Source organism: Terrimonas ferruginea DSM 30193 (assembly GCF_000425585.1).
Taxonomy (GTDB): Bacteria; Bacteroidota; Bacteroidia; order Chitinophagales; family Chitinophagaceae; genus Terrimonas; species Terrimonas ferruginea.
In genome coordinates this window covers 350,130-407,800 of the sequence record NZ_KE384399.1, presented here as the reverse complement: position 1 = coordinate 407,800, position 57,671 = coordinate 350,130, and the positions used below count along the sequence as shown (strand labels likewise).

The following is a 57,671-nucleotide window of genomic DNA, read 5'->3' as shown; positions in this document are numbered from 1 at the left end:
AACCTTCAACGAGATAGGTACCCGGTTGCAGTAGCACTACACCGCGGAATCCTTTTGCATCGGCGTTTTGTTTGCTTACAAAATCAATCGCCGCCTGTATGCGTGCGGTTGCATCGCCTGCTGATGGCGGCACAATGACTTTGACCGGCAGATCGGGAATAACCTCATCACCGCCTTTGTAACCACAATGAGAAAAATCGGGAATACGGTTGCCGAGTGAATCGGGCGTATAAATCAACTGACCATTTTTATACGCCAGCGGAGGGACGGGTTTTTCTTTTTTCTGTGCCTTGCTTTCCGACAGCAGCAACGCCGCCATCAGTATTGCTGTGGCGCAAAACCGGAAATATTTTTTTCTGAAAAAGATATGGTATGTATGCATCTTCACCGGCTTTCCTGATTAAAGCGGAAAGGTAGAATTAATTCATAAAAACCAATTGCCACAGGCAGGAGTTAAACTTCCACCTGTGGCAACAGTTTGCTTACTTATTATTTGCTGGTGACAGCAGGCCGAACCTGTTGAACAGGTACTACACTGTTGAGATATTCTTCGATGTTGGTGTAGCCGGATTTGCTTTTGGAATATTGAGATGCATCATCCGGATTATTTGGATTCAATCCATTTTTGCGTTCCCACTCGTCGGGAATACCGTCGTTGTCACTGTCTTTGTAAGGGGTGCCTTTGTATTCGGGATATCCGCCAACCTGGCTTACATCGGTAATGATACCGATTTTGTAAGAATCGATCGGCGCACGACGGTGTTTGAATTGTGAATCGGGCAACTGCACATTGGGTAATGCCGTGATCTTACCGGAACGCACTTCTTCGGCAATACGCGTGTCAACCGGATCTCTTTTAGGCAGGGTGGCGCCGGCATTGGCCAAAACAAATTTACGCGCGTCTTCTGCTTTAAGAATGGTGAGCGGAGCCATGGGCAAAGGTTTATCCCATTTGATATCGTCTCTGTATTGACCGGCATCGGCACGGTCTTCTACCTGCACACCACCATTCCAGTTGTCTTTCGTAATAGCAGGATAACCTTCCATGATATTACCGTTAACGTAGGCACGGCCGAATGTGAGGTATTTGAGTTTGCTGCGGCCGGACTCAGGTTTGAGGATACGATGACCTACTGCATTTTTCGGCGTCGCAGGTCCGGGTTGAAAATAGTTGTTGATGATATTATACTGCGCGCGGTAATCACCTCCATCGATAGAACGGTGCACCCAGTTAAACACCACATTGTTTACAAAATTAAAGATACCATACCAGCCGATAGACGGGTTACGTCCCGCGTTGTTGGCCCAGAGGTTGCGCATAAAGGTGCAGTTTTCCCCGCCGAGTGTACTGCCGAATGCGTGGTTCCAGGTATCGAGTGCTTCGGAGAAAATAGAATTCTGGATGGTGATGTTCACCGTTGGTAATTTATCTTCTGCCGGTTTGCCGGTGCTGTCGTTATACATGTGACGATACATGCTCATGTTTTCGTCCAATCCCCAACTGGCCGATACGTGGTCGATCATGATGTTGCCGATGGGATTACCTCCGATGGCGTCATCACGACGGCCTACCCATGTTTCACCACGACGAAAACGCATGAATCGAACGATTACATCGTGGGTATTGATCCAAACTGATTCGCCCGCCACACACACACCATCACCGGGCGCTGTTTGTCCGGCAATGGTGATATAAGGAGCGCGGATGATCAAGGGTGTTTTAAGACGGATGATACCGGCCACATTGAAGACCACCGTGCGCGCGCCACCTTGTTCACAAGCCCAGCGAAGACTGCCGGGACCATCGTCGTTCAGGTTGGTGATTACATACACTTTGCCACCGCGTCCGCCGAAGGTAAACTTGCCGCCGCCTTCCGCGCCGGGAAATGCGGGGATGTCTGCCTGCGGAAGATCATCGGGTTTGGAAGCCCAGGGAATATAAGGACGGCCATTGCGCGCCTGCTCCCGGATGATGGGATAAGCGATGGCCCAGGCTTTTTCAGAATGTTCTTCGGCAGCCCGCATCAGCGAGTCGGACGCCTTCTTTACTTCCGGCGTAATAGTCGGATACTGGCCTGCCGCGGGAATGGTAAAACCTAAACTAACTGCAACAGCAAAAAAAATGTTCCGGTTACGATTCATGAGTGATAACGATTAATTGAATGACAAATACTTTCAGGATCGCAGTTTAAGGTTTTGTTAATGCATGTATCATGTAAAAAAGTAAAAGGAGTTTTTGAAGCTCCTTTTACCATATCGGTTTATTGCAATGGATCGAATGTACCACCGGTCCATCCGTTTGTGTTTTTGATCAACGGACTCCGTGTAAGGTGCGTATTCGGGATACCATAGAAATAATATTTATCCAGGTAGTTGATCGGCTGCGCATCCAGGTCTTTAACAGTAGCTGTAAAGAACTGCGTGTAGCTTGGTCCATCTACGTTGATGGTGTCGCGTACACGTACGGTAGTTGAACCGGCAATGAAGTTGTTCAGGATCGTTGCCGTGTACGGCGCTTTCACTGCAATTTCCAGACGCTGACGTTTTGTTCCGTTCAACGCCGTGCTCCACATTTTTGTGCGGCGAAGATCGTCATAACGTTTGTTTTCAAAAGCGAGTTCGATGCGACGCTCATTCATAATCGCCTTGAACATCTCATCTGTTGTCATAGACGCTTTTAAACCATAAAGGTTGTCTGAGCCGGCGGTAATACCTGCGCGTGTGCGAATTCTTTTCAACATATCATACGCTTCCGCCTGGCGGTTGGTTGCGTTGGCACACTCAGCCAGGTTGAGCATTACTTCAGCGAGGCGGATCTCCACCCAGTCGGTAGTACCGAGTGCTGCGTTAACAGCGAGCGTATTCAGGTTAATTCCTTTGCGGCTGTAGAAACCGGTTGTGGTAACAGTAGCTTCAGGGTTGGGGGTACCGATGTATGTCCATTGTTTGCGCGTAGGCTGTGCGCTCAATCCCCATACAACACCGTTATAAGCAACGGTAGCAGCAAAGCGTGGATCGCGGTCTTTCCAATAATAAGTGGCATCATACCCGGAACCGGCTTCATCGATGGCTTTACCATTTTTCATGGGGAAAGCTTTTACCAGGTCCCAGGTAGGCTGATACTGGCCGCCAGCACCTTCAGAACGGGGACGGGCTGAGTTTTCGTAAGAATTTGACCAGCCATCGGTTCCATTATAAGAACGGACCATGATCACTTCTTTATTGCCAGAGCTTTCGTCCGTCAATACGTTAGCAAATGTGCCAAACAATGCGTGACCATCGAGTATAAGTGAATCATAGGCCGCCTTGTTAGCTTTATAGGCTTCTTCCCAGCGCGCCGCATTATTGGTTGGATTGAATTGTGCGCTTGCCCATGTGAGCAATACGCGGCCTTTCATGGCCAGCGCTGCACCGCGCGTGATACGTCCGCGGTTGCCCGTGGTTTGGGAAGCTATCGTTGTCTTGGCACAACCAGCCGCGGCCATATTAAGGTCTCTTACGAGTGAATCGATACACTCCGACGTTTTGTTACGCGGTACATTGATCACGTTCTCGTCCCATTCCTGTGCAGTCGTAACGTAAGGTACGCCGCCGTACAACTTCACCATGTTGAAATAGTTCCATGCACGCAGGAAATAAGCTTCTGCTTTCAGACGTGTGCGGACATCTTCCGAAAGAGTTCCCTTATCGATTTCCTGGATCAGGATATTACATCTGCGGATATTGGCGTACGTGCTGGTGTTGGAAGTCGGACTATTACCAAAATCCGTAACGGCATTATCTGCAAGGTTGCCAAGTAACATTGCGGTCGTACGAGTAGTATTAGACTCGTCACTCACGTCATGCAGGGCGTACGGAAGCAACGAGGTACCGTTGTTGGCCGGAAAACCCGGCATCATCACCGCATAGCAGCGGTTGAGGTACAAGGTAGCGGTTGACTCATTGCTCCAGGTTTCGTCACCCAGACCAGTCAGGTCGCGTTTGTCAAGTATTTTCTTCGTGCAACCGGTAAGGGTGGTTGCAGCGAGGAGAGAATATATAATTGCTTTTTTCATGGTAGTAATCGTTTGTCAGATTATAAAGAAATGTTGGCACCAAATGTCACAGTACGCAGTGTAGGATAATCGATCGCGATGTTAGCGTTCACATCCTTATACGGCTGGGGATTGATGATCGCACCCAGGTTGGTTGCCACCACGAAAAGGCGCATTTCAGGAATTTTATAACGCGTTTTCAATGCGGCAGGCAGTGAGTAAGAAAGCTGTGCATTGTTGATGCGCCATGTTGTTGCGTCCGTGAGCCAGAAGGTAGAGATATCGCCGATCAGCGGACTGTTGATCACGGGATATTTCGCGTTCGGGTTTTCAGGAGACCAGGAATCTTTCCAGATAGAAAGGCCGTTCTGGCTTTCTGTCGGAGCACGGCGGGCAGAGTTGTCATAAGAACGTTTGCCGCCGATACCCAGGCTGCTGTTCACACTCAGGCGCAGTCCTTTCCAGGAAAAACCGAGGTTGAGGCCGATGCCGAAAATGTTGCCGGAACGTTCGGCGATACGTGTACGGTCAGCATCTGTAATCACGCCATCGCCATTGAGGTCCTGGTAGTTCATGAAGCCAACTTGTGGCACTTGGCCGTCGATTCTCCAGTTGGGATATTTTGCCAGCAGTGCATCCACATCCGCTTGTGTACGCAGAATGCCGGTTGCAATGTAACCTTCGATACCACGGTCGGTACGTACACCGATCGGATTTTTATACCCAGTATCTGAGTTCACGTTGTAGTAGCGGCGGAGCACTTTGTTATCCGTCCAGCCAAGGTTCACCTGAACGTTGAAGCCGAAGTCTTTTGAAATTTTTCCATTATAGCCCAGTGCACCTTCCACACCCCATGACTTCATGCGGGAATAGTTGCGGTCGGCAATGGTAGCACCGAATGTTGAAGGCACGGTAGAAGTAGGCGTTTCGAGCATGTCGGTATTGTAACGGCGGTATACATCGATCGATGCATTGAATTTTCCTTTCAGGAAACTACCATCGATACCGAAGTTGGTATAGAGCGCTTTTTCCCAGGTAATGTCGGGGTTGGGAATCGCGTTAGGATTCAAACCGTTGGTCATGGTATTGCCAAACAGCATACCGGTGGTTTGTGTATAACGCTCACGGTACTGGTAGTTTCTAACCGCATCGCTGCCGGTGAGGCCAACCTGCATACGCAGTTTCAGGTCATCCACGAATGTGATATTGCGGAAGAAATTTTCCTGTGAAATTTTCCAGCCCACGGCTACTGAAGGGAAATAACCCCAGCGTGAACCCGGAGGGAAGTTGGGAGAAGCATCTGCGCGGAAAGAACCTTCAAGCAGGTAGCGGTCCATGAATGCATAATTCAAACGTCCCAGGTAGCTGGCGCGGCCGATCTCCGAACGGGAGCTCGCGTGATCGTAGAATGTACGATCCTGTGTAAAGCCCCACAATTCGTCCACACCGGGAATAACCTGTCCTTCTACACTGGAGAAGAACCCTTCCGCAGAAGATTCACTTTGTTCTGCCAGCAGCAACACATCGATATCGTGTTTGCCAAAAGTACGCTGGTAGTTGATGGCCTGGTTGAACTGGTAACTCTTGGAGTTATCATTGCTCATGCGGAGCGAGTTGCCATTCTTGATCGAACGAACGGAGTTCGTTGCCGTTGGTGTATTGGTATAAATGATACGTTGTTTGCCGGGAGATGAAGGATAAACGGAGGTACCGGTACGTTCGAAATCATACAGACTATAGGAAACATAATATTCCTTGCCGAGCGACGTACGGGAGTTTTGTCCGTAAGACACACGGAGAGAAAGGCCTTCGATGAACGGCACCTTATAGTTCATGCTCGCGGTAATGTTGTTACCTCTTGAGTTAGTGCGTGCGTAGGAATTGGTATTCTGTAATTCTTTCGGATGCCATTGAGGCGCGGTGGTATACACCGGTTTGCCATCCACATACATCGGTACCCATTTCGGAATCAGCAGCAATGCCGCCATGGTAGCATTCATCTGATCGGTCTGGTCGGAAGACTGACCGGCGAAACTGGTAATACCCTTTGGAGTGGGTCGGTCGAGGATCGAATTGTCGTTGCTGAAAGAGATATCAGCCGTCAGCTCATTGGTGATCTTGGCGGTTGCCCCGATACGGAATCCATATTTATTAGCGTAGAGATCCTGCAGGTTACCGGTTTCTTTGAGATAGTTAGCACCACCAAAGAACGTGATCTTATCTGAACCGCCACTGATATTAACTGTGTGACGCTGTATACTGGAAGCTTCCCATGTATCGTCAAACCAGCTATTTTTCAAACCTTTTGCATAATCCAGTTCCGACTGGTCATACACGAAAGTGTTCCAGTTAGGGTTGGCGCGATACTTATTATTGAGCAGGCTTACGTGTTCGTAGGCTGTCAGTGTTTGAGGTACGTTTACCGCATCTGAAACGCCATAAGAGCCCGAGTAGCTCACGCGTGGGCGGCCAGGTTTTCCTTTTTTGGTCGTAACGAGGATTACGCCGTTAGCGCCACGCGCTCCATAAACGGAAGCGGCCGCATCTTTCAGGAAGGAAATATTATCTACCATCGTAGCGTCGAGGTTGTCGAAGAATTCTTTACCCTCTGGGTTGTTGTAAGCAATTCCATCGATCACGTAAAGCGGTTCCACACTACCCGAGTTACCGAAGGTCGTTGGGTTACGGATGCGCAGGTTGGTAGTGGCACCGGGTTTGCCGGATGTTTGGTTAACACTTACACCGGGCACTTTATTCACGAGACCGGTAGAGAGGTTGGTAAAAGGTATGTCTTCGATTTCTTTCGGATTCATGGAACCCACGGAGCCAAGTACGTTTGCACGTTTCTTGGTGCCATAACCCACTACAATCACATCGTCCATCTGGCTCTCGGTAGAGTTCATGGCGATGCTCAGCGAACCGGATGATCCGGCTTTGGTTTCATAAATGGAATAACCAACGTGTGAAAACGAAAGAATAGATTCTTCGGAAGGTACATTGATCGTGAAAAGGCCCGAGCTATCGGTCCGGGTGGTTTGAGTTCCGTTCTTCACACGGACACTCACATTTCCCATCGGGTTGCCGGTTTTCAGGTCCGTTACGCGGCCGGTAACAGACTTATCCTGAGCGAATGCAAGCAGTGAGCAGCCCAGGAGCATGAAAAGCAGCAGTAACTTGGATGGTCGCAGACAATTCATATGGCTTAGTTTTAGTTGAACGTTAGGCAAATACAAAATATAGCAGTTGTGAAATTCTCTCTAGCCTTTGGGAGCTTTGGCAGCCTCCCGTTCTTTGATCCTTTTCTGCCACTCCTCTCCTTCCTTCTTCATATCATAACCGGCAGCAGATAAATAATTGTTGATTTTCCCTTTGTACTTTCCAAACACTTTGTGCTTGTTGTCAGAAGTGCCTTCATCCATGGCCAGTTCACGCGCTTCCACGAGGTAAGCGTAAATCTGTTCTTTCTGTTGTTTGGTAAGATTGGGTAACATGTCCTGGTAAGCGGTCCAGGTGAGCGGCAACACGCCATAGGTCATGCCGTCCTTCACTTTTTCCACTTGTGCAGTGTTGAGATCGGCACTCAGCAGCTTAATAAATGATGTATGCAACTGACGCAAAGAAGCATTTTTATTTTCCTCTTCTTTTTTTACGGCCGTTGCCAGCTCTTCTTTGGAAAGATTTTGTTGTTTCAGCGCGGTCACTGCAGCTTTGCTGCCATCGTGTACCTTATTTAAAGCAATGTATTGATCGGCGATCTTATTTACTACGCGATAGTAAGCAGCAGAATCGTTGATGGAAAGCGTTTTTACAATTTTGGCCGACCGTTCAGTGACTACTTTTCTGTAGGCAACGGTATCGGCCTCCTGCGCATTTGCTATTCCCGTAATTGCCAATAATAAAAAGGTAAACGCAACGGAGGTTCTCCGTACAAGAAGTATCATGGCAATCCGGGGCAGTTTCATGCAAATCCTTTTAATCGTTAGGGCGAATGATTGTCAAAACGACAATTTATATTCATCAGCCGGAATTAAAGGTACACGTGGCCCCAAGCGGCAACAATGTAAGGTTTTGCTATAATGATGGAAGATTTTACTATGTGGATAACGAAGTTTTACCAGACCGGTGCCCGTTTTTGGGCTATTTTATTGCTTTTCAGCAGCAGCCTGGCAGGCGGTAATCCCGGTATCCGCGCCTCCACTTCTATGGTACCGGCCTTCTCAGTACTGCCCACTATCGCCAGCGCCAGCCCTTTCCAGGTCTTGCGGACCGGCGATTTTAACGACACCGTATCGGCCTGGTAACCATTATCAGTGCCTGCGATAAACCCCGGTCCTTTTACCGTAAACGTAATTTCTTTGTCTGCATCCGGAACCAGGTTGCCGTTTGCATCGGTGATGGAAGCACGGATAAAACTCAGATCGCGGCCATTGTTCTGCAGGCTGTCGCGGTCGGCCAGCAATACCAGTTTAGCCGGAGCGCCTGCCGTGTTGATGACTTTGCGCAATACTTCCTTACCACCTTTTTTCGATACAGCCACCAATTGCCCCGGTTCAAACGGCACGCGCCACATTACATGAAACGTGGTGTCATCCGGTTTGGACTTTACTCCCAACGATTTGCCATTGACAAATAATTCTACTTCATCGGCCTGGCTGTAATAAGCCCACACATCAACGGTCTGTCCTTTCTGCCAGTTCCAATGCGGAAACAAATGCAATACCGGCCGGGTGGTCCATTCGCTCTGGTACATATAATACACATCCTTCGGAAAACCTGCGAGGTCGATGATGCCGTAATAAGAACTGCGTGCAGGCCAGGGATAAGGGATTGGCTCACCTAAAAAATCAAAGCCGCTCCATACAAACAAGCCAGACAGGTAAGGATGTTTTTTTATGATACCCCAGGTCTTTTCGTGTGTGCTTCCCCAATAAGCTGATACCTGGTCATAAGCCGAAACGGTAAAATCAGGATTGCCTTTTTCCACCGTCTTTAAAGGCGAACGAGCAGGCCAGAACATGATCGTATCCGACCGCTGATCATAATGACCACGCGTAGCAAAGGCCGACATGTTTTCCGCACCGATAAAGATCTGTCCGGGATAATGCTTTTGAAAATCTTCGTACACCTCGTGGTGATAATTCAACCCGATTACATCGAAGGCGCCGGATTTATACATGAAATTTTTCTCCGGGTTCCATTCACTCAAGGCGGCCATCACCGGGCGTGTAGAATCGAGCTGTTTGACGATCGCTACCATTTCCCTGGAAAAACCAATGCCGCTGCTGTCGACCTGTTCGCGGATCTCGTTGCCAATACTCCACATGAAAACAGAGGGATGATTACGATCACGCAGCACCATGTCTGCCAGATCTCTTTTATACCACGCGGAAAAATCTTCGCTGTAATCGTGTTTGTTTTTCTTTTTCTTCCACATGTCGAAGGATTCGTCCATCACGAGAAATCCCATTTTGTCACAGAGGTCGAGTAATTCGGGAGCGGGAGGATTGTGTGCCGTGCGGATAGCATTGCAGCCCATTTTTTTCAGTATCTGTAACTGGCGTTCCATGGCGCGTGTATTGACAGCGGTACCGAGTGCGCCAAGATCGTGGTGATTGCACACACCTTTTATTTTCAACCACTGTCCATTCAGGAAAAATCCTTTGTCTTTGTCGAAGTGAAAATACCGCACACCGAGTGGCGATTCATATTCGTCTACCAGTTTTTGGTTTTCATATACACGTGTCACTATTTTATACAGGTAGGGATTTTCGATTGACCAAAGGATGGGATTAGCCAGCGCCAATGTTTCGTGAAAGGCGCCGGGAATAGCCAGCAGCGGATGGGTTTTGGGTTTGCCCTGCACAACAAGCTTTCCTTTTGCATTATAAATACTGCTCACCACCGAAACCATCGATCTTCTGTCATGCAAAATATTCAACGAAGTAGCAATGTTGATCATCGCTTTGTTTGCTTCTACCTCGGTAGTAACAGCCACGCCCCATTGCTGAACGGCTACCGGTGATGTAACCACCAATCGTACATGACGATAAATACCCGACCCCGTATACCAGCGCGAATTCGGTTGACGGCTGTTGTCGACACGTACCGCGACCGTATTTGTTTTACCGGGATTGATGTGAGATGTAAGGTCATAGCTGAATGAGCTATATCCGTATGGGCGTTTACCGAGGTAATAGCCATTGATCCATACTTCGCTGTTGCAATAAACACCATCGAATTCCACCGATACCTTTCTTTTATCCCATGCTGCCGGAACCAAAAAGTCTTTTCTGTACCAGCCCGTGCCCGTGGGCAATGCGCCGCCTTGCGTGGTCGCCGGATTAGTTTGATTAAAATCTCCTTCTATACTCCAATCGTGTGGTAAATCGAGCTTCCGCCATTTTGCATCGGCATAGATCCGTTGCGAAGCCAGGCTATCATCACCCAGTTTAAACTTCCACCCTTTGTCAAAATCCCTGATAATGCGCACGGCAGATTGCGCACCTGATTGAAAAGGAAGCAATGCCATTGTTATCAAAGCCAGTAGTACGATTTTCTGCTTCATGCAACTCAATTATTGTAAGGTCACTTCATAAACATGTTCACCTGAACCTGTTGTGACCGGTGTTTTGTATTTGTTGTTCGCGGGCAATTCGATCGAAGCCGTTGTGTTCGGAGGAATGACTACCCGCATCCTGAACTGTTTTCCTTTACGCTCCCAATTAACGGATACCAGGCCATAGGGCGACTCGTAACGCGCGGATGCATTGGTGATGTCGCCGGTTACCTGCGGTGCGATACGGATCTGCTTAAAGGCCACACTTCCATTTTCCGTTTTCAAACCACAAAGCCCGGCATAGAACCACTCCATCAGATGTCCCAGCATGAAATGATTGTTGGAAACAACGGGCAGTGCCGACCATGATTCCGTAAGCGCCGTAGCGCCTTTCGCCAGCTGATAACCATAACCGGGAACGTCGGTCCGGCTATTCATTTTTACGATCACATCTGAGTAGCCACCTTCTTCTAATGCCTTCAACACATAACGGTAACCGATATCACCGGCCGTTAACGCATAATCACGGGTGCGTATATCATGTACTAGATTATTCAACACTTCTTTGCGATTAGCCGGTTCTACCAGGCCCATGTAAAGCGCCATCGCATTGGATGTCTGACTTCCTGTGCCGTACTGTTTTGTTTGCCCGTTGAAGAATTTATCATTGAAGGCTTTTCTTACTTCCTGCGCCTGTTTTCTATAATCCGCTGCATCGGCGGTTTGGCCAAGCATGGCTGCGATCTTTTCGAGAATGCAAAGATCGTAATAATAGATGGCCGTTGCGGTGATGCCCGGCGTTGTCAACTGACAAAAGCCCGGGCGCTCAGGCCCCAGATCGTACCAGTCACTCAGGCCTTGCGTGAGAATATGATTATTGGCTTTGCCACGCAGATAAGTAATATAACGCTGCATCATCGGATAAGCTTCCGCCACGATTTGTTTATCGCCATACCATTGGTACAAATACCAGGGCAGGATAATACCGGCACTTCCCCACTCCGGCGAATCGCGGAACGGATCGACGAATTGGTGGAACTCGGGAGATATCTCCGGTATCAGTCCATCAGGGGTTTGCGAATTCATCATGTCGCGCACCACTTTCCGACCCAGTGCAGCAATGTCATAGATATAGCGGACTGAGCTTCCCACGAGGTGTGTTTGTTCCAGCCAGCCCAATTTTTCGCGGTGCGGACAATCGGTGAACACACTCACCATATTGCTGTTTACCGCCCAGCGGATCAGTTCATGTGTCTGGTTAAACAAAACGCTCGATGATTGAAAAGCTCCGTTTTGCGGAGCGGCATTGCGGATGTGCAGGCCTTCGACATTTAATACTGTTGGTGCCTGCGTATGACCGTTTCCTGCAATAGCTTCTACCTGCAAATAACGGAAACCATAGTAAGCGAAACGTGGTTGCCAGCTTTCTTCTCCTTCGCCCTTTAATACATAAGTATAATATACCGGACTGCCGGTTGATTTCTGGTTGGCCGAACCATCTTCGTTAATCAGTTCAGCCGGTATCACCCTGATGGTATCGCCTTTCTGACCGCGGACACGAATGAATGGAATACCGGATGCATTTTGTCCGAGATCGGCTACTTGTACACCGGGCCGGAGGGTTGTCGTTTTGACAGCAGTAAACCGTTGCATCACTTTCACTGCATGAATAAGCTGTGCATCCAGTTCGGGCGGGCCATCCGTGATCTTCACCGTTTGCCAATGATTATCGCTGAATCCTGTTTTATCCCAACCGTCCTGTTCAAGCGCCGCATCATAATCTTCTCCGGCATAGATGCTGGAAAAATAAACGGGTGAAGGCGCCGTTTTCCATGATTGATCAGTTACGATATTCACGGTGCTTCCGTCTGCATATTCGATCACGATGTTGGCAATCATTTTAGGATAACCATAACCACCGGTTAGTTTGCGGTAACGTTCACCCGGGATATAGTAAAAGCCATTGCCCAGCATAGCGCCCAACACATTCTCTCCTGGTTTCAATTGACTGGTTATATCAAACGGCACATACAGTGCATGTTTGCTGTATTGTGTCCATCCGGGATCGAGAAAGTGATCGCCAGCTTTTGTACCATTAACAAAAAACTCAAACTGTCCAAGGCCGGTTACGAAAGCTGTAGCGCTCTTTATTTTTTTATGGATGATGAATGACTTTCTGAATAAAGGAAGTACGTCGCGTCTGGGTCCCCATTCTTTTTTTCCACGGCCATGCGCCAGGGGAACGATCACGGAAGAATCGGGCAATACGTCATAAGCGATCCATGACGCGCCTTTCCAATCGGCCCTGGTCAATAGTCCCATGCGCCAGCTCGCAACCGCGCTCCACGGGGAACTGCGGCCTTTATTATCCCACACCATTACCTTCCAGTAATATTTCGTGGCGGCTTTCAATGACTTGCCCTTATAGCCCACCATGAGCGATTGATCTGACGGGATTTTTCCGGAATCCCATATTGTTCCCTGGTTGCGTAGCAACGCGAGCGAGTCATCGCTGACGAGAATGCGGTAAGCGGTCTGCATCACCTGCTGAGCAGATGACCTGATCTGCCAGCTTAATCCGGGTTTTGCCGCTTCTATACCAAGCGGTTCGGTTAAGTATTCGCATTGCAAGGCGGCCACGGACAATGATTGCGCCACCAATCTTTTCGTTGCCGAAAAGAGGAACAGGGACAATACGAACAGACTTATTTTATACTTCATCATTGTATTTCAATTCCCGAAACAGCAATGCCCGCTGCACCGGATGTATGAAAGATCACTTTATAACTTCCCGCATTGATCTGCGTACCCGTATCAAATGTAAACTGGTTCCATTTGCCGGGACGCGTAAAATCAAGGTCTACTTCTTTATCTACCAGCAACGTGTTGCCGGCATCTCTTACCTCTATACGTCCCCTGATATTTTTTTCCTGTGGTGAATAGTATTTAAATGTCAATGCGTATACATCGGCAACGCCGGTTTCAATGGTCCACGCTATTTTCACCGGATCGTTAACTTTTATGACAGCGCAGTTGCGACCGCCGAATGATTCCATTGCGACGCCTGTGGAAAGAGTCGCTTTTTCTGCGCGATAAGGTATTGTTTTCTTCAGATCGAAAGCCGGCTGCATGGTCGATACCGGCACAAGGATTACCGGACCGGTAACGTTGCTCAGTTTGAGCATGCGCGTAGCTCGCAGCCTGTGCCGGTATAAGGTGTATGACTTACCGCCGTTTTCATCCGTTTCAAGAAATGTCTGCGTATTTTCAAATTCCTTCCATTCATCCTTTACCATTTTTAGCGTATCGATAGCCACGTACACGTCGGTTGGTTTTGTTACGGAAAAATGATAGCTCTGCGGATCAGGCGATGCCGGTTTTATCCATTGTGCACCAAAGACAGCCGGAGGCAATGCATTGAATGAAATAGACGTATCGGCAAAAACCTGCTGACCGATATCCAGCCAGTGTTCTGTGCTCACATTGGAAGGTGAATGTATAGTGGCCAAAGAAAGTTCTCTTGCCTTCAGTTTAGGTGGTTTCTTTGTCGCTATAGCAATAGCGGATATTACGGCCTGTCCTGCCGTCAACCGCGGAAAACTGATGATCAATTCTGAATTGGCTGATTGCGCGGTAATGATCTTCTTCAGTACTTTATTACTGCCCGCTTCTTTCCAGATATCCAGGTCTTTCAACACTACTTTGCCGTTCACCGCCACATCAAACACGCGCATACCTTTTGCATCTGTACCACCGCCAATACCCAGCCAGGGTTCGGTGAAATAAAGTTCAATACTGTACTCTCCTGCGGGAGCCGGAAAATGATAGGTCAACTCGTCTCTTCCATAACGGAAGGTGCTGAACAGCTCAGGATCTTTTGTCCCCTTCAGTGGCACAAATGTTCTCCGCTGACTGGCAAAAAAATCAGGCAGACCGGGAAACTGCTTCGTCCACGATTGAGAGCCCCATATGCCTTTGCCTTCCCAGACCTGGTCAGCCATCCAGCGTTGGCCCAGTTTGTCCATATATGCCGGACCGCCCGCATTCACACGATACCAGTAATGAGATCCTTTCTGCGGTGTGGTGATGTCCGGTTGTTTTTCATAAAATTTTTTCAACCCCGGGGCCTGCGGAAGATGATTTAATACAATCGTATCTCTCGCAACAGGCCGGCCATCGCGATAGCCTACCGCGTACAGTACATTGTATTGAATGTTCACATGGTCCCAGGTAAAATGGGTGCCAATGCCGTTTCGTTTACGCCGTCCTAATGAAGCATTATCAAGATCATTGAAAAGTTCTACCTCGGTACAATTGGAATAAACAGTAATGCCATTTTTTATGCCTGGTTTTGTCCATCTGCCGGGCCAGGTATGCGACACGATATACACCATCGGTTGTGTAACCGGATCGGCATAGTTGCTGCGATACATATAGTAAACGTCCAGGGGTTCTTCCCACGGCGTCAACAATCCTTTATAGTTCACCGGGCCGATGCGGTCAAGTTCCCGCCAGCCTTCGCCACCCTGCACGCGGCCGGGGTTGTCATGTGAAGTAAGGAGCCAGAAGAAATGACCGGCGAGACTGTCTTTCGCAGATTCTGCCAGGCGGACTTTCTGTTCCATTAATTCCGTCATGCGGTCTTCACTCAGCGGACCGTTTTGAACAAACGGGCCTTCCGTATGCAGATCAATTGTTCTCCACGCGCCGTATTCGCCCACCAATACCTGTCGTTTGAGATCGTTGGCATAAGTAGCCGGATCACCACCATAAGTACCGGTCCAGTTTTGAGGCACATCCCAATCGGTGCCGCTACCGCCATTGCAGGTAGTTACCAGTCTTTGCACAGAAGCGGTCGGATCGAGCGAACGAATGAGTTCGGTACATTCACGTGCAAAGTCTTCAGGTAATTTGCTCTCGTTCTGTAAACCCCAGAGAATAACCGCGGGATCGTTCCTTCTTTCAATCACCCATTCTTTCAACAAGGTTTTAAAATTCTCGCGGAAGGCGGGAGAGTCAAACCAAACGTGTGCGGACAATTGCGTCCACCAGAGCACTCCCATGCGGTTGCACCACTGACCATAGCGCAGGTTATGCGGCTGGTGTCCGTCGCGGAAGGCGTTGAAGCCGGCACTTTGCAACCAGCGCATGCGGGCTTCTACCTGCAGATCGCTGAACGCATGGCTTTGCCCGATGATGTGTTCGTACTCCGCCACACCATTGATGAACAACGGCTGGTCATTTATAAAAAACCGGTGACTACTGCTGTCCCATTTTATTTTACGGAAGCCATAATCGGTCTCTATTTTGTCGAGTACGCCTTTTTCATCGCGGAGTTCGGAAATAATTTTATACAAATAAGGATCGGCCGGCGACCACAGGCGCGGCGCAGTGACAGTAACGGGCTGCTGATCTACATCGATCGAATCGAGCGGTTTTACTGAATGTTGAGAAGAGATCGTTGTAATGATCTTTCCTTCCTGATTGACGAGACGCGTAACCAGTGTGACCTTCCTGTTGGCTGTAGCTTTATTTTTAAATGAAGTACGTACCCGCAAAACAGCCTTTTCTTTATTTACGTCCTCGCCGCTCCAGGCATGAATACCAAAGGGAGCAAAGGAAATATCCGATGTAATGACCAGGTGAACCGGGCGGAAAATGCCCATGGGCTGAGAGCCTTCGGAAAAGCCCCGCTCTTCCGAACAACCACCACAAACCCAGGGCAGATCGCGGATATTGGCAGGATGCCCGGTATAAACGGTCAGTATATTTTCCTGGTTATCCTTTTTAACCACCTCTGTAATATCGATAGTAAAACTCGTACGCCCGCCGGCATGATAACCGACTTGTCTGCCGTTGAGATAAACCGTTGCATAAGAACCGGCACCTTCAAAAAACAACAAAGCTCTTTTGTTCTTCAGTGATTGGCCAATACGAAGCGACCGGCGGTACCAGGCTTCACCGTGGCGGTTGCCATGCAGCAATCGCCGGTAACCTTCGTAAGCATCCCAGTTATGCGGCACCGAAACTTTTTTCCAATTCTTTGTTTCAATAGAGGCTGCCGCGTATTGTGAAGCGGGAAGCGTGTGCATGTCGCCCGCAATCGTCAACCAGTTATCGTCCAGGCGCGTGGAGACACGTTGTGCTTCTGTAGCAGCACAGCACAAACAAAAAACCAAAAAGCAAAACCAGGTCTTCATTAATTTATCCTCTTCAGATTACTGTCAAAAATATAAACACCTGCCTTGGCAGTGGGCAATTCTTTTACCTGCCCTTTGTAACGTAAACGGAGTGTATCTCCTGCATTTGATACAATCTTCGCCTGAACCAGCGCACCGTTTTTCCAATCAATATCTATAACAAATCCGCCGCGTGCACAAAGTCCGCGGATGGTGCCCTCCGGTAATTCAGCCGGCAGCGCGGGAAGTATATCGATGTACTTTGTATGACTTTGGAGCAACATTTCCGCGATCCCTGCCGCACCACCGAAATTACCGTCGATCTGGAAAGGCGGATGGGCATCGAAAAGATTTGTGTAACTGCCTGCACCATTTCCGGCAGGGCTTAATAGCATTTTTATCAATTTGAAAGCATGATTACCGTCGAGAAAACGCGCCCAGAGATTGATCTTCCAGCCGAGGCTCCAACCGGTGGCTTCATCACCACGGAAAAGTAACGATTGCTGCGCTGCCTTCCATAAAGCGGGCTGCTCGTCTGCATTAATCTCCGATCCCGGATACACTGCCCACAGATGAGATACGTGCCGGTGTTTATCATTTTTATCGTCTTTGTCTTCCAGCCATTCCTGCAATTGTCCGAAACGACCGATCTGATCCGGCGCAATCTGCGTGAGTTGCTTTTTCAAACTATCGCGGAAGACTGCATCTTTATTCAATATTTCGGACGCACTGATCACCTGCCGGAAAAGATTGCGGATGAGCTGGTGATCCATGGCAGGACCGGCAACCAGTCCACCGTGTTCGGGAGAATTGGATGGCGTGCTGATCATCCAGCCCGTCTTAGGATCGCGGATAAGGAAATGCTGAAAGAAAAGCGCGGCTTCTTTCATGAGCGGATAGGCTTTCTCCGAAAGAAAATCTATGTCTTTTGTATAACGGTAATGTTCCCACAAATGATCGCACAACCAGGCGCCACCGGTTACCCAAATGCCATGATTGGCGGCATTGATCGGAGCCGTACCACGCCAGAGATCGGTATTGTGATGCAAGACCCAGCCAGGCATGTTATAGTGAACTTTGGCGGTGTGCCTGCCGGTCTCCGCCAGTTCTTTTATCATGTTGAATAACGGCTCATGCAACGGAGAAAGATTCAGTAATTCCGCCGGCCAGTAATTCATTTCGAGGTTGATATTAGTTGTGTATTTGCTTCCCCACGGTGGCTGCAACAGGTCATTCCAGATACCTTGCAGATTTGCCGGGCGCGTACCCGGTCTCGAAGAAGCGATGAGCAGGTAACGGCCGTACTGCATGTACAACGCCGCAAAGGAAGGATCGGGTGCTTTTGCAAAATTTGCCAGCCGCTCATCAGTTGGGATATGATCATTGAGGGATTTATCAAACTCCACAAAGAAGCGATCATAATAAGCACGATACTCCGCGAGATGTGCCGCCTCTACCTGGTCAAACGAACGCCTGCCATGTTGCTGCATCACGGTGGCAGACAGTTTAGCCGGATCGGCCGATACATCGTTATAATTGCGATAGTTGGTGGCGGCTGTAAGATAGATAATGACCTCGTCGGCTTTTTCAATAACCACACGTTTGTCTTTTACCGACAATTTCCCATTGCGGATTTTTACCTGCAGATCGGCCTGACCTTTCAATGCGCCGTTACGGACCTGCACTTTTAATGTCATGGAACCATCCGGGCGGGTACGCACTTCAGCAATTTTATGCGGACTGGTCAATGCGATCTGCAGACTGACCGACCTTGCGCGATCTGCATCCAGTTTTACTGCGAGCAATTGATCCGGCTGGCTCACCAGGTATTCACGACGGAAGGTGGTATCGCCGGATTTGTAGGTGGTGTAGGAAATGGCCTTGCTGATATCGAGACTGCGCCGGTAGCCGGTTATCATTTTTTCATTGTGAAAAAAACGCAGCCACAGATCACCGAAAGGCTGATAATCTGCCTGGTAACGTGGCGCGGGCGGAGGATTATCATCCTGGATAAAATATTTCCAGTTGCCGTTTAAGACCAGGCGATCGTTGCCACTGCTGCTCACAGGATAGATGCCGATCTTTTTTGTCGTGTCTTTATAACCGGCAACGCCTCCCTTGTCAAAATAATTAAGCACCAACACGGCGATTGTATTATTTCTTTTCTTCAGAAGCCCCGCAGGTATGTTGTATTTGTATTGGTCGTTACGCTTTACCGGCTGACCATTGATATAGACATAATCATCGCCACGTACACGGTTGAGATCAAGTATTGTTTCCTGCTTCAGCCATTGATCCGGAACGGAAAAACGGGTACGCACCCATACGGCACCGTCTAATCCTTCGAAACCTGCACTCTCCCACCCTTCATAGGATGGCACCGGCATGGTCTTCCATTTTGCATCATCATAATCAGACAAAGCCGGGTTGCCTTTTAATCCCTGGCGTGACAATATTTGCTTTTCCCATTCCGCCGTTTTGCCTTCGGTGGATTTGCTGCCCATGAAATGCAGTTCTGCCAATGCCTCCGCCTCTTTTTGCTTTCCCTGTGCGATCAACTGGCGAATGGTATCCAGATATTGTGCAGCCCCCGGACGCGTGTAGTCACGCGGTTCACCGGTCCATAATGTTTCTTCGTTAAATTGAATGCGGTCTTCTTTTACGTCGCCGAAGACCATGGCACCGATGCGGCCATTGCCTAAGGGCAATGCGTCGGTCCAGCGCACAGCCGGTTGTTTATACCACAGCGACAGGTTATCCTGTGCATTCGTTAGCTGCGACAGCAGGATCAGCAGTATACATATATTCCACCGGCGAAGCATACGCAATCAATTAACGGATGAAGAAATAGTAACGGCTTTTGCAGGCACATCTCCATTGATCTGAATACCGGGTGCTGCCTGCGGCAAAATATTATTATGGAAAATAACCTGTGTTGTTTTTGCTCCTTTTACTTCGGCAAAACGTGTCGTCCCCTGTTGCGGCCAACTGTTGCGGATCACCGCCTGCTTCACATCATTCAACTGGATCAGCGGCAGGCTGTCACGCACCTGTACCGAACTCAAACCATCTATATCGATGCGCTCGGTTTCGCTTACATCGATGGCCGCCCCGCGCGTTGTGGCAATACGTACGTTTTTCAATTCGATATCTTTTGCCTTGCGGATGATGATACCGGCTTCTGCTTCAAAATACGCATCCTGGATGCTGAATTCCTGCACCGGCATTTCGTCCAGCCCGTTGATAAAGATAGCTTCCTTTGTATAAGCCGTGATATTGCTCAACCGGATGTTACGGAATTTTGGCGTGCGTTCGGAAACAGGTTCAGGTGTTGTTTTGGAATAAGCCATATCGAGCACGATTGCCTGTTCGCGGATATTTTTCATGATGATGTTATCGACACGGATATCTTCCACTACGCCGCCCCGGCCGCGGGTGGTCTTGATACGGATACCGCGATCCGTGCCATCAAATACGCAATTACTGATCACAATATTTTTAACGCCGCCGCTCATCTCGCTGCCGATCACCACGCCGCCGTGTCCTGAAAGCATGGTACAGTTGGTGATGGTGTAATTCTGTGCCGGCGCGGCTTTTGTTCGGCCGGGAATATCTTTTCCGGATTTAATAGTGATGCAATCATCGCCCACGCTGATATGACAATCGGAAATATGTACATACTTGCAAGACTCCGGATTAATACCGTCCGTATTGGGTGAAGGCGGATTGTTGATCGTTACGCCTTTCACCGTTACATTTTCACAGAACTGTGGATTGACGGTCCAGAAAGGTGAATTGCGGATGCTGATGCCTTCGATCAACACATTTTTACAAAACATCGGTTGAATGAAAGGCGGACGTAAAAAACCGCGTTTCATTTGTTTGGGATCATCCGGCAGCAGGATGTTTTTATTCAAACTATCGAATAGTATCTGCCAACGTGAACGGGGTTGACCATTTTTATATCCTTCTACAAAATCCCACCATTTCTTTCCGTGTCCATCGATCAGCCCGCGTCCGGTGATGGTAATGTTCTCTGCTTTGTAAGCGTAGAATAGCGGGGAAAAGCTGGTAACATCTACCCCTTCATACCGTGTCTCTACCATTGGCAGGTAATCGTCGAAGTTGTCGCTGAAATGTAATTCGGCGCCCGCATCGATGTGGATAGTGATGTTACTTTTCAGGTGTATGGGACCGGTGAGATATTTCCCTGCGGGAAAATAAACCGTACCGCCGCCTGCTTTGGAGGCAGCGGCAATGGCTTTGGCGATGGCGGCGGTTGCTTTCGCCGAGCTGTCGCGCTTCGCTCCGAATTTCGTTACATCGTACCAGCCCTGCGCGTGGAGGATTGTGGCGGATGTCAGCAGTACTGCAACAAAGAATATTCTTTTCATTTGAGTAATAAGTAGTAAGTATTAAGTAGTAAGTAGTAAGTTATGAGTTTAGGTGCAGTGCTCCGGATCTGGTTCGTGTATACACGATTGACGATTCACCATTGACCATTGACCATTCACCATTCACTTATTCACTTATTCAAAAAGCCAGTCAATCTCGCGGCTGCTGCCATTTTCCGTAAGCCCGGCGTCAAACACCGGCACCTCACTTGATCCTTCGGCAAAACCAACGATCATGCAAACACCTTTCGCCAGTTTCAATGTGTGCGTACCCGCCGGAAAACTATACGTGTGAATGTTCACCGGGGGCTGTCCTTTTACCACCAATGCATTGGCTATTCTGATATCCGCTTGCCCGTAGTCATTAGCGCTCGCGTTGGTTTCCAGTTCGGGGGCTTTCAGGTACACCGACGGTCCGCTGAAGGCTGCCTGGCGTTTTTTGAAATAACCGACCAGCACTTTCACCGGTTTATCGGTCGTAAAGGTGAGTTGTGTTCCCTGTTCGATCTGCTTCTGCCAGTTGAGTTGTACACCTTCCATACGGGCCAGCTCGGGCGTGAACTTACCCGTAAGCGCAACTGTATCGCTGAAAGCTGATTGACCCGCAGCAAGTTTGAATCTTTTCAGCCCTGCATCGGCCAGCTTCACCGTAGCGGCGCGGACTTCCACTATCTTGACTCCTGTTGCAGGTTTGTTTTTTAATGAATCAACAGCATGCCGGAAATGCGTGAGTTCTCCTTCAAAGGGCACCAACACTTCTGTCCATGTTTTCATTTTGCCGTCGGTTCCGCGGATGGGGATTTTTCGCTGACCCGTCTGCATACTATTGGCATACAGGTAAGAACTGCTGGTCAGTTTTGCCAGCTCGCGATAATAGTCTACACTTTTCTCCAATAGGGGCAATGCTTTTTCCAGGTCCGTTACATCGTTGGAATATTTGTATCGTAATATGGACAAGGCCGCTTCAGCTTTGTAAGCAAAATGAAAAGCCAATGCCTGGTAGCAATACATATCATTTTTCAGCCGCTCAAATTCTTCCTTGTTTTGGGTGATACCGGCAGCGGCGGCTTCAGCGGCGGCCACTGCTTTACGCGCATGCTCTTTTACTTCTGCAATGATTTGCACAGGCGTTTCACCGATATGTTTTTCTTTTTTCCATTCCTTTTCCGCATATTGAATCAGCATTTCTCCTTCCGGGCTTTCACTATCATACAACAAAGTAAACAGTCCGTAACGGAAAGGATTGATCAGTTGCGTCATGAGCATACCCAATGTCAATGTTTGCCTGTTGCCATCGGTAATACCAAAGCGGCGCAGCAGTTTGGGCGCGATCTCTCCTGATTGTTCGTATGCTTCGAGAATTTGTTGTCCGTTTCCGGGTGCGCACCCGTAACGGGCAGCCAGCAAGCCACTCCAATAATTAATCTCTTCTTTGCGGTCGCGGCGGGCATGCCAGGCATAACGGCTCCAGGCGCGGTACCAGATCCAGTCGCGCTCGATCTGCAAGAGACGTTTGCCGCCTTTTACACTATCAGCAGAATAAGGCCAGTCCCAGTATGATGCCTGCGGATAAAGGTGAAGACCATTACCGCCCATGCTGTCATGCATACCGATGACAGATCGCTGAATAAAATCTGCAGAGCCGTAACGGAACGGTTCGAGGTTGGCGAGAATGTGAATGTTCTCTATCTGCACGGATCCCAGTCCGCTGAGTTCACGGTGCAAGGCTGCCCACTGTCCACGCGGCTCGGGTGTTGTGAGCGCTTCGCCGTTGAACTTGGCTTCGGTATACAGATTTTTATATAAAGGCAAAGAAGCACGCATGACGGCAGGTGCGTCGGTGTCGTGCGCACGAAGCACGATCGGAGGTTGTTCCGTTTTGCCCAATGCGTCCAATCCATCTTTCACACCGGGAATAATGGTTTTAGTGAACCATTCAATGTCATCATGGCCCACGCCTTCCATGGCCTCACCGAGGCAAACCATCAGTCCCACGTTGGGATATTTTTCTACGAATGCTGCGATGGATTTGCGGGTATAATCGGCGATGATTGGAATAATCGGACGTTCACGCTCCTGCGTTTTCATGTTATGTTTTTCGGCAAATGGTTTTGATACGATGATGTTGTAAAACATTTGTATCACCCATATACCTCTTTTATCTGCTTCCGTGGTCAGGAACTTATACATTTCCTCGTTCTTGCGAAAAGTGGCATCATCCACTTCCACTGCATAAGGATAATCTTTCAGCCGCACCAACGAAGCGAAGGGATGACCGTTCCAGAGATACAACGAGTTCATGCGGTTGGTGACGAGTGTATCGAGGTAGCGCACCCAATGTTCTTTGTCGTATAACCAGGGAAATGTTTCGGGGGTGTAAGGATATTCGTATACGGTACGCCCGGGCAGGTAATAAGGTTTTTGTACACCGATACAGGCACCGCGCAGGACCATTTCAGGCGCATCGCTGAAATTGATGGTATCGGGCAGTGTACCCTGTGCGCGGATTCTGTCTGCGACTTCGAGACATCCGTAAAGTATACCTGATGCGTCGGCGCCGGATATGACTAATTTGCCTTTGCCATCCGTTTTGATGGCAAAGCTTTCTTTCTTGCCGGAAGAAGCGAGTGTTATCTGAATGATACGGTCGCGTGTTTTTTGTCCCGCTTTAGCTTTTACAACAATGTATCCATGTTGCTGCAGCGCTTCGCTGAGTTTTTCCACACCAAACGCTACGCGGGGAGCGGCATTGTTCTCTACAACCAGTACGATCCGGATTGGATTCAAACCGGCCCGGGCAATATGGGTAACAGTAATCAGTAACAGGAAAACGAACGCGAAACGGCGGCAACTATTCATCCGGGTAATTTATGGTCAAACAATCTCTCCCGCAAAGCGATACGGGTAATAAGGACGCAATAAAAGTACGGGAAGATGCACCCGATAAAAAGGTAAAAAATGACTGCGGGCATGGAGGATTTTACTATTTATCCACCTGCTTCTCTTTTTGGCTGATTTATCAATGGAAAAAGGGGCCTGGAAAGGCCCCTCGGAAATAAACGATTGCTCTAAAAAAATGAAGATTTTACTGGTATCCGGGATTTTGACCGAACTCCGCTGCATTTTGCAATGCCTGCATTTCCGCGATGGGAATGGGGCGAAGACGATGGAAGTCCTGGACCTTATTGACATCGGGATTTTTTCTTTTGATGTAAGCCGAAAATGCTTCCGCCCCGTTCTGCCCGTTTTTAATGCGCTTCACATCAAACCAGCGGATATTTTCTCCTGCAAGTTCCCTGGCTCTTTCTTCGAGAATGAAATCAATGGTGATGTCACCGGCAGTCACCTGCATGGCCGCTACCTGTCCGGGTTTGGCCGCCCGCGTGCGTAACACGTTGATGCGTGTAGCTGCTGTACCGGGACTGTTCAACTGAAATTCCGCCTCTGCTGAAATCAGGTACATTTCCGCCAGGCGCATTACGATCACGTCTTTTGTTCCGGCCTGTACGTTGGGCGCACTGCGATCCGGGTCACGGAATTTGCGCAACGATACATAGTTGTTACCGGTCTTGATTGTGCCGTCTGTATTGTATACATCATTGCGGTCATACACCACGTATTTGCGTGTTGCTTTATCTGCAATCACTTGTTTGGTGATCAGCATGGCGGTATCGCCGGGAGCGATGGTCTTACCGATCACACTGGCATCTTTCTGATAAGTAGTGGCCTGTGCTGCCGTCCAGGTGAAGGTGGTAGTGGCATTCGCCAGCCATACTTCCTGGAACGATCCTTCGTAACGCGAGTCGATATTTTCATTGTAATAATTCAACAGGCTCAGCGAAGGCATCAGGCGGCGGTTGTTTTCATAGCCATAAGCAAGACTCTGGATCAATCCGGGCTTCCCCATGTAAGGCGCCTGATACACATGAAACAAACGGTTACCGTTGTCGTCATAGTTCAGACCGGGGTTAACGGAATTACTGATCACATACAACGCTTCTCCGCCTGCTTTTCCCATGTCTTTATTACGGGCGGGATTGAAGAGTTCGGCATAGCTGGGCCAGAGACTGATCTTGAGTTCGGCCTGACGTGCGATCACATCGTTTGCCACGTCGCGGGCTTTGGTGAAAAAGCCCTGCGCTTCGGCGCCGGTTGAATAATAAGCGCGGGATAAATAAGCGCGGGCCAGAAATCCTAAAGCAGATTTTTTGGTAGCGCGGCTGTATTCATTGGTGCTGGCATTTACCAGCCATTCGTTTGGCAGGTTGTCTGCTGCAAATTGCAGATCCGCAAAGATCTGATCATAGAATTGTGCCACGGTACTACGCACCGCCGTTAGCACGGGAGACTGCGTTTCTGTGGTGCGCAACATCACACCACCCCATGTCTCCACCACATGCCAGTAGTAGAAGCCGCGCAGGAAGCGGAGTTCACCAAGTCTTCTGTTCTTTTCGGCGTCGTTGGTAAACCCTGCGCCATCTATGCGGTTGATGCCGGCATTGGCCTGGTTGATCGCTTTCCACAACAATACCCAGGCAGCTTTGTGCGGGTTGCCGTCGGCTGCGGTGAGACCATCATATTGTGTAAGCTGACGGGCATAGGTATTCTTATCGCGGTTGTACCAGAGGTCGGTACCTGATTCGGACATGAAGGCACCGTCTTCTTTTCCATACCAGGAGCGTTGTTCGGAATAGGCCGCATTCACGGCTGTGATGAACCCTTCCGGGGTGTTCCAGGTAGCGTCCGCTGTTGCATTGGACGGGTTGTATTCTTCCAGTTTATTGCAGGAAGGAGCTGCGAGGCAAGCCAGCGCAAAGGCTGAAACCGGCAGCAGATATTTAATGCGTTTCATTGTTGACATTTTTTTTCGTTAAAAACCTACGTTAACACCAAATACGAATTGACGGCCGATTGGATTGGATTCAGCTCCTCCACGCTCGGGGTCATAATCTTTGATCAGGTGACTTTTGGCAAAAACGGCCAGGTTCGATGCCGTAGCATATACGCGGATACGCTCCATCTTGATGCTGTTTGTCCAGGTGGCAGGCAGTGTGTATCCGAGTGTCACATTCTTGATTTTGAAGAACGATCCGTCTACGAATGTCAGTGCCTGGTAACCGGCATAGTTGATCAGGTTGGCTCCGCGGCTCGGACGGGGAAAATCATTGGTTGGATTTTCCGGTGTCCAGTAGTTGATCATAGCGGGACCGTTACCGGTACCTGCGGGGTTATAACGTCCGAGGAATTCCGCATCGATCGTTTGTCCCCAACGCATAAACAGGAATACGCCCAGATCGAGGTTTTTATAACGGAAGGTATTCTGCAATCCCACTACCCAATCAGGAACTGTTGAGCCAACATACATGCGGTCATAGGTGGCATCGATGATGCCATCGGGTACGCCGTTGGGACCAGAAATATCGCGCAGTTTGATATCACCGGGTTTGAACGTGTTACCTGTTGCGCTGCCATAGCGCAGTGCAGCCGCTTGTTGCGCTTCGTCCGCCTGCCAGATACCGTCTTTTACAAATGTGTAGAACGAAGTGATCGGGCGTCCGATCAGCAGCGATTCACGCTCCGAGTTCGTCGGGTGAATAATATTTCTTCCATCGATCACATCGGAAATCTCCTGCTTGATCTTGCTGAACGTAAGGGTGGATGTCCAGGTGAAATCTTTGCGGCTGATGTTTTCGGTATTGACCATTACTTCAATACCACGGTTACGGGTAGCAGCAATGTTTTCATATACATCCGTTACGCCGGAAGATTGTGGTAATACGCGTTTGTACAGAATATCCGTTGTGCGTGCATCGAATACGTCGATCGAACCGCTGATCCGGTTTTTAAACAGACCGAAGTCAAGACCGATGTTGGTCGTAGCTGTTTTTTCCCAGCCAAGATCGGGATTGCCTACCGTTGTATTAAACAGGTAAGCAGGTGCCGGCACTTCACCGAATGACATACGTGCAGAATAAGTAAGTCCACTCTGCGTGCCGTACACGTCGATGTTATAGTTACCGCTCACACCATAAGTGGCGCGCAGCTTAAGATTGGAGATCACACTGATGCGTTCCATGAAAGCTTCGTCGCTTACGTTCCATGAAAGACCGGCTGCAGGGAAGAATGCCCATTTATTGCCGGGAGAAAGGCGGGATGCACCATCATAACGACCAGACAAATAAAGAATGTATTTACCCCGGAAGCTATAATTGAGACGGGCAGCGTAGGCCATGTTTTCCCAACGGGCAAATGGTGAGGAGATGTCTCTGACAAATGCCGTGCTGCTGGAGGCCAGACCATAATAGATTTGAGAAGCAAGTATCTGTCCGCGGCCGGTAGCTGTCAGCTGATCTTCGTCATTGCGCAGATAGCTGGTGATACCGGTAACGGTAAATGCGTGATCGTTGATTTTCTTGTTATACGTGATCACGTTGTCCCAGTTGAGGAAACGGCTGAAACCGGTGGTCTGCGATGCGATGGAAACCTGGTTGTCTTTTTGCGCCAGCGATGTTTTATCGTTGTAAGTACCGCGGCGGCTGAAGTTGAAGGTAGTGCCGAGGTTACTGCGGATGCTCAAACCCTTGATGGGCGTGAGTTCTACATACGCTCCGGCAACGACGTTGGTACGGATCAGGTTATCGCGGGAAATGAATTCGTTCTTTTCATCGGCCAGCGGGCTGATGCGTGTATCGTTGTCCAGCGGAAACTGGCGGATAGTGCCGTCGTCATTGAAAGGTTTTCCCAGCGGAGGCAGGGTCATGGCCGTGCCGAGCGGATCGCGGCGGCTATTGAGGTTGGTGTAAGTGATCTGTGAAGTAACACCAGCCTTTGCAATTTTCGACAAGGTCTGATCAACGTTGAGGCGCATGTTGTAACGTTTGAAATCGTTGCCACGCAGCATACCTTTTTCATTAAAGTATCCGCCTGCAGCATAGAACTTGGTTTTTTCCGTGCCGCTCGTCATGGAGATATTGTGGCTTTGTTGTGCGCCGTCGCGGCTCACCAGATCGATCCAGTCTACCCAATCACCCGCCTGGTAGGCTGCATATTCGCCTGCGAGATTGGCAAAAAGAATAGGATCGTCTGTTGGGCTGGCCCAATCGCCGGTAGTGCGGAACGCCTGTCTGCGCAGGTTGATATAATCTTCGCCTGTTCTGGCTTTGGGATACATGAACGTGCTGATGCCATAATAAGCATCGTAGTTTACTTTAATCTTACCGGCCGCACCTCTTTTGGTAGTAACGAGGATAACGCCGTTACCGCCCTGCGAACCGTAGATAGCCGTCGATGAAGCATCGCGGAGGATTTCAATTGATTCGATGTCGTTGGCATTGAGCGTAGAGAGGTCGCCACCCTGGAAACCATCAATGATCACGAGCGGAGCATTGCGTTTGTCCATGTCTGAACGCGTGGCGGCAATGGATTTAAAACCGCGGACGTTGATGTTGACGCCTGCGCCGGCCGCGCCGGAAGCACGCACAAGGTCGATACCGGCGGCACGTCCCTGGATCGCTTCGAGCGGGTTGTGGGTGGGTGTTTGGGTAATCACATCGCCTTTGAGCGAGGTAACGGCACCGGTCAGGTCCCGTTTACGTACCGAGCCGTAACCAATCACCACCACTTCATTGAGGCTGCCGGAAGCACCGGACATGGCCACCGCCAATAATGTGTTGGTACCCACCGGCGTTTCTGTGGCGGAATAACCCACATAAGAAAACGACAATACTGATTGTGTGGATGGCACAACGATGGAGAAGGCGCCGTTTGGATTCGTTGTAACAGTGGTGTTTGTACCCTTGACAGTTACATTGACACCCTGGATGGGTTGCCCGGAGGCGCTGTCAATAACTGTACCTGAAACCGTTCGCTCCTGGGCGGAGGCGACGGAAAGCGTCATCAGCAGTACGAGGGCAAGTACGGCTGTGCGAAGCAGTGAGCATCGTTTTTTCATCTGGCATTTTTTTTTAAGAAAATAAGAACCTTCCGGATGTGCAAAACATCCGCTTTACCAAGCAAGCGATGAAAACATTTTCAAAAAGGTTAAGGTCTACAGGTTTATTCGACACGAGGAGGAATACCTCCCGCGTCACTTGACTGATAGGCCGCTTCGACGCAGGCCATCGTATGAATGCAATCTTCCACGGAATGATCCGGTCTGTCTTTTTCGCCCATCACCACTTTCATCAACTCCGCCATACTACCGGCAAACGCGTCGGGAAACCAGCTTCCGGTTGCAATATCCTTCCATTCTTTGGGCTGACCATCCCGGCCGTCTGTGACGCGCAAACGGTCCGGTTCTCCATTGGGATAATTTTTCAATACCCCCAATTCCACCTTCGCAGCGCCCCCGGTACCCTCCCATTTTATATAAGACTGCTGTTCTTCCGCGCCATACATATGTTGATGATTGGTATGTATGCTCACCCGGATCCAATCACCATAGTCCAGGATGATGTCGCTGCGCACGGCCGCGAGCGAAGGTTGCGAGGGATGCCGCGTAGTGCGGGCGTATACGGAACGCGGGTTACCCAAAAAACTCCGGATAAGATCGATGTAATGAATACTATGATAAAGAATTTCTACACGCGGTGCACCGGACAAAAAATCCCACAGGTCCCAGGGCGTGTAGACATTGATATTGATCTCGATATCCGCCAACGTACCGAGCTTGCCTTCCCTGATACGCTCACGCACCACCGTAACAAATGGCGCATAGCGCAATTGAAAATTGATGGCAGCAATCAGGTGTTTACGCCGGCACAACTCACGGATGGACAATGCCTGGGCAAATGTTTCGCCCATTGGCTTTTGTATCAGCACCGCCGCACCGTCAGGCAATTGTTCCAATACTTTCAGCACGGCATTACCGGGAACCGCCACATCAAAAACCACCTTCTGCTCATTGGCTGCGATCACCATTTCTCCGATACTGTTATATACATGTTGTATAGAAAAACGATTGGCCGTTGCCTGTGCTTTTTCCTTATCAATATCATAAATACCACTCACTGCAAAGCCGGCTTTCTTATAAGCGGGCAGGTGCGCATCATTGACGATGCCACCGGCTCCTATTATAAAAACAGGGATGGAATACGTTATATCTTTGGTCAACGACATTAAAAATCAATTAGCCTGACTGGCCTCATAGTTACCATACGTAAGCAGCAATACCGCTGCTACCAATACCACCAATGCCAGCATCAGCAAACGGATGGTGCGGGTGCTGCATCCTTTCCATTCCTTCAATAACAATCCCGCAACGGAACTGAATAATACCAGCATGATCATGTGAATTGCCCAACTGGAAAAACCATAACCTCCCGCTTCCATGCGCACATGTCCCAATCCATAAAAAAAGAACTGGCCGTACCACAACACGCCGGTCAGGATAGCCATGACATAATTTTTGCCCAATCCGCTGCCTGCGGAACGGTACTCCTTCCAGGTGCGATTACGTATATGCAGGTAAACACAATACAACAGCGTTGTTACAAATGCACCGGTATTGGAAAAAAGATATTTGACATTTTCTTTCAGTCCGCCAGCGCCATGTTGTTCTGCAATCGTGGCGATGGGCGTTGCCTGATCCAGTGAAAAACTGTAGAAGGCGGACAATACGCCTGCCAGGAGACAAAGCGGTAATCCTTTGGCAAGGGAGAAATCTGATTTAACGGATTGTTTTTTCTCTATGTCTTTTTCTTTACTGCGGCCGGCTATACCACAAAGCGCAATACCTAAGGCGCCCATCGCGACGCCACTGAAAATGCTGGTGGCGCCGTTACTTTCCATCACCTGTGAAAAAGAACCATTCATGATGGGTGGTATCAGCGTACCCAATACGCAACTGATGCCAACTGAAATAGCATACGTAAGAGAAAAACCAACATAACGGATAGCGATACCAAATGCAGTACCTCCTATGCCGTAAGCCATGCCCAGTAAAAAGGACCGATACATGGCCGATGAAGGAGCTTCAGCCAATACTGCCGATAGATGGGGAATGGTAAGGAATGCCACTACTACAGGCAAAACCAGCCAGCATATAGCGGCCTGTGCCAGCCAGTAAGTCTGCCAGGACCACTGCCGTACTTTTTTCTGCGGTGTATAACACAACGAAGCGCTAGACGCTCCCACTGCGTGATACAGTATGCCATTCATTACTTCCATATAGCTAAACAAACAGTTTTACAGACCATAAAAAGCAGCCGCGTTGTCACTGAAAATTTTTGTTGCTTCCTGTGCGGGCAACAATTCATTTATCAACCTGCGGTAAACCGACCATGTGTGCGCATAAGAACCTGCCAGCAATGCGACAGGCCAATCTCCTCCGAGCATACAACGGCCGGTGCCAAAATGCTCCAATATAAATGCTATGTAAGGACGGATATCCTCCGCTGACCAGTTTTTACCACGGCCGGCGGTGGTCCCCAGTCCTGATATCTTGGCGTGAAACTGAGGGAGTGCCGCTGCCTGGCGCATCAGCTGTCCCCACTCGCCAAACTTCTCTCCTTTTGCGATCGGTGGTTGATTCAAATGATCGAAGATCATTCGCAGACCGGGTACGCGCCCGGATAACTCCAATGCCGTACTGATATGCTCAGCGCGGATACCCACCAGGTCATAAGGAATATTTTCTTTTGCCAATAGTTGCAGGCTTTCGATTACGGCAGGTTGCAGCAACCATTGCGGATCCTGCTCGTCGTGTATCTGGTGGCGTACGCCTTTGAACAAGGGATTCCTGCGGTACAAATCCAATTGAGCAGCGGTCTTTTCCGGTTGCTGCAAGGGCAACCAGGCCACCACACCGGTGATCCAATCGTTGGCGGCTGCCGCTTCAAACATCAACGCTGTATCTTCCGCATTACCCGAAGCCTGTACCAATATGGCTTCTGTTACACCCGCTTCTTCACGTTCCTTTCCTACTTCATCTATCGCATATGAACGGTTCAATATCGATGTATCGCCGGACAGCCAGGGATACTCCGCCCGTTGCAGGTCCCATATATGCAGATGTGTATCGATAATGCGTTCGCTCATGTTATTTGACGGCTGACTGCAATTTTGGTGTCAGTCCGTATTGGTGTTCTATTTCGTCGGTGTGCTCTCCGAGCATGGGTGCGCCCTGTGTTGCCGTAAGACGCATCCCATCCACGCGGATCGGGCAGCGGGTGGTGCGGATGGCCAGGCCATTGGAGGTTTGTACGGTTATCTCCATCTCCAGTAATTTATACCCCTCCTGTTTTACCAGTTCATCATAGTTGATTACCGGTGCGCACCAGATATCTGCTTTTTCAAGGATCGTAAGCCATGCGGCCGTTGTGCCCGTTTGCAGATGATCCGCGAGTAGTTGTTTAATGGTATCCCGTTTGCTGAACCAGTCCCGCGAGTCCGTGAAGGCGGCGAGTGGCGTACATCCGAGCAATTCACCGAGCACCAATATGTTTCCCATTGCCAATGCCAGGTAGCCGTCGGCCGTCCGGTAAATGCCGTAAGGGGCCGCAATATAAGCATGTCCGCTGTTAACAGCGCTGCGGACAGGCAATTCATGCCCATCATTGTAGTGACAGGTGAGCACTTCAAATTGAAAATCAAGAATACTTTCAAACATACTTACCTGTACCAGTCCGCCTTCGCCGCTGACGCCACGGCGATAAAGCGCCGTAAGAATGCCTTGCGTGAGGTGCGTACCCGCCATAATATCCACCACCGCCACACCCATTGGTGTAGGCGGACGTTGCTGGTCGTTGCTCAACCAGGCCAGTCCTGAAACGGCCTGCAGCAGCAGGTCCTGGCCCGGCAGGTCTTTCCATGGACCTTCTTCGCCGTAGCCGTTCACCTCGGCATACACCACGGCAGGATTTAATTGGCGAACGGTCGCATAATCCAGGCCGATGCGTTCCATGACGCCGGGTCTGAAATTATGCATCACCACGTCGGCCTGGCGGATCAGTTCTTTTATTTTTTCCAGGTCGTGCGGATTTTTGAGATCGGCCGCAAGACTTTTTTTATTGCGGTTGATGGCGTGAAAAATGGTTGATTCGCCTTCTATTTTCACATCCGAAACATAGAGCTGACGGCAAATATCACCGCCATCGGGCCGCTCGATTTTTATCACCTCGGCTCCCATGTCGGCCAGTCGCAGACTCGCCGAAGGACCGGAAAGAAACTGGCTGAAATCAACAACTAATATGTCCTGTAGTAGCTGCATAGATTATGACGGATTAATCAATTCTTCAATAATGCGATCGCGGTGTTCTCCTAATTGCGGAGCGGGACGCGAAGAGGTAAAACGCTGACCATCGATACGCACAGGACAACGTGTAGTCACAAAATCTTTTCCCAGTGCATGCACGGTTTGTTCCATCTCCAATGCTTTGTAAGCGTCGTGTTCGCGCATCTGTTGCCAGTTCAGCACTTCCATTGCCCAGAGGCCGCGTGCCTGCAACTTTTGTAACCAGTATGCGGTGGGTTTTGTTGCCAGTAGCGTGGCAATCTCCTGCTTGATACTGTCTCTTTCACTGAAAACCTGGTTGCCATTGAAACGCAGTAACGGCGGGTGTTCCAGCGCCTCTCCCATTACCTGGATATCCATCATGGCCAAAGCGAGATAACCATCTGCCGTGCGGTATAAACCATAGGGCGCACTCAATAAAGTATGCCCGTTGTTAACAGCACTTCTTTGCGGCTGACGACCATCCGCATAATAAGTGGTGAGTAATTCAAACTGAAAATCGAGTAAGGATTCCATCAGGCTTGCCTGTATCAGCGCGCCCTGGCCGTTCTTCTGCCGGCGGATGAGTGCTGCAAGAATACCCTGCACCAGTTGTGCACCACACAGAATATCGGCAATGGCAATACCAAAAGGCACCGGTTGCTGATCTGCGTCACCTGTAGTATAGGTGAGTCCTGTGAGTGACTGCAATAATAAATCCTGGCCGGGTTTATTTTTCCAGGGACCGGCGTTACCGTACCCGGAAATTTCTGCATAAATGAGCCGCGGGTTTAATGCAGACAATGCATCATACCCCAATCCTGTTTTTTCCATTACACCCGGACGGAAATTATGAATGAGCACATCAGCTTTTTGTATCAGCTTTTGTACCAGCGCCAGTTCTTCGGGATCTTTCAGGTTGGCGGTAAAACTTTCTTTGTTCCGGTTGATGGTATGGAAGAGCAGGGAATTGTCATCTGCCCATAAATTTTTAATGGCCAGTTTGCGGCCTGCGTCACCGGTACCGGGACGTTCTATTTTTATCACCCTTGCGCCAAGATCAGCCAGGCGGAGCCCCGCGGAGGGCGCCGACAAATACTGGCTGAACTCCAGTACAACAAGTCCATCTAAGGGTCGCGGGTTCATATTAATTGTTTCTCGGCTTTTAAACTTTCGCGGTAAATATTGTTGATCTTCTCCAATGCATCTGCAGGATTGCCGTTGTGCTGCAAACATTGCTGCAACGGATCGCCGGCGTGGTCCTGGAAATGCAGGTAACCATTGTAGCGCGGGCGGATATAACCCCGTTGCAACGTCGGCAATGTATTGGTGAAATAATCGTGGGTCAATTGATTGGCAAGCGGATCCTGCCATGCCAGCAAATGTCCGGGCTGGCCGCCGTGCTGTACATACATTGTCTGCTGGCAAAGCGGTGATACGGCCCACTGTGTAAAATCAAGCGCGGCTTCTTTATGCCTGCTGAAAGCGGAAACAGACAAGCCCGTGCCACCAACTGTTGTCAGCAAAGGCGTATTATCAAAGCTGACAACATCGGTATAATGCAGTAAATATTTTGCATAGCCCGTACGTGAATAATTGGAATACCCGTAGGCAAACGGGCAATACCATATTTCATTGGAGGAACTCATCCACTCGGCAACGGCAATGGGATTAAATTGAAAAAGACGGCGATCGATGACGCCGTATAATTCTTTCATGGTTTCGATGGCCTGTTTGCCAATGGCGGCGCTCACCACTTCGTCTTCGCGTTGAAAAGGTTTTTCTCCCAGGGCGATGCAGAAGGTGTAAAAATTCATCAGTATATCGATGGGAATAGCGGCAACGGCTACTTTTCCTTTTCTCGCCAGCGATAATACGTCCTCCCATTTTTGGGGAATATCTGTGCCGATCAGGTCGGCGCGGTAACTGGCAACGGGCGTTGCCGCATCAATAGCGAGGGCCCATTGACCACCGCCGTATGCATAACTGAGATGAGCGTAACCTACGGAATGCGCTTCCTGTTCGGCGAGATAGGCTTTTGAAAGATGTTGCGAAAGATCAAGCACGCAATTGGTTGCCGCCGCGCATCCTACCCAGGGGTGATCTATGATCAGCAGGTCATATTCTTCCGTCAATTTTTCTATGGGAAAATCGGCGAACTCCTGCAAGGTGCGCTTGCGCCAGGATATTTCCACATCGGGATGCAGTTCGTTGTACCGCTGTGCCAATGCCAGCAGCGGCGTAATGCCACGGCTGTGTCCCCAGGTAATTCCTTTTAACTGAATCCTACTCATGCGGCCGGTGAATTTTGTCGGCTGACCAGCAGTAAATGTTCGCACAACATTACGAGGTCACCATGTTGATTAAAACATTCCACGAGCTCGGTGACCAGTCCGTATGCGGGTTTTTTGTGATCTTTTTTATCCTTGATGGTAACGGTTACACGAATGGTATCGCCGATAAAAACGGGTTTAACGAAACGCAGGCGTTCGTAACCATAGGTCATGGATACTTCGTTGATGTGATCGGCGGTGAGGCCGACGGCCACGGTGAAGATCAATGTGCCATGGGCAATTCTTTTGCCGAATGGCTGGGTCTTGCACCATTCTTCATCCATGTGATGTGGAAAGAAATCGCCGGATTGGCCGGCATGCACAACAATATCTGTTTCGGTGATGGTACGGCCGGTGGTACGGCGCTGTTCACCCACTTCAAACGCTTCAAAATACTTTCGGACAAACATAGGTTAAGGTGCAGTCGTTTATCGGTTAATATGATCATGAAAAACAGGAGGCCCCTGTATGCCGGGAAAAGACATACCGCCCTGCTGATCGAGTAAACGAATGATACGTACGGGAAGAAACGCCGGATCGGCTGCCGAATTGACCGGAAGATGTCCGGCGATGGCGGGCATTTCAAATGGCAAATTGCTATCCCTGTGCATATTTTTCCTTTACAATCGTTAGTGACAAAAAGACGGAAAAGGGTCTCAAAACCAAAACTTTAAATTAGTCTGGTGCGCCAGGGTGTTCAATGGCAGGTTTTACTATCTTGATGGATTATTTTCCTGAGGAGTGAATAGCGATCATGAATCGTCATCCCGAAGCCTCGGGAGTGAAAGAAAGCGCGAATGGACTTGCCATCTGATTTCACGCAAAGGCGCAAAGAATTAGTTATTACTTACTACGACTGTAGCTTCGAGAAGCCGAAGTATCGGCCTCGGGCACCAAAGTCCTAAGCCTCAAACCTTACACCTTATACCTTACACCTTAGGCCGAAACTTCGGCCCGAAGTGTCGGGCCTTATGCCGTCTACCTCACTCCCCATTCCCATTGCAGAAAAACCGGCAAGGCCCGGCTCCAGGTAGGAATATCATGTTTGCCGTCGGCCATTTCTAAATAAAAAATATCTTTTTCGCGGTCATAGCCTTTATTCTCCAATTCGCGGATCAGGTCCTGCGTATCGTCGATGGAATCGATGATGCCATTGTTGTTGCGGTCCATCGTTTCATCCAATATGCCACATTGAAAGAAAAAGCGCTGGCCGGGATGGTAGGTGCCGGCGCGTATCACCTGGTGCATGATGCGGTGTTTGTCATCGCTGTAGACAGGGTCTTCCTGATCGACGCTGCGCCACCACAGCGACCCGGAGAACACACCCGCCGTGCTAAAAAGCTCGGGATGGTTCCATACTATGTCGAGCGCCGTAAGTCCGCCAAGCGAAAAACCAGCAAAGGCCCTCTCGCGGAATTTGTATACTTTATAGGTATCGCTGATAAACGGCAGCAATTCCTCAATTATAAAAGAGGTATAAAGAGCGGCTTTATTGCCCCGGTCGAGGTAGTCGGGGTAACCGGCAACGCCGTAATCGAATTTGCGGTCTTTGTCGGTATGAATGGCCGCGCACAGTACCGGTCTTATCGACTGCGAAGCGTAGCCTTCGTTGAAGATCGTTTTCAATCCAAGTTCTTCCGACTGCTGCCCGTCATTGAGTAGCAGCAGGCTCATGTTCTCGGGTTCCGCCACATTACGGGGAAGAAAGAAATCAATGGTCAGTTCTTTTCCAAGATAATCCGAATGAATAATATGTTGCTCTATCAGTACGCCGGAAACTTTTTCAGGTTGCATGGCGCCAAAAATAAGGAATTGATGCCTCCGATCAGTCAAAATGAATCGAATAGCACAGAAGCTTATTTGTTTTTTTGACGCTGAAAAAATATATTTGGAAAGCCCTTGACTACGCGCCCTTCGGGAGCGAAAAATATCTTACCAACTACCTTAAAACAATCTCATGAAGAAAATTGGAATTCTGCATGGCAAAGAACGTTCTTTCCCCGAAGCCTTCGTAGCACGTGTAAACAGTAAAAATATAGCAGGCATTACCGCCGAACCGGTTCGCATCGATAAAGCGATGCAGGGTGTGCACAGTGGTTACAGCGTGATCATTGACCGCATTTCACAGGATGTCCCCTTTTACCGCACCTGGCTGAAAAATGCCGCCGTTACGGGCACCGCCGTTATCAACAACCCTTTCTGGTGGAGTGCCGATGACAAATATTTCAACAACTGCCTGATGACGCAGGTGGGTGTGCCGGTTCCCAAAACCGCCATCATTCCTTCCCGCGACCTGCCGGATGATACCAGTAATGAATCTTTCAGCAACCTGGCTTACCCGCTCGACTGGGATTCCATTTTTAAATACGTCGGCTTCCCCGCTTACATGAAACCCTTTGCCGGCGGCGGCTGGAAACACGTTTACCGGCTCGACAGCGTGGATGATTTTTTCCAGAAACACAGCGAAACGGGTCAACTCGTAATGCTGCTGCAGGAAGAAATTGTTTTCGAAGAATATTACCGCTGCTATTGTATCGGCGGCAAACACGTTCGCATCATGCCTTATGAGCCGCGCAACCCGCATCATCTGCGTTATGTAGCCGACTTCTCTCCCACACCCGAGAAATTGCAGGAAATGACCGACATCGTATTGCGCATCAATCAATACCTCGGATATGATTTCAATACCGTAGAGTTGGCACTGCGGAACGGAGTGCCCTATGCCATCGACTTCTGCAACCCTGCACCGGATGCCGACAAAGCCAGCGTAGGTGAAGAGAACTTCGAATGGGTAGTGGAAACCGCTGCTAATTATGCCATCGAAAAAGCACAGACAGCAGAAGAAGGCAAAGACAACCTCACCTGGGGACAATACGTAAAACGTAGCAGCAATAAACTGTCGCTCGTTTAATCACAACAAACAACTGTTTGAAGAAAAACACAATACTTACCACCAATGGTGCTTAACTATAAAAGCTTTACCCTCGGCGTTGAAGAGGAATATATGGTCCTCGATCCGGTGACACGTGAGCTCAAAAGCCATGAACAGCGGATTGTGCATGAAGGACAAAAAGTGATCAAGGACAAAGTAAAAGCAGAAATGCACCAGGCCGTAGTGGAAGTGGGCACCGATATCTGCCAGGATGTGGACGAAGCCTACAAAGATGTGGCACTGCTCCGCAAAACCATTTCCGGTATCGCGGAGTCGCTGGACCTGAAGATGGGCGCATCGGGTACGCACCCTTTCAGCCATTGGGAAAGTCAGCTCATCACCGACCACATACGCTACAGCGAAATCGTGAATGAATTGCAGGAGGCGGCGCGCAGCAACCTCATTTTTGGTTTACACGTACACGTAGGAATGGAAACGCGGGAAATGGCCAATCACATTGCCAATTCCACCCGTTACTTCCTGCCGCATATCTATGCGCTCAGCACCAACTCCCCTTTCTGGGAAGGACGTACCACCGGGTATAAATCTTTCCGCACAAAAGTGTTTGATAAATTTCCCCGCACCGGTATTCCCGATGCATTCGAAAGCATTGAAGCGTACGACAACTACGTGAAGATGCTGATCAAAACGAATTGTATCGACAATGCGAAAAAGATCTGGTGGGACCTGCGCGTACATCCATTCTTCAACACCGTTGAGTTCCGCATCTGCGACATACCGATGACCGTGGACGAAACTATTTCCATGGCGGCACTGTTCCAGGCCGTGTGTGCACGCATCTATATGCTGCGGCACAAGAATCTCAACTTCATCCAGTATTCACGGCCGTTGATCAATGAAAACAAATGGCGCGCAAGCCGCTATGGCATCGACGGTTACCTGATCGACTTTGGTAAAGAAGAGGAAGTAAACACGCGCGCCCTGATCTATGAACTGCTCGACTTCATCGATCCGGTGCTGGACCATCTCGGCAGCCGTCATCGCGTGGAAAATGTACATAAGATCCTCGAAAACGGCACCGGCGCCGACAGGCAACTGGCCGTATTTGAAGAAACACGCAACCTGTCGTCAGTAGTGGATTATATCACAGATAACTTTCTGGAAGGCCTCTGAAAAATGGGTATTCTGTACCTTTGAGGAACAATACCGCAATTATGTCCCTTACCAATATTGAATTCAAGGCCCGGGTAAACGATACCACTGTTCACGAAACCAAACTGCAAACACTCGCTCCGCGTTTTGCCGGTGAAGACCTGCAAAAGGATACCTATTACAACGTAACAACGGGGCGACTCAAACTGCGCGAAGGCAATATTGAAAATGCCCTCATCTGGTATGACCGCCCGGATGAAGCCGGCGCCAAACAGGCGAACATCCTGTTGTACAAACATCAGCCCGACGAATCGCTGAAAGCCATCCTGGAAAAAGTACACGGCATCAAGGTGATCGTGGAGAAGCGCCGCCGTATTTATTTCGTGGAAAATGTGAAGTTTCATTTCGATACTGTAAACGGGCTCGGCACCTTCATCGAGGCGGAAGCCATTGACCAGGACGGATCGATTGGCGTTGACAAACTGAAAGCACAATGCGATCATTACATCAGCTTTTTCGGCATACAACCCGAAGATCATATCCGTGTTTCTTACAGTGACCTGCTGCTGCAACAAACAACCGCCTGATGTTGTCGCCTCTTCCGGATATACGTACGCTCTTCCGTCCGCTGCAACCAACCACGCGCGGATCGGAAGGACAGGTATTGTATCGTGAAGTGCTTCCCCACAAGGACCTGCAAAATTGGATTTATTGCTATTGGGAATTAAAAACCCTTGCACCACTTGACACTGCCTTTCACTATCGCGTGGTAGCCGATGGCTGCATGGATATTTTCTTTGAAACGGCGCACCCGGACCAACCCTATATCATGGGATTTTCGAGCAGCTATACCGAATTCCCCCTGCCGGATGTGTTTCATTATATCGGTGTGCGGTTTCTGCCGGGTGCGTTCCCGCTTTTATATGGCATCAAAGCGGCAGCGCTGACCAACCGTTTTGAAGCACTGGAAAATGTGGTGCCTGCGTTGAGCAAAAGCATTGCTTTGATCAATGCAATAACGGCCGGCCTCGATGACGTTTCCTCCATTTTTGATAAACTGTTTCTTACAGCATTGGCCCATCCGGCGCGGCAGCCCGATAACCGTTTTTATGAAGCCGTTCACCTCATTTTGCGTGCGCAGGGAACAGCCTCCCTCAACCAGGATCTGGGCACCGGCGTCAGCCCCCGTCAACTAAGAAGATTATTTGATGAATACATTGGCGACAGTCCAAAAACATTCAGTAAGATCGTACGCTTTCAACATATTCTCCAGGCAAAACCATCCGCTGAAAGTCTTCGGAAAAACAAGATTTTCTTTACTGCCGGCTACTACGACCAGGCACACTTCATCAAGGAATTCAAAACGCTGTTCGGTAATACACCGGCCGCCGCGTTCCGTTGATTTGTCCTTTTTTTACAAGGTTCCGGCCTGCACTTATCCCAACTTTGTATCGTCAAACCGCGGGATTCTTTTCAAAAAATAAACTCAGTTGTTATGAAACTCAATGCAGGCATCATCACGCCCCATCTGACAGAAACGGAAAAATTTTACACGGAACAATTAGGTTTTGGAGTGCGCTTTAAAAACGAATGGTATTTATTGTTACATACGCCGGACGGCAGCCAGGACCTTGCATTTCTCCAACCGGAGCTGGACAACCAGGCGTCGATATTCCGGCCGGCCTTCCAGGGGCAGGGTGTATTTCTTACCATCGAAGTGGCAGACGTACATGAGTTGTATGCTACGCTGAAAGGCCGTGGCCTGCCGATGGCAATCGACATCAGACAAGAAGCCTGGGGCGATACGCATTTTGCGATCGTTGACCCTAACGGCATCGGCATCGATTTCGTGCACTATGAAGCCCCGCCGGAAAGCTGATGCAACTTGTAACCGCAGCAGGCCGTCTGGTCCGGACAAAACCATGCTATGAACCGGATCAACTGCCTGCTGTTTTTGCTTTTGGTGACGCAGCTATCAAACGCACAACCGGCTATTCCTGCCGACAGTACCATTGCAAAATATTTCACCCGTGGTGCTGAGCTACACAGCATCTTTTCACCCGAATGGGGCGACTGGATCGATAAAGGGTTAAAAGAAAATCCACGCATCGGGTATCTCTGGCAGATGCGGGCGATGCCTTATTTCAAACAAAGAAAATATGAAGCCGGCATGGCTTACCTCGACAAAGGCGTTGAATGTGATACTACGCTACTGCCCTATCGCGCCTTTATCAAATGCATTTTTGCCAAAACCTATGAAGCCGCATTGTCAGACTTCGCCCTTAGCCGGAAGAAATGGGGCAACAGCAGCGTGATGGATCACGGTTTTGATTTCTACTCCGGGCTCTGCTACCTGCAACTAAACCACTTCAGGGAAGCGCTGGCATTATTTCAAAAGCAAACCAACCCCTCGGGTCCGTCGCAACATCAACTGGAACTGTTTTATCTCGGTATTGCTTATTACGAACTGCAACAATACAACGATGCCATCAAAGCATTTGACCGCAGCCTGGCGGTCTATCCGCGTTTCTCCGACGCCAAATATTTCAAAGGAAAATGTTTATTGTTATTGAATCGCGAAGAAGAAGGCCTTCTCCTTATCCGCGAGGCAAAGCAGGACTTCCTGGACGGCTATACGGTTAATGAAGACAACTCATTTTACGAGCCTTATCCTTACCAGGTAAACTGGAAGCTGGTGCATATCCGCTGATCAGTAACTTTGCCGCATGAGCGCAACTGTTATACGCCCCATTGAGCAAAGAGATAATCCTGTCATTGCCCGCATCGTCCGCGATACGCTGAAAGAATTCGGCGCCAATCACCCCGGTACAGTTTATTATGATGCGAGCACGGATTCGTTGTATGAATTGTTCCGCCAGTCCGGTTCCTGTTATTTTATAGTGGAAGAAAATGATATCGTGTTGGGTGGTGCGGGATTACTTCCCACAGAAGGACTGCCGGACAAAACTTGTGAACTGGTAAAAATGTATTTGCTGCCGGAGGGCCGCGGCAAAGGAATTGGTAAAAAACTGATTCAACATTGCCTCGCCACTGCTAAGGAAATGGGCTATGAAAAAATCTATCTCGAAACGATGCCCGAACTCACCAATGCCCTGGGATTATATGAAAAAACGGGGTTCCGTTACCTGGAAGCCCCGTTGGGTAATAGTGGTCATTTTGGTTGCAGTCACTGGATGATCCGCGACTTGTAACGGGTCAGAAGCGATAAGCAGCGCTGAGGCAGATCGTGTGAAACTTCAGGTTGCCGCCGCCGACTTCAACTGTGTTCAGTTTTGAAATGCTGAAAGAATAACGGATACCGGCACTCAAACCATCGATGGGCAGATTATAGCCGACACCAACCGGAAAGCGGATATCTGTTTTTTTATAATATTGCTTGATATCTTCTGCGTCCTGACTGCCGTAAGATTCTTTGGCAGCAACCAGAAAACCGATCTGTGGTCCGGCCTCTGCATAAAGCCCTTTGAAGATAGCATACTGCGCCAGGATGGGCAGATGCACAAAGCTCATATTAATGTGGCCTTTTGCATCGGTGCTGATGCGCTTTTCAGAAGTACTTTCCAGGGAATAGAACAATTCGGCCTGTACCGAAAGTTTCTCCATCACTTTGTAATTTACTACGCCACCTATGGCAAAGCCGGGCCGGAAGCCGGTTTTAAAATCATCGTCCGTAAAAGAAAGTTTGGAAATATTCAATCCCAGTTTGGGACCGAAACTTACTTGTGCATCAGCAGAAGCTGACAAGATAGTCAGCAGCAGAATAAAGACATACTTTTTCATGTCACCCGTTTTTTGATTAGGAATGACGTAAAAGTAACCGGGGGATAATGGATGTGAAATACCGAATTTGTAGTAGGCTGGGTGAATGGTCAATAGTGAATGGTCAATAGTGAATGGTGAATCGACTTTGGGTCTTCATTAGTTTGCGCACTTTGTGTGAAAAGCGTTATCAACAGCTTAAACATATAGCGGCTGTTACCCCGACAGGCCGAAGCATCGGGCCTTACACCTTATGTATTATGCCACACTCACCACCTCGTACACCGGACTAAACAAATACTGCTTGCCCGTGCCTACCTCTTCGCACTTGAAACGTTTGCGCAAACGCGGGCCTTTGCGGAAAATGCGACCATCGGTGGTGCGGAACAAAGTGCCGTCTGCCAGTTCTTCCACCAGTTTTACTTCCGCCGGCCGCTGATCATAACGACGTAACACGCGTAGCAGGCCCTCTTCTGCACAACTCGAGGCAGCAGGATTACGCAATGTCTGCTGCAACTCCGACGCAATGTCGTCCGGAAATACTTTGTGTTCGAGAAACTGATGGAGCAACTGACCGTAAATGGCTTTCCATTCTTTGCCATGCGCCATCACACGGTTGCTGAATTGTTCGAATGTCAGCAGGTGTGCGAGCTCGTGCAATAAGGTTACGAGAAATGCATACTTGTTGAGCGTACCATTTACGCTGATACGGTGCGTATCCTGCCGCGTACGATGGCGGTAATCGCCCAAAATGGATTTCCGTTCGCGCGTCACGGTGAGATGAACCTTGTACTGATTGAGATAAGCCAGTACAGGTGCATAGGTGTTGTCCGGAAGGAACCGTTCTAGTGTATTGATCGGAACGTCTTTCTTAGGCATTCTTTTTTTGCTTCAACAGGCGCTGCAAAGAAGTGATTTCAATAAAAGTATAGACGAAATAAAAAAGAAGACTGCCGAAGAGTCCGTATTTATTCAGTTGGTCGCCGGAGGCAATAATATATACCCCGGCCGCAATGGCGCATACAAACAGGCGAAGTACAAAACCCGCGTATACGGCACGTGTGAATGCGTGGGGATTGGTATTGCCCAGTGCTTTACGCGCCATGGCGCCGGTAGCAACCGATACCAGGAAAAGAATCAGGTTGCCGCCCAGCAATACCCTGTAGTCTACATCCGCTTTCTCCAAAGGTTGCTGCGCAAGCAGAATGCCTGCCGTGATTACAACAAATATCAATACGGGGATCTTGAAGTGGCCGAAGCCTTTGGTTTCACTCATCTTTGTTCTTTCGTTTCGACGTTTCCCTGATCACCCGGTAAAAAGTCATGATCAGGACAAGCAAAGGTAAGGTAAGCGTCAGGAACGGCGACATATTGAAACGTTTGTCCAGCTCCATCCCGCCCCAGAGGGCCAATGCAAGCAACACCAGGAGCTGCATACCCAGCCCCAGGTAATTCATCCAGTTGGGAACACGTTTATTTGGCAAGTGCAGGAAGTTCTTTATTGGCCATTTCCACTACATTATTACCCATGTGGCAATGCCCGTTGAATGTGGCAGTCGGCTCTACCTGTAATTTGCCGGCATAAAGGTTACCGGTTACTACACAGTCGCCGCGCAGTTGCAGCAATTCCTTGGCGCGGATATTACCGGATACCTTGCCGACGATATCGGCCTGGTTACCCGTTATATCTCCTTCCACTTCTCCGTTGGCACCGATCACCACGCGCGCAGTGCTCTGGATATTGCCAACCACTTTACCATCGATGCGGAGATCGCTGGTGCTGCTGATATCGCCTTTGAAAGTGGTGCCGGCACTTACCAGCGTAGCGCCCCCGGAAATGCTTTTTTCCTGCATGTCGGTTTTTTTGGGGTTATTGAACATAGTTATCTTGGATTAAATGAAGGATCAGTCATCGCTGAATTCATCCTTTGGCAGTTCCAGCGTGGTGGTATCCCGGCTTACCGGAATATCACCGCGAAGCACCATGCGGATGTTTTCAAGGTATTTTTCCTGGTAGCCCATCTGGCGGCTCACCGAATCCACCCCGATCTTTACCTCCCGCAGTTCGCGGCCGGAAGATTGCTGGCTCGCCGCTCCCGGTATATAATAACGCAACGGCGTAAAGATGATCAGCGCCACCGTAAGGCCCACGAGCAACACAAAAACTGTGCTCAACCCCACATATACGCTGAATCTGGACAACTTAAACGTCACCACCTCCTCATACGTATCATCATTCATCACCACCATCCGGTAACGGTTGCGCAGCCGCTTGAGCGTAGATCCGGGATCCAGTTTTGCCATAATCAGGAATTATTAACTCGGATAAAAATAAGCAATCCCGCTTTGTGGAAGAGTAATTCAAAATTAAAATGTCAAAATTCAAAAAAGGCTGGCCCCGCCAGGTAACCGGCTTTCGTCTTTTCCCCGTCGATCCGTGATTATCAAAGCCTTCGGCAAATGCCACAGTTCGGCAAAAAAAATTGCCCTATTTTTATACTAAATTGTTTGAATTTCAGTTATTAAGAACTTAGTTTGCGCCGGCCAATGCGAGTCCAAAGAAATACTGCTTCCCTGGGTTTTAGTCTTATTCTGTGCCTGTTCCTCGTACCATGTTTCGGGCAGATGGGCATTTCCTACCAGTTTGCCAAGCCCAAAGAATACGAAAACCGCGAACTCGCATCCGAAAAGTCCACCGACAAAAAGATTCCCGGCTTCCGCCGCTTCACCCAGAACACCGTTACCCATTACAACTGGTATTTCAACGCCAATAACAAACTCAACGAGATCATCGACCGCGCCAAACAGGCTTACCGCGACGATTACTCTCAGTTACTCTCTTTTTACAACTATTCTTTAGAAACCACAGCCGCCGACAGCACGCAACTCGATTCGGTGAGCTATAAAACACAGACCGGCATCGCCATCCATGACCTCCGCAACGACTGGATCGACAATATGTATTTATTATGGGGGGCCACTTACTACCTGAAGCAACAGCACGACTCGGCCTACCTGATGTTCCAGTTCATTAACTATGCTTTTGCTCCCCGCGAAAAAGACGGTTATTATAAAACCATCGGCAGCCGCATCGATGGCAACGCGGCCAACAGCATTAGCACCAAAGAGAAAAGAAACGTACTGAAAAAAGTTTTCTCCGAACCACCCAGCCGCAACGACGCTTTCATCTGGCAGATCCGCAACCACCTGATGATGGACCAGTTTGCCGAAGCATCCAGCCTCATTGTTGTATTGAGAGATGATCCGCAGTTTCCTTCACGTCTTCGCAGCGACCTCGAAGAAGTGCAGGCATTTATGTTTTATAAACAAAACAATTGGGACAGTGCCGCCGTACACCTGGTGCAGGCGCTGGACAATGCCACCAACAGACAGGAAAGAGCCCGCTGGGAATACCTCGCCGGTCAGTTATTCGAGATGAGCAACAACTACGCTGACGCGGAAAAATATTATGGCAAAGCCATCAGCCACGCCAATGATCCCATTCTCGAAATCTATGCACGCCTGTCCAGCATCCGCGTAAACAAAGACGGCGGAGAAAATTATATCGAGAAAAATATTTCCACCCTGCTCAAAATGGCACGCCGCGATAAATACGCCGATTATCGCGACATCATTTATTATATGGCTGCGCAAATGGAACTCGAGCGCGACAATACCGATGCAGCACTTGCACTTTTACTGAAAAGTACCCGTTATGCCTCCAACAACGCATCACAACGCAACCGCGCTTTTCTTCAACTGGCAGAACTCTCTTTCCAGAAACGCGTTTACCGCGATGCACACCGTTTTTACGACAGCCTCAACATGAGCGACCCGGCATTGAAAGATCCCGATCTCATTACCGCACGTAAAACCATTCTCGGTAAAATCGTAACCAACCTCGACATTATCGAACGCCAGGATAGCCTGCAACATATCGCCGCACTTCCGGAAGACGAACGCAAAGAACTCGTGCGCAAACTTGCCCGTCAGCTTCGCAAAGCACAAGGGCTGAAAGACGAAGGCACCATCACTACCGGCATTCCATTACCCGGCAATAACCAGGCACCGCCCCTATTCGGCGGCAATACGCAGAAAGGAGATTGGTATTTCTACAATTCCACGTTACGCCAGAAAGGAGAGAATGATTTCCGTACACGCTGGGGCAAACGTCCCAACGTAGACAACTGGCGCCGGAGCGCATCGCTCATGAACCAGATTCAGAACAACAACAATCTGCTGGCACCCGATCCTTCCAATCCAAACCAGGATCTTTCAACCGGTGGTGGCGAAAGCACTTACGATATACTTTATAACCGGCTGCCCCTGACCCCGGAAAGCCTGCAGAAGTCCAACGACTCCCTGCAAACCGCTCAATACGAACTGGGCAAAATTTATATCCAGGATCTGGAAGATTGCCCCGCCGGAACCGAAACGCTGGAAGCCGTCCGCACACGCTTCCCGCAACATCCGCAGATGGAAGACATTTTGTTCAACCTCTATTATTGCTACCAGCGTAATGGAGAAATGGCCAAAGCCACTGCGGTGAAAAATCAGTTGTCACAACAATTTCCCAATAGCAACCTGACGGCGATCGTAACCACCGGAAAAAATCCGAAAGACCAGAAATCGAATACTGCTGCCACACGCACCTACGAAGAAATTTACGACCTCTTCATTGAAGGACAATTCCAGGAAGCCGTTGCCCGCAAGAAAGCTGCGGACAGCATTTATGGCAACAGCTACTGGACACCTCAGCTGCTCTACATCGAAGCCGTCTATTATATCCGTCAACGCGAAGACAGTGTGGCCAAAGGCGTACTGAATAATATCATATCACGTTTCGATCAGACTCCCATGGCCGCCAAAGCCACCAACCTGCTCAACGTGTTGAACCGCCGTGCCGAAATCGAGGAAGAACTCCGCAACCTCGTGATTGAAAGACCTGCGGAAGACCGCAACGCCGTTGTTACACAGCCGCCTGTAGCTGTTGTACCCAAACCTCAACCTCCGGTAGTAAAAGATACGGTTGCCGCCAAACCACCGGTTGTGGTAACGCCGCCTCCTGCTAAAGACACAGTTGCCGCCAAACCACCCGTAATAAAAGATACCGTGGCCGCGAAGCCTCCTGTAGTTGTACCACCTGTAAAAGACACGGTGGTAACCAAACCTGTCGATTCACTCATTACCAAAGCGCCGCCCATACCCGCACCTGATACGGTAGCCGTTACACCGGTTCCCAAGGATACTGTGGCGGTTAAGCCACCGGTGACCGCACCAGTAACTCCGCGCCCCGATACCGTGGTAAAAGCTCCTGTGCCGAAGCCTGCGGCACCTCCGGTAGATCCGAATGCCTTTAACTACAACGCCGATGTACCGCATTATGTAGTGGTGGTGCTGAATAAAGTAGACCCGGTATTCATCCGCGAAGCGCAGAATGCATTCAACCTGCACAACCAGCAGAACTACCGCAGCAAGACGCTCACCTCCGAATTGGTGACGATCGATGCGGACAACCGCCTGCTGCTGATGAGTCCGTTTAAAAATGCGGAAGAAGCGTTGGAATATGTGAGCGTGAACCAGCCCAAAACGAGCACACAGATCGTTCCGTGGCTGAAAGGTGGCAAGTACAGCTTCCTGATCATCAGCCAGGCCAACCTTGAACTGCTGAAAACCAACAAAGAACTTGGAAAATACCAGCAATTCCTCCAGAACAAACTGCCTGGCAAATTCTGATGTTTTTTGGGAAAAAATTAAACCCGGTACGCTCAATCCGCGGCTGGGTTTTTGCTAATTTCGAACGGTTTGCATGAACCTGCTATGTTCATGCCCCTAAAAACGGAAACGAATGAAAAAATCAGTCCGCATTTTCTGGCGCATTTTCCTTTTTGGCTTCCTCGGCTTTGTGCTGCTCGTGCTGATGGCCAACTTCGGTGTCTTCGGAGAAATGCCTTCCATGAAAGAATTGGAAAATCCTTCCATCCTGCAATCATCCGAAGTATATGCTGAAGATGGAACGCTGATGGGAAAATATTATCTGCCGGAAGGGAACCGCAGCGTGGTGAAATACCGCGACATTTCCCCGCATGTGGTCAACGCCCTCATTGCCACCGAGGACAAGCGCTTCTATGATCACTCCGGCATCGACCTGAAAGGAACCATGCGCGCCGTGCTGCTACTGGGCAGTAAAGGTGGTGGCAGCACCATCACGCAGCAATTGGCACTCGCTCTCTTCAACCGGCGTGCCACCAACAAGGCACAACGTATGATGCAGAAGCTGAAAGAATGGATCATTTCCGTAAAACTGGAACGCAACTTTACCAAAGAAGAGATCATTGCTTTATACCTGAATGCCGTTCCTTTTTCTGATAATGTGTTCGGTATCCGCAATGCATCCCGTACTTTTTTCCAGAAAGAGCCCGATGTGCTCACTGTTGAAGAAGCCGCTTTGCTGGTAGGCATGATCAACGGTCCCGGCGTCTACAACCCGCGACGCAATCCTGTCCCTGCCCGCGATCGCCGCAACCTGGTGTTAACACGCATGGAAGAGAACGGAAATATTACGGCTGCCGAAGCCACCCGCTACCGCGCCATGCCTATCAAACTGAATTACCGCAAGCTGGATGAAAACACCGGTTATGCTCCTTACTTCCGCGAAATACTGCGCGAAGAAGTAAAGAACGAATTGAAGAAACTGAAAAAGCCGGATGGCGGCTCTTATAATATTTATGAAGACGGATTGAAGATCTATACCACCATCAATCCGCGTATGCAGGAATACGCCGAAGAAGCGATGGCTTCGCAGGTGCCCAACCTGCAAAAAGCACTACTGGCACAAAGCAAAATCAAAAATGGTTCGATCTGGAAAGACCACGAGAACGTACTCGAACGGGAAATGAAACGCAGCGATCGATGGAAAAACGGTGTGGAAGACAACTTGAGCGACAAAGAGATCAAAGCAAGCTTCTTTGTAAAGACGCCCATGAAAGTATTTGCCTGGAATAAACAGTGGGAAAAAGATACAGTGATGACGCCTTACGACTCCATTAAATACCACCGTACCATGGTGCAGTCGGCCTTCATGGTAATGGACCCTGTAACAGGTGAGGTAAAAGCATGGGTGGGCGGCATCAACTTCAAAACCTATAAACTCGACCACGCCAACCTCAACACCAAACGCCAGGTTGGTTCGTCAATAAAGCCGCTGCTGTATACACAGGCAATGGAAGAACGCGGCTTCACGCCGGAAACGGAGGTGGTGGATCAGCAGCAATCATTTGGCAATGGTCAACTGGTGCCGGCAACAAGCCGCTCCTGCTCCGGCCGCACGATGACGATGGCCAACGCACTGGCATGGTCGAAAAACTGTGCTACGGCTTATATCATGAAGCAGGTGGGAGTAAAAGAATTTACCGATTTCATAGCACGGTTGAATATCCCCACAAAAGTAGAAGCTTTCCCCTCTATCGCACTCGGTTCCTGCGAACTTTCACTTTTCGAAATGATGTGGGGTTATACCATTTTTGCAGGAAGAGGTTTTTCAACCAGGCCTTATTTCATCAGCCGTATTGAAGACCGCAATGGCAATGTGATCAAACGCTTTGATTACAGTGCCAACCGCAAGGAAGTGATCAGTGAGATCACGGCTTATAAAATGGCCCGCATGATGCAGGGAACCGTAGACAAAGGTACCGCAGCAGGATTGCGCGGACGCCTCGGTGCCGCTGAAATGGCCGGCAAAACCGGTACGACCAACGACAACTCTGATGCATGGTTCATGGGTTATACGCCGCAGTTGCTCGGTGGCGTATGGGTTGGTTGCGATGACCGTTTCATCCGCAACGAAGGCAGCGGCGGTTTTGGTGGCGCAGCCGCAAGACCTATCTGGGAAAACTTCTTCAAAAAAGTATACGCCGACAAAAAACTCGGTATCGAACGCGACGCCAAATTTGTACAGCCGGCACAAATGGACAACGAAATGTTCAGTGCGGATGCCCTGCAGATCGACTCGGATATTGAGCCGGGCGCGCAGCAGGAAGACGTGGGCGTAGGTACAGAAGAAGGATATGACCTTCCGGCCGAATCGCGTCCGTTCCAGGATCCGGATGCGCCTGTTACTACACCTAAAAAAGACAGTACGCAGAAAAAAGATTCGAAAAAAGACCCGAACAACAAACCAATCGGTTCCGCAGCCGATGAGCCCCGGAAGAAAAAAGGGCTTTTCAAGAAACTATTTGGTAAAAAAGAGAACTAAAGCACTCCTCTTCAATAGCTTAGCCCCGGCAGTTTGCCGGGGCTTTTTGCTGACAAAACCTTACCTTTGCAACGCTTTTTTGGAAAGCGTCTGCCCCGGGCATGAGCGGGGCCTCACCTAAAATCTTCATAAACATATGGCTGACATCTTTGAGCGTCTGCTTAAAAATTATGGTCCTATTGGCCAACACCGCGAAAGAGCACATGGCTATTTCGCATTTCCCAAACTGGAAGGAGACATTTCAAGCCGCATGAAATTCCGCGGAAAAGAAATGATCGTATGGAGCCTCAACAACTATCTCGGTCTCGCCAATCATCCTGAAGTACGTAAAGCTGATGCAGACGGTGCCGCACGTTTTGGCCTGGCACTGCCGATGGGTGCGCGTATGATGAGCGGCAACAGTGATTATCACGAACAACTCGAAGCCGAGCTGGCTGCTTTTGTGATGAAAGAAGATGCCGCCCTGCTCAACTTCGGCTACCAGGGAATGGTGAGCATCATCGACGTGCTTTGCAGCCGTCATGATGTGATTGTATACGACGCAGAAAGCCACGCCTGTATTATCGATGGATTGCGTTTGCATCCCGGTCACCGTTATGTGTACAAACACAACGACCTCGCCGACCTGGAAAAACAATTGCAACGCGCTTCTGCACTGGTGAACAAGCAGAATGCCGGCGGCGTACTCGTGATCACGGAAGGTGTATTCGGTATGGCCGGCGATCAGGGCAAACTGACCGAGATCGCAGCACTGAAAGATAAATATGATTTCCGCCTTCTTGTTGACGATGCGCATGGTTTCGGTACACTCGGTGCAACCGGCGCCGGTGCCGGTGAAGCACAAGGCGTACAGGACAAAATCGATCTCTACTTCTCTACATTCGCCAAATCAATGGCGTCAATCGGTGCATTCGTTGCCGGTGACCGCAAGATCATCGACTATATCCGTTACAACATCCGCAGCCAGATTTTTGCCAAAAGCCTGCCGATGCCACTCGTGATCGGTAACCTTAAACGCCTCGACCTGTTGCGCACACAACCCGAACTGCGCGAGAAACTCTGGAGCAACGCCCTCAAACTACAGGCTGGATTGAAAGAACGTGGTTTTGATATCGGCAACACCGATTCAGTGGTAACACCTGTATACATGAAAGGTGGCGTGGAAGAAGCAACAGCCATGGTAATGGACCTGCGTGAGAACTACCGCATATTCTGCTCTATCGTGGTATACCCGGTTATTCCGAAAGGACATATCATTTACCGCCTCATCCCTACGGCCACACATACCGATGCAGACATCGAAGAGACGCTGCAGGCGTTCTCCGCTACCAAAGAAAAACTGGACGCAGGAGCTTATAAGGCCGAGGCCATTCCGGATATGGCAGATTGAGAAAGAATGTGAAAATGTGCCGCCTTTGGCGGAATGTGTAAATATGTAAATGAATTTATTCTTGATACGTACAGACCGCCGGGGCGGTCTTTTTTTATGAACAACTCAAGTAATGAATAATTTTCACCCGCAACTTCCCACCTTATACCTCAAGCCTTAGCCCGAAGTATCGGGCCTTACGCCTTATACCTTATACCTTATACCTTAAGCCTTCCATCACTTAATACTTAAAACTTATTACTTAAAACCTTTACATTTATAGCTTGAAAAAAATGGATAACATGCGTAAACTCATTGTAGCCCTGCTGTTCCTGCCCCTGCTTGGCCAGGCCCAGAAAAAGGCGATTACCCTGGAAGATCTTTATAAGAAAGGAACCTTCCGCGGCGAATTTGTTCCGGCCGACTTCGGCACCCGTTCTTCAGAGATCAGCACCGATGGTCTGAAAGATGAAGCCGGAAAGGCACTCGGCCGCGCTTCTGAAGTGATCGTGAATGCAGCCGATACATCCCTCGCGCTTATCCGCATCGATGCGGAACCGATCTATCGCCATTCTTCCAAAGCCATCGTATACCTGTATCACCGTGGCACCGGTAACGTAACCAAACTGGAGAATGAAAAAGTTTTACATCCCACTTTCTCCCCCGATGGCAGCAAAGTGGCGTATGTAAAAGACAATAATCTTTACATCTACGACATTGCTTCGGCCAGGGCAACCGCTATCACCACCGATGGAAAATGGAATTTCATCATCAACGGTAACTGCGACTGGGTATATGAAGAAGAATTCAGCTTCACCCAGGCCTATCAGTGGAGCCCCAAAGGCAACTACCTCGCCTATTACCGCTTCGATGAATCGCAGGTAAAAGAATACAACATGACCATTTACAACAATGGTTACAACCAGGATTATCGTTACAAATACCCCAAAGCCGGGGACGACAACTCAAAAGTAGAAATCCATATCTATGATGTACGCACCGGCCGCAAAGTAAAAGCCGATTACGCACAGGGCGATATCTATATCCCACGCATCAAATGGACGCAGGACGACAGCCGCCTCGTTATCTTCTGGCTCAACCGCCACCAGGACAATCTCCGCCTGCTGCTGACAGAAGCGGCCAGCGGAAAATCGAGCCTGCTCTATGAAGAGAAAAATAAATATTACATCGATATCCACGACGACTGGTACTTCCTGCGCGACGGTAAACATTTCCTTTTCACCAGTGAAAAGAGTGGTTACAACCAGATCTGGCTTTACAGCTTCGACGGCAAAACGCAACTGCAATTGTCTTCCGGTAACTATGATGTAACAGAAATCAATGCCGTAGACGAGATCAATAAACGTGTATATTATCAGACAGCTTATCCGCGCCCAATGGACCGCAACTTTTTTGTGGCAGATTTTTCAGGTAAAAAAAGTACCGCACTCACGACCGGTACCGGCTGGAACCGCATAGTGCTGAACGATAAATTTACGCAGTTCTACGACTACAGATCTGATATCAATACACCCCAGGTGGTAACCCTGCATTCGATCATCGCTGATAAAAAAGGATACCGTGCACAGCTGATAAAGACCGTGAACGAAAGCAGCAAACTGCGCGAGAAAATGGCGGAATATGACCTGGCCAAAGGCGAATTCATCCGCATTCCCAACAGTAAAGGAGATACACTGAACAGCTGGATACTGAAGCCGGCCAACTTTGACCCGTCACGTCGTTATCCCGTGTTGTTCTGCAACTACGGCGGGCCGGGATCGCAGCAGGTAGCTAATCGTTTTGGCGCAATCAGCTTCTGGCATCAATTGCTGGCGCAAAAAGGTTTCATTGTAGTAAGTGTGGACAACAGCGGCACAGGTTACAGAGGCGAAGAGTTCAAAAAGAAAACTTACCTGCAATTGGGCAAACTCGAAATAGAAGACCAGATCGATGCCGCTAAATGGTTCGGCAACCTGCCCTATGTAGATAAGAGCCGCATCGGACATTGGGGTTGGAGCTTTGGTGGTTTTATGAGCTCACTTGCCATCACCAAAGGAGCCGATGTATTCTCCGCTGCTATTGCCGTAGCGCCTGTTACAAGCTGGAGATTCTATGATAATATTTATACAGAGCGTTACATGCGCACGCCTGCCGAGAACCAGAAAGGATACGACGATAACGCACCCATGAATTTCACCAACAGCATCAAAGGCAAATACCTGATCATTCATGGTACGGCGGATGACAACGTACACTTCCAGAATGCAACGCAAATGATCACGGCACTCGTGAAAAGCAATGTTGATTTTGAAAGCGCTTACTACCCCAATAAAAACCACGGTATTTCCGGTGGACCCGATAATACCAGCTTCCATCTGTGGAGCAAAATGACGAACTGGATCCTGGAGAACCTGGGCACGGAGAAGAAATAACCAGTGAATAAAAGCAATAAATAGAGTCTGCCATATGCAGGCTCTTTTTTTATGCCTGCGTTCCGGCAACGATACCGGAAAAATGCGTTTCTACGACGGAGAGGTGCTAAAAAAAAGAACCCCCGATGGAAATCGGGGGGCCCTAATCAAAAACCATTAACCATTAAACCTTATCCTATGAAAATTCACTGCTAATATCGTTAATAATGAATTAACGCAAAATATTTAAATGATTTTTTTTCAAAAAACAGGCCCTGATTTTGAAAATCTTGATCCATCTCAATGTCGAAACATTGATTTGCAGATTATAACGATGTAGTTATTGCTCTGCAAACGTTTGCATAAAAAATCTCACATCACTGGGGTATCTTCACGTTTGAAATATCATTTATGCGAAAAGTTGTTGTTGCCATTACCGGAGCCAGTGGTTCAATCTATGCGGCGGGTCTTTTGAATCGTCTTTCAACCATTCCGGAGCAATGGTCAGATATTGCCATCGTGATGTCGGACAATGCGCGGCAGGTATGGGAAACGGAATTGGGCAATGACAGGTATACGCAATATCCATTCAGGTTCTATGACAAGAACGACTTCAATGCGCCTTTTGCGTCTGGCTCCGGGCGCTACGATACGCTCATCGTTATCCCCTGCTCCATGGGTACACTCGGCCGCATCGCCACGGGCGTGTCAAACGATCTGATTACAAGGGCCGCCGATGTCATATTAAAAGAACGAAGAAAACTGATCTGCGTAGTGCGTGATACGCCCTACAACCTGATGCATATCCGCAATATGGAAACGGTGACACTGGCCGGCGGCATCATCTGTCCCGCTACACCCTCCTATTACAGTCTTCCAACAACAGTCGAAGAAGTGGCAGCCACCGTCAGCGATCGCGTACTCGATCTTGCCGGCTTTACCATTGATACATTCCGCTGGGGGAAAGACAAAGCCTGATCAATTGCCGTACTGCTGCAGAATAGTTTTGACGCGACCATAATAACCGCTGCCAAACAAAAGCAGGTGCACGAGCAAGGGATAAAGCTGCGAAACAGCTAATCGTTGCTGCCATCCTGTTTGCAAAGGATAAGCGGCGTTGTAGGCCTGATAAAAAAGAGGATCAAATCCGCCAAACAAAGCAGTCATGGCAATATCCATTTCACGATGGCCATAATAAACTGCAGGATCGATCAATGCCGGATGGCCATCCGTTTTTATTAAAAAATTTCCGCTCCAAAGATCGCCGTGAAGTAAGGCGGCTGGCTCCACCGGGAGCAGCTCCGTTAAACGATTACAGAAACGTTCCCCGCAGACGATATCCTCTCTCGTACAAAGTCCCTGATCCAACGCATCACGCAGCAAAGGCATGATACGCTGATCGCGATAAAAGTGATGCCAGGTAGTTGTCTGTGTATTTGATTGCGGAAGCGTACCGATATACTGATCACGGGCTGCACCAAATAACTCATTTGAATGTGTATGCACGGAAGCCAGGCCGGTTCCGAGGTTCTCCCAGAAATCTTCACCCGGATGACCGGTATGCAGCCATTCCATAACGATGAATTGCATGCCGTTTACCTTGCCACAGCCAAAAGGCTTTGGAACGGTAAGCGTGTTGGTTGCGGCCAATAAGTTGAGACTGCGTAATTCACCATCGAAAAAGTGTGGTGCGGATGTGTGGTTTGTTTTGATAAAAAAAGGACCGTTATTGGTCAGCGCCATGAAAGCGTCATTGATATCTCCGCCGCTGATCCGTTCAACAGAACGAATGACCAGTTCTTCCTGTGGAAAAACCTGAGACAGGATAACAGGTATGGGCGAATGCATGGTGATGAAGATAGGGTTCTTATCCAAACGCTGAAAGTAAAAAATATAACTTACCCGTTTATTATACGACTGCCGCCCTACCAGCAACTTAGTTTTGAGAAAAATTGATCTCCTGACTAATGGAAAAAATCTCGCTTATATATGTTTTGCCTCTTCTCAGTCTGATCATTATCCTGATCAGGTTGCCGGAGATCGACCGGTGGTTGCGTAATCAGTATAGCAATGCGCCTTTCCTTATCACCCTGATCCTTGGAGGA

At 49.1% G+C, this 57,671-nt stretch carries 42 protein-coding genes (2 of these 42 cut by a window edge); 13 read left to right on the top strand and 29 right to left on the bottom strand.

Annotated elements, in window-relative coordinates:
- From H608_RS0116295 to H608_RS0116190, 22 genes are all read right to left on the bottom strand, one after another.
- Positions 1 to 382: the beginning of a DUF6298 domain-containing protein gene (locus H608_RS0116295; RefSeq protein ID WP_081658919.1), read on the bottom strand. Its footprint begins 2,750 nt before the window's first position; the window shows 382 of its 3,132 coding nt (coding positions 1-382); the start codon lies at positions 380 to 382; the stop codon falls past the left edge of the window.
- Positions 383 to 489: 107 nt separating this feature from the next.
- Entirely contained in the window at positions 490 to 2,142 is a 1,653-nt protein-coding gene (locus tag H608_RS0116290; protein ID WP_028788613.1) for a polysaccharide lyase, read from the bottom strand.
- Positions 2,143 to 2,261: 119 nt separating this feature from the next.
- Positions 2,262 to 4,055, bottom strand: a complete 1,794-nt coding sequence (locus H608_RS0116285) for a RagB/SusD family nutrient uptake outer membrane protein (protein WP_051268386.1) — start codon at positions 4,053 to 4,055, stop codon at positions 2,262 to 2,264.
- 20 nt (positions 4,056 to 4,075) lie between these two features.
- Positions 4,076 to 7,231, bottom strand: coding sequence for a SusC/RagA family TonB-linked outer membrane protein (locus tag H608_RS0116280; protein ID WP_081658918.1), 3,156 nt, complete (start codon positions 7,229 to 7,231; stop codon positions 4,076 to 4,078).
- 60 nt (positions 7,232 to 7,291) lie between these two features.
- Positions 7,292 to 7,996, bottom strand: a complete 705-nt coding sequence (locus H608_RS22680; protein ID WP_038008715.1) for a DUF3826 domain-containing protein — start codon at positions 7,994 to 7,996, stop codon at positions 7,292 to 7,294.
- Positions 7,997 to 8,145: 149 nt separating this feature from the next.
- The gene (locus H608_RS0116270) at positions 8,146 to 10,599 is read right to left on the bottom strand and encodes a glycoside hydrolase family 2 TIM barrel-domain containing protein (protein ID WP_028788610.1); all 2,454 of its coding nucleotides are present in this window, start codon (positions 10,597 to 10,599) and stop codon (positions 8,146 to 8,148) included.
- 9 nt (positions 10,600 to 10,608) lie between these two features.
- Entirely contained in the window at positions 10,609 to 13,314 is a 2,706-nt protein-coding gene (locus H608_RS0116265; RefSeq protein WP_245565768.1) for a family 78 glycoside hydrolase catalytic domain, read from the bottom strand.
- Positions 13,311 to 16,790, bottom strand: a complete 3,480-nt coding sequence (locus H608_RS0116260) for a malectin domain-containing carbohydrate-binding protein (RefSeq protein ID WP_028788608.1) — start codon at positions 16,788 to 16,790, stop codon at positions 13,311 to 13,313. The genes H608_RS0116265 and H608_RS0116260 overlap by 4 nt, the downstream gene beginning before the upstream one ends.
- Positions 16,790 to 19,591 (bottom strand): glycoside hydrolase family 95 protein, encoded by a 2,802-nt coding sequence (locus H608_RS22675; RefSeq protein ID WP_038008713.1) that lies wholly within the window; start codon positions 19,589 to 19,591, stop codon positions 16,790 to 16,792. Before H608_RS22675 ends, H608_RS0116260 begins: the two co-directional genes overlap by 1 nt.
- Before the next feature lie 6 nt (positions 19,592 to 19,597).
- On the bottom strand, positions 19,598 to 21,163 hold the full coding sequence (locus tag H608_RS22670) for a glycoside hydrolase family 28 protein (RefSeq protein WP_038008710.1): 1,566 nt from the start codon (positions 21,161 to 21,163) through the stop codon (positions 19,598 to 19,600).
- Positions 21,164 to 21,298: 135 nt separating this feature from the next.
- Positions 21,299 to 24,022, bottom strand: coding sequence for an alpha-d-galacturonidase (locus tag H608_RS0116245; protein ID WP_028788607.1), 2,724 nt, complete (start codon positions 24,020 to 24,022; stop codon positions 21,299 to 21,301).
- 226 nt (positions 24,023 to 24,248) lie between these two features.
- The gene (locus tag H608_RS0116240; RefSeq protein ID WP_051268385.1) at positions 24,249 to 26,015 is read right to left on the bottom strand and encodes a RagB/SusD family nutrient uptake outer membrane protein; all 1,767 of its coding nucleotides are present in this window, start codon (positions 26,013 to 26,015) and stop codon (positions 24,249 to 24,251) included.
- Between the two features lie 18 nt (positions 26,016 to 26,033).
- A complete protein-coding gene (locus tag H608_RS0116235) occupies positions 26,034 to 29,114 on the bottom strand; it encodes a SusC/RagA family TonB-linked outer membrane protein (protein WP_028788605.1) in 3,081 nt (1,026 codons plus the stop codon).
- A gap of 104 nt (positions 29,115 to 29,218) precedes the next feature.
- Complete coding sequence (locus tag H608_RS0116230) at positions 29,219 to 30,280, bottom strand: Gfo/Idh/MocA family protein (RefSeq protein ID WP_028788604.1); 1,062 nt, start codon at positions 30,278 to 30,280, stop codon at positions 29,219 to 29,221.
- 6 nt (positions 30,281 to 30,286) lie between these two features.
- Positions 30,287 to 31,330: an L-rhamnose/proton symporter RhaT gene (locus tag H608_RS0116225; RefSeq protein WP_028788603.1), complete on the bottom strand. Its 1,044-nt coding sequence runs from the start codon at positions 31,328 to 31,330 to the stop codon at positions 30,287 to 30,289.
- 18 nt (positions 31,331 to 31,348) lie between these two features.
- The gene (locus H608_RS0116220) at positions 31,349 to 32,200 is read right to left on the bottom strand and encodes an amidohydrolase family protein (protein WP_028788602.1); all 852 of its coding nucleotides are present in this window, start codon (positions 32,198 to 32,200) and stop codon (positions 31,349 to 31,351) included.
- A gap of 1 nt (position 32,201) precedes the next feature.
- Positions 32,202 to 33,371, bottom strand: coding sequence for a CaiB/BaiF CoA transferase family protein (locus H608_RS0116215; RefSeq protein ID WP_028788601.1), 1,170 nt, complete (start codon positions 33,369 to 33,371; stop codon positions 32,202 to 32,204).
- Between the two features lie 3 nt (positions 33,372 to 33,374).
- Positions 33,375 to 34,520, bottom strand: a complete 1,146-nt coding sequence (locus tag H608_RS0116210) for a CaiB/BaiF CoA transferase family protein (protein WP_028788600.1) — start codon at positions 34,518 to 34,520, stop codon at positions 33,375 to 33,377.
- Entirely contained in the window at positions 34,517 to 35,668 is a 1,152-nt protein-coding gene (locus H608_RS0116205) for an ABC transporter substrate-binding protein (protein ID WP_028788599.1), read from the bottom strand. Before H608_RS0116205 ends, H608_RS0116210 begins: the two co-directional genes overlap by 4 nt.
- Complete coding sequence (locus tag H608_RS0116200) at positions 35,665 to 36,117, bottom strand: MaoC family dehydratase (protein WP_028788598.1); 453 nt, start codon at positions 36,115 to 36,117, stop codon at positions 35,665 to 35,667. The genes H608_RS0116205 and H608_RS0116200 overlap by 4 nt, the downstream gene beginning before the upstream one ends.
- Before the next feature lie 18 nt (positions 36,118 to 36,135).
- Positions 36,136 to 36,318 carry a hypothetical protein gene (locus H608_RS24450; protein ID WP_155990209.1) on the bottom strand — a complete coding sequence of 61 codons (183 nt, stop codon included), beginning with the start codon at positions 36,316 to 36,318 and terminating at the stop codon, positions 36,136 to 36,138.
- 367 nt (positions 36,319 to 36,685) lie between these two features.
- Positions 36,686 to 37,501: an alpha/beta hydrolase gene (locus H608_RS0116190; RefSeq protein ID WP_028788597.1), complete on the bottom strand. Its 816-nt coding sequence runs from the start codon at positions 37,499 to 37,501 to the stop codon at positions 36,686 to 36,688.
- Between the two features lie 163 nt (positions 37,502 to 37,664).
- Here H608_RS0116190 and H608_RS0116175 point away from each other — a divergent pair, with 163 nt between their 5' ends.
- The 7 genes from H608_RS0116175 (at position 37,665) to H608_RS0116145 (ending at position 42,964) form a co-directional block, all read left to right on the top strand.
- Positions 37,665 to 38,618, top strand: coding sequence for an ATP-grasp domain-containing protein (locus H608_RS0116175; RefSeq protein WP_028788596.1), 954 nt, complete (start codon positions 37,665 to 37,667; stop codon positions 38,616 to 38,618).
- Between the two features lie 45 nt (positions 38,619 to 38,663).
- Positions 38,664 to 39,773, top strand: a complete 1,110-nt coding sequence (locus tag H608_RS0116170) for a carboxylate-amine ligase (protein ID WP_028788595.1) — start codon at positions 38,664 to 38,666, stop codon at positions 39,771 to 39,773.
- Positions 39,774 to 39,814: 41 nt separating this feature from the next.
- Positions 39,815 to 40,339, top strand: coding sequence for a class IV adenylate cyclase (gene cyaB / locus H608_RS0116165; protein WP_028788594.1), 525 nt, complete (start codon positions 39,815 to 39,817; stop codon positions 40,337 to 40,339).
- Positions 40,339 to 41,154, top strand: a complete 816-nt coding sequence (locus H608_RS0116160) for an AraC family transcriptional regulator (RefSeq protein WP_028788593.1) — start codon at positions 40,339 to 40,341, stop codon at positions 41,152 to 41,154. Before cyaB ends, H608_RS0116160 begins: the two co-directional genes overlap by 1 nt.
- A 93-nt stretch (positions 41,155 to 41,247) precedes the next feature.
- Entirely contained in the window at positions 41,248 to 41,631 is a 384-nt protein-coding gene (locus H608_RS0116155; protein WP_028788592.1) for a VOC family protein, read from the top strand.
- Positions 41,632 to 41,679: 48 nt separating this feature from the next.
- Positions 41,680 to 42,462, top strand: coding sequence for a tetratricopeptide repeat protein (locus tag H608_RS22665; RefSeq protein ID WP_038008706.1), 783 nt, complete (start codon positions 41,680 to 41,682; stop codon positions 42,460 to 42,462).
- Between the two features lie 16 nt (positions 42,463 to 42,478).
- Positions 42,479 to 42,964, top strand: a complete 486-nt coding sequence (locus H608_RS0116145) for a GNAT family N-acetyltransferase (protein WP_028788591.1) — start codon at positions 42,479 to 42,481, stop codon at positions 42,962 to 42,964.
- Positions 42,965 to 42,968: 4 nt separating this feature from the next.
- Here H608_RS0116145 and H608_RS0116140 read toward each other — a convergent pair whose 3' ends face one another.
- The 6 genes from H608_RS0116140 to H608_RS0116115 all read right to left on the bottom strand — a co-directional run bounded on the left by H608_RS0116140 (position 42,969) and on the right by H608_RS0116115 (position 45,836).
- Complete coding sequence (locus H608_RS0116140; RefSeq protein ID WP_028788590.1) at positions 42,969 to 43,553, bottom strand: porin family protein; 585 nt, start codon at positions 43,551 to 43,553, stop codon at positions 42,969 to 42,971.
- Positions 43,554 to 43,790: 237 nt separating this feature from the next.
- Entirely contained in the window at positions 43,791 to 44,411 is a 621-nt protein-coding gene (locus H608_RS0116135) for a SprT-like domain-containing protein (protein WP_028788589.1), read from the bottom strand.
- Complete coding sequence (locus H608_RS0116130; protein ID WP_028788588.1) at positions 44,404 to 44,808, bottom strand: hypothetical protein; 405 nt, start codon at positions 44,806 to 44,808, stop codon at positions 44,404 to 44,406. Before H608_RS0116130 ends, H608_RS0116135 begins: the two co-directional genes overlap by 8 nt.
- On the bottom strand, positions 44,801 to 45,016 hold the full coding sequence (locus H608_RS0116125; protein WP_155990208.1) for an AtpZ/AtpI family protein: 216 nt from the start codon (positions 45,014 to 45,016) through the stop codon (positions 44,801 to 44,803). Before H608_RS0116125 ends, H608_RS0116130 begins: the two co-directional genes overlap by 8 nt.
- Positions 45,006 to 45,413 (bottom strand): bactofilin family protein, encoded by a 408-nt coding sequence (locus tag H608_RS22660; RefSeq protein WP_051268383.1) that lies wholly within the window; start codon positions 45,411 to 45,413, stop codon positions 45,006 to 45,008. The genes H608_RS0116125 and H608_RS22660 overlap by 11 nt, the downstream gene beginning before the upstream one ends.
- 24 nt (positions 45,414 to 45,437) lie before the next feature.
- The gene (locus tag H608_RS0116115) at positions 45,438 to 45,836 is read right to left on the bottom strand and encodes a hypothetical protein (RefSeq protein WP_028788586.1); all 399 of its coding nucleotides are present in this window, start codon (positions 45,834 to 45,836) and stop codon (positions 45,438 to 45,440) included.
- A 243-nt stretch (positions 45,837 to 46,079) separates the two neighbouring features.
- Here H608_RS0116115 and porW point away from each other — a divergent pair, with 243 nt between their 5' ends.
- From porW to H608_RS0116085, 5 genes are all read left to right on the top strand, one after another.
- Positions 46,080 to 49,268 (top strand): type IX secretion system periplasmic lipoprotein PorW/SprE, encoded by a 3,189-nt coding sequence (gene porW / locus H608_RS0116110; protein ID WP_155990207.1) that lies wholly within the window; start codon positions 46,080 to 46,082, stop codon positions 49,266 to 49,268.
- 112 nt (positions 49,269 to 49,380) lie between these two features.
- A complete protein-coding gene (locus H608_RS0116105) occupies positions 49,381 to 51,786 on the top strand; it encodes a penicillin-binding protein 1A (protein WP_028788584.1) in 2,406 nt (801 codons plus the stop codon).
- Between the two features lie 136 nt (positions 51,787 to 51,922).
- Entirely contained in the window at positions 51,923 to 53,176 is a 1,254-nt protein-coding gene (locus H608_RS0116095) for an aminotransferase class I/II-fold pyridoxal phosphate-dependent enzyme (RefSeq protein WP_028788583.1), read from the top strand.
- A gap of 281 nt (positions 53,177 to 53,457) precedes the next feature.
- Entirely contained in the window at positions 53,458 to 55,587 is a 2,130-nt protein-coding gene (locus H608_RS0116090) for a S9 family peptidase (protein ID WP_028788582.1), read from the top strand.
- A gap of 390 nt (positions 55,588 to 55,977) precedes the next feature.
- Positions 55,978 to 56,544, top strand: coding sequence for a UbiX family flavin prenyltransferase (locus H608_RS0116085; RefSeq protein ID WP_028788581.1), 567 nt, complete (start codon positions 55,978 to 55,980; stop codon positions 56,542 to 56,544).
- Here H608_RS0116085 and H608_RS0116080 read toward each other — a convergent pair whose 3' ends face one another.
- Positions 56,545 to 57,441, bottom strand: a complete 897-nt coding sequence (locus tag H608_RS0116080) for a fructosamine kinase family protein (protein WP_155990206.1) — start codon at positions 57,439 to 57,441, stop codon at positions 56,545 to 56,547.
- A gap of 92 nt (positions 57,442 to 57,533) precedes the next feature.
- Between H608_RS0116080 and H608_RS0116075 the strand changes: the two genes are divergently transcribed.
- Positions 57,534 to 57,671 carry the 5' end (the start) of a hypothetical protein gene (locus H608_RS0116075; RefSeq protein WP_028788579.1) on the top strand. It continues 612 nt past the right edge of the window, so the window shows 138 of its 750 coding nt (coding positions 1-138); the start codon lies at positions 57,534 to 57,536; its stop codon lies beyond the right edge, outside the window.

Excerpts from the sequence above, each read along its gene's own strand:
- cyaB (WP_028788594.1), top strand. The coding sequence starts at position 39,815 with ATGTCCCTTACCAATATTGAATTCAAGGCCCGGGTAAACGATACCACT.
- H608_RS0116175 (WP_028788596.1), top strand. The coding sequence starts at position 37,665 with ATGAAGAAAATTGGAATTCTGCATGGCAAAGAACGTTCTTTCCCCGAA.
- H608_RS0116205 (WP_028788599.1), bottom strand. The coding sequence starts at position 35,668 with ATGAGTAGGATTCAGTTAAAAGGAATTACCTGGGGACACAGCCGTGGC.
- H608_RS0116105 (WP_028788584.1), top strand. The coding sequence starts at position 49,381 with ATGAAAAAATCAGTCCGCATTTTCTGGCGCATTTTCCTTTTTGGCTTC.
- H608_RS22680 (WP_038008715.1), bottom strand. The coding sequence starts at position 7,996 with ATGAAACTGCCCCGGATTGCCATGATACTTCTTGTACGGAGAACCTCC.
- H608_RS0116160 (WP_028788593.1), top strand. The coding sequence starts at position 40,339 with ATGTTGTCGCCTCTTCCGGATATACGTACGCTCTTCCGTCCGCTGCAA.
- porW (WP_155990207.1), top strand. The coding sequence starts at position 46,080 with ATGCGAGTCCAAAGAAATACTGCTTCCCTGGGTTTTAGTCTTATTCTG.
- H608_RS0116135 (WP_028788589.1), bottom strand. The coding sequence starts at position 44,411 with ATGCCTAAGAAAGACGTTCCGATCAATACACTAGAACGGTTCCTTCCG.
- H608_RS0116210 (WP_028788600.1), bottom strand. The coding sequence starts at position 34,520 with ATGAACCCGCGACCCTTAGATGGACTTGTTGTACTGGAGTTCAGCCAG.
- H608_RS0116090 (WP_028788582.1), top strand. The coding sequence starts at position 53,458 with ATGCGTAAACTCATTGTAGCCCTGCTGTTCCTGCCCCTGCTTGGCCAG.
- H608_RS0116245 (WP_028788607.1), bottom strand. The coding sequence starts at position 24,022 with ATGAATAGTTGCCGCCGTTTCGCGTTCGTTTTCCTGTTACTGATTACT.
- H608_RS0116190 (WP_028788597.1), bottom strand. The coding sequence starts at position 37,501 with ATGCAACCTGAAAAAGTTTCCGGCGTACTGATAGAGCAACATATTATT.
- H608_RS0116200 (WP_028788598.1), bottom strand. The coding sequence starts at position 36,117 with ATGTTTGTCCGAAAGTATTTTGAAGCGTTTGAAGTGGGTGAACAGCGC.
- H608_RS0116215 (WP_028788601.1), bottom strand. The coding sequence starts at position 33,371 with ATGCAGCTACTACAGGACATATTAGTTGTTGATTTCAGCCAGTTTCTT.
- H608_RS0116220 (WP_028788602.1), bottom strand. The coding sequence starts at position 32,200 with ATGAGCGAACGCATTATCGATACACATCTGCATATATGGGACCTGCAA.
- H608_RS0116270 (WP_028788610.1), bottom strand. The coding sequence starts at position 10,599 with ATGAAGCAGAAAATCGTACTACTGGCTTTGATAACAATGGCATTGCTT.
- H608_RS0116285 (WP_051268386.1), bottom strand. The coding sequence starts at position 4,055 with ATGAAAAAAGCAATTATATATTCTCTCCTCGCTGCAACCACCCTTACC.
- H608_RS0116230 (WP_028788604.1), bottom strand. The coding sequence starts at position 30,280 with ATGTCGTTGACCAAAGATATAACGTATTCCATCCCTGTTTTTATAATA.
- H608_RS22665 (WP_038008706.1), top strand. The coding sequence starts at position 41,680 with ATGAACCGGATCAACTGCCTGCTGTTTTTGCTTTTGGTGACGCAGCTA.
- H608_RS24450 (WP_155990209.1), bottom strand. The coding sequence starts at position 36,318 with ATGCACAGGGATAGCAATTTGCCATTTGAAATGCCCGCCATCGCCGGA.
- H608_RS0116280 (WP_081658918.1), bottom strand. The coding sequence starts at position 7,231 with ATGAATTGTCTGCGACCATCCAAGTTACTGCTGCTTTTCATGCTCCTG.
- H608_RS0116115 (WP_028788586.1), bottom strand. The coding sequence starts at position 45,836 with ATGGCAAAACTGGATCCCGGATCTACGCTCAAGCGGCTGCGCAACCGT.
- H608_RS0116140 (WP_028788590.1), bottom strand. The coding sequence starts at position 43,553 with ATGAAAAAGTATGTCTTTATTCTGCTGCTGACTATCTTGTCAGCTTCT.
- H608_RS0116225 (WP_028788603.1), bottom strand. The coding sequence starts at position 31,330 with ATGGAAGTAATGAATGGCATACTGTATCACGCAGTGGGAGCGTCTAGC.
- H608_RS22660 (WP_051268383.1), bottom strand. The coding sequence starts at position 45,413 with ATGTTCAATAACCCCAAAAAAACCGACATGCAGGAAAAAAGCATTTCC.
- H608_RS0116155 (WP_028788592.1), top strand. The coding sequence starts at position 41,248 with ATGAAACTCAATGCAGGCATCATCACGCCCCATCTGACAGAAACGGAA.
- H608_RS22675 (WP_038008713.1), bottom strand. The coding sequence starts at position 19,591 with ATGCTTCGCCGGTGGAATATATGTATACTGCTGATCCTGCTGTCGCAG.
- H608_RS0116260 (WP_028788608.1), bottom strand. The coding sequence starts at position 16,790 with ATGAAGACCTGGTTTTGCTTTTTGGTTTTTTGTTTGTGCTGTGCTGCT.
- H608_RS0116240 (WP_051268385.1), bottom strand. The coding sequence starts at position 26,015 with ATGAAACGCATTAAATATCTGCTGCCGGTTTCAGCCTTTGCGCTGGCT.
- H608_RS0116170 (WP_028788595.1), top strand. The coding sequence starts at position 38,664 with ATGGTGCTTAACTATAAAAGCTTTACCCTCGGCGTTGAAGAGGAATAT.
- H608_RS0116095 (WP_028788583.1), top strand. The coding sequence starts at position 51,923 with ATGGCTGACATCTTTGAGCGTCTGCTTAAAAATTATGGTCCTATTGGC.
- H608_RS0116290 (WP_028788613.1), bottom strand. The coding sequence starts at position 2,142 with ATGAATCGTAACCGGAACATTTTTTTTGCTGTTGCAGTTAGTTTAGGT.
- H608_RS0116235 (WP_028788605.1), bottom strand. The coding sequence starts at position 29,114 with ATGAAAAAACGATGCTCACTGCTTCGCACAGCCGTACTTGCCCTCGTA.
- H608_RS0116145 (WP_028788591.1), top strand. The coding sequence starts at position 42,479 with ATGAGCGCAACTGTTATACGCCCCATTGAGCAAAGAGATAATCCTGTC.
- H608_RS0116265 (WP_245565768.1), bottom strand. The coding sequence starts at position 13,314 with ATGATGAAGTATAAAATAAGTCTGTTCGTATTGTCCCTGTTCCTCTTT.
- H608_RS0116130 (WP_028788588.1), bottom strand. The coding sequence starts at position 44,808 with ATGAGTGAAACCAAAGGCTTCGGCCACTTCAAGATCCCCGTATTGATA.
- H608_RS22670 (WP_038008710.1), bottom strand. The coding sequence starts at position 21,163 with ATGAAAAGAATATTCTTTGTTGCAGTACTGCTGACATCCGCCACAATC.
- H608_RS0116085 (WP_028788581.1), top strand. The coding sequence starts at position 55,978 with ATGCGAAAAGTTGTTGTTGCCATTACCGGAGCCAGTGGTTCAATCTAT.